The following is a 57671-nucleotide window of genomic DNA, read 5'->3' as shown; positions in this document are numbered from 1 at the left end:
AAAACTGAGTAACAGGACCGCACACAAGACTATTAATGTAGATAATAATGCTATAAGCATACTTGTATATTGTTGCTTTAGTTTGGTTAATTTGATCACAAAGATAGTTTTTTATTTCAGTATTAAAAAAGTGTTGAACAAATATCTTGCTATTTGTGTTATATAAATTAGAAAACCAATTAAAAATACGAACGTTATGAAGAAGTACATTTGCACGGTCTGTGAATATATTTACGACCCCGAACAAGGAGATCCGGAAAGCGGAATTGAACCAGGAACTGCGTTTGAAGACATTCCTGATGATTGGACTTGTCCACTTTGTGGAGTCGGAAAAGAAGATTTCGAACCGTACGAAGGATAAAACAGAGAGGGAGAGAATTTATTAAGTGGAAATGACCGGATACAATATGTGTCCGGTCATTTTTATTTTTATGCCCAGAAATTATCCTGCTAGCTATAAATGTAATATCTTTGCATACAAAAATAAGAATCATGCATAATAAAACAACTGTCTCTATCGACTCAAACGATCTCTTATATCCCGTAATCTGTCTTTTATTGATATTCAGCCTGTTGATGGTTGGTTGTAGTGATGACGAAAACGAGAAGGAGTCGCCTGTCCCGGAAGTTCCGGATTATAGTACGATAATAGTCAAAGATATACAGAATATACCTGATAATTTCACATTCGACCGAGTTGAGGTAAAAGTAACGGGTGCTGACTGGCAAGTGATTGAGACTCTTGAATTTCCTTATGAAAACGGGCAGATTGTAATGACACTTCCTGCCACTTTCCCTTCGGAGAAACTTCAGAAAGTAGATCGCCAGGATGGTGGTATGACTGGTTATTGGACCGGATTCTCGGACGACGGCGATGCGCTTGTAGCGACATTAGGGGATTTTTTTGTTTTTAAAGGTGATACGAGAGTAGGGCGAATTGCTATTTCCAACTGGTCCGGCAAAGGTTCTGCTGCGGGAAAAGCAACACTGATGAGTTATCAGTATGCCGACCGACCTTTCATATTGACCAGTAATCCTAAAGATAAATCTTATTATTATAGTGATTGCTCTTTTAAAGAAGGGTGGAATATTTTTGCTAATATCAATCCTTCATCGGAAAACGGTACAGCAAAAGTTCTTCGAACAACTGCTGTACCGGAATCTACTTTATTTTGGCGACTGGCGGAATCATATGTATATAATTAGTAGTAAAGATCTTGATTAATAAATAAAAAAGGAGAATCAGTTTTATGCATTGGCATCACAGATTCTCCTTTTTTATTATTTATTCTTCCCGATTAAGTCGTTCAGGAAGCCTTCTTTTCTTTCACATCACTGCTGGCTTCTACCACATTTACTATATAGTCGCCCAGTTTCTCACATTCGGCGATAATATCCATGTAGTAAACTCCCATTTGATAATCATATTCCTTGTTGTTCACATCCAGGATATTCTGATTCTTCAGTTGGTTGCGGTAATTATTGATTTCGTTTTCGATATTGAAAGACTTGTTGATGTCAATACTCTGATGTTCCGGTTTCTCTACCACCACAATCATTTGTGCAAGAGCGTCATTCGTCAGCTTCATCATGAAGTGAATATGCTCGTATTGCTTTTCGGTAAAGTCCTGGTTTGTCTGACGCTTCCGGTTGACGGTACGTGCCAGGTTGTAACAACTGTCCCCGATACTTTCAATCTCCGTCACTTCACGTAGCATGGCGCGTATCTGCAACTTACTTTCAGAACTCAGACGACCTTCGGATACCTGGTTCAGATAGTTGGCTATTTCCAACTCCATATTGTCGCTGATATTCTCGTATTTCTCTATCCGGCTGAACAGCTTGTTGAAATCATCATCCTTTTCCGTATGCAGCAAGTCCTGCACCATGCCGAACATACGATGGGTACGTTCTGCAAAAAGATGAATCTCCTTGCGTGCCTGAAGAATGGAAAGCTCCGCCGTAGACAGCATACCGCCGGTGATAAACCGCAGTCTCGGTTCTTCGTCCTCTTCCTTCGGATGGATTAAAGCACATACGGTGCGTTCAATCAATTTCACACCCCATATCAGAAGACATACGTTACAGATATTGAAGATAGAGTGGAAGGCGGACAACTTGTAAGAGATAGCAACTTCCGGATTGCTTGTCTGGAAGAAAGTGTCTACTACCCAGTTTACAAACTGCATGAAAGGATGGAAGATAATCAATACCCAGATAACACCGAACACATTAAAAACAAAATGCGCCAATGCTGCCCGTTTAGCCTGTGTGTTGGCTGTTAATGCGGCAAGATTGGCGGTGATTGTAGTTCCGATATTTTCTCCCAGTACGAGGGCTGCTCCCAGTTCCAGACTAATCCATCCGTTGGCACACATAATCAGTGTAATTGCCATCGTGGCGGCAGAAGCCTGTACAATCATGGTCAGTATCGTACCGATGAACAGGAACAGCAGAATGGAGAAGAATCCCATATCCGTGTAGTTCTGTACAAAGGCGAGCATTTCCGGATTGGCGTTCAGGTCGGGCGCATTTGCTTTCAGATAAGAAAGCCCCATGAAGAGGAAAGAGAAACCGAAAATGAATTCACCGACGGACTTGCGGTTGCTTTTACCCGAGAAGATAAGCGGAAGGGCGATGGCCAGAAGAGGAAGGGCAAAGGCGGCCATGTCAACCTTAAATCCGAAAATTGAGATAATCCAGGCAGTGACCGTAGTACCGATGTTGGCACCCATAATGACACTGATAGATTCGGCAAGAGTAAGCAACCCGGCATTAACGAAACTCACGACCATTACCGTCGTTGCTGAAGAAGATTGGATAAGGGCTGTGATTAACACACCTGTTAAAACTCCCGTTACCCTGTTGGTAGTCATTGCCGTCAAGATACTTCGTAGTCTGTCACCCGCGACCTTTTGCAAGCCCTCGCTCATTATCTTCATTCCGTACAGGAAGAGTCCTAATGAACCTATGAGCTTTAAAAAATCATAAAAAGAATATTCCATCTATAATATTTTTAATGGTTATTTGTTCTCAGTCTGATTATAAGTATATTAGTCCCAAATTATTCACCTTTTAACGAACTCGATGAAACAGATGTTACAAATATGTTGCAAAAATAACAATATTTCTAAAGAATTCCCTATCGGGAGCTCACTTTTGGATATTTATTACGGTTTTAATCTTAATTTTCCTTATCAAGTGGTTAGCGCCAAAGTCAATAACCGCTCTGAGGGACTTAATTTTAGGGTATATAACAATAAGGATATAGAGTTCTTGGATGTAAGGGACCAGTCCGGTATGCGTACCTATGTACGTTCGCTCTGTTTTGTCTTGTTTAAGGCTGTCACGGAGTTGTATCCCGACGGAAAGTTATTCGTAGAGCATCCTGTGTCAAAGGGCTATTTCTGTAATTTGCGTATCGGGCGTCCTATTGAACTGGAAGATGTGAAGCGCATCAAGCAGCGTATGCAGGAGATTATTGCCGAAAATATTCCTTATCATCGCATCGAGTGTCATACGGCGGAAGCTGTGCGCGTATTCAGTGAGCGGGGGATGAATGACAAAGTACGGTTGCTCGAAACTTCCGGTTCTCTCTATACCTATTATTATACGTTGGGGGATACGGTCGATTATTATTATGGTAACCTGTTGCCCAGTACCGGGTATCTTAAACTGTTTGACATCGTGAAATATTACGATGGGTTGCTTCTTCGGATTCCGAGCCGCGAGAATCCCGAAGTATTGGAAGATGTTGTGAAGCAGGAGAAGATGCTGGACGTCTTTAAGGAATATCTGAACTGGAGTTACATTATGGGACTCAACAACGCCGGAGACTTTAACCTGGCTTGTGAAGAAGGGCACGCCACAGATTTGATTAATGTAGCCGAAGCCTTGCAGGAGAAGAAGATAGCTCAGATAGCCGATACCATCTTCCATCGTGGAGAAAACGGCAACCGTGTGAAACTTGTCTTGATTGCCGGACCGTCGTCTTCGGGAAAAACTACTTTCAGCAAACGTCTCTCTATCCAGTTGATGACAAACGGCTTGAAACCCTATCCCATCTCTCTGGACAACTATTTCGTAGACCGTGAAGACACTCCTCTGGATGAAAACGGAAACTACGATTATGAATCACTTTACGCACTCGACCTGGATTTGTTCAACCAGCAATTGCAAGCCCTGCTGCGTGGTGAAGAGGTGGAACTTCCCCGTTTCAACTTCTCCCTTGGCAAGAAAGAGTATAAAGGTGACAAACTGAAAATTGAAGATAACACGATTCTAATTCTGGAAGGTATTCATGCCCTGAATCCTGAACTGACTCCCCATATACCTGCTGAACGTAAGTTCAAGATTTACGTATCTGCACTGACTACCATTTCCCTGGATGACCATAACTGGATTCCGACAACCGATAACCGTCTATTGCGCCGTATTATCCGTGACTTCAATTATCGTGGATATTCCGCCCGCGAAACCATTTCACGCTGGCCTAGTGTACGTGCCGGTGAAGATAAGTGGATATTCCCTTACCAGGAAAATGCCGATGTCATGTTCAATTCGGCATTGCTCTTTGAATTTGCCGTTCTTCGCCTGCATGCCGAACCTATTTTGATGGGAGTTCCGCGCAACTGTCCCGAATATTGTGAAGCCTACCGGTTGCTGAAATTCATTAAATATTTTGTTCCGGTACAGGATAAGGAAATTCCGCCGACTTCCCTGCTTCGCGAGTTCTTGGGTGGAAGTAGCTTTAAATATTAAGTGGAACTATAACTAAATTAAGTAGAACGATAATAAGAATATATTTGTCCTTGTGTTTTCTGCAATGAGAACACAAGGATTTTTTTGTGCTGTAAAAACACAAAAGAAATACAAAATAGATGATAATTAGATTCTATTTTCGAAAAACAGCGCTTGAACGTTCTATTAAACTTTAAAACATTGAACCTTTGATTATCTATTCTGTTATGAATTAACATACAACAAAAAAAGAGAGAGAATATGATTTTTTACAATAATCTTTTAGCAAAATGGTTCTTAGGAAAAGGGAAGAATAAGAGTCATTATTTTATGTTCGGTGGTTTTTTCTTTACCCGATATAAGTATTTGGAAGTTTGGGAAGATATGGAACTACGGATTCATGCAAGGCAGTTTTGGGAGTGTTTCCTTTTGACACTGTTGCCTGCCTTAGTCTTGTCATTAGTGTATTCATGGTGGTGGATGATACTCCCCTTCATGACTTACCATGTGTTTTACTGGTTGGAAAAGTCATTCCGTCCTCATTCTGTTTTCGATTGGGAAGCGATAGAAAATTGTGGTGACTCACTTTATATCAGGAAAAGAAAATCGTATGCATGGATGAAGTGGTACGGGAAAAAAACGTTGCCTTTGTCCGATTGGGACGATTAAAAAATAAGTAAGATAAAAGTCAATAGTAACTATATTGAGACTGACTAAAAAGTCGGTACTATCTTTCCTCTCCTCCTTCTTGAAGGAGAGGAATTGTGAGTTACTATTAATTGTGAGTTACTATTGAAACTAGATTTTAGCTCTTCGATGATCGTATTATCTATATAGTTATTTAAAGGTCTGTAACTATCTAATAAGTAAGGAATGTCGTCTTTCAAAAACGGATACAATACACCTGGTTTGAATTTTACTGCAAATTCATGTGTTCCGGGTGCATGTATTATGGTGATTGCATCTGTTAAACTTCCACACAGTTTATCGCACGTAGTATCTTTAATACCGAGTTTCCTATCTACTTTTAAAGTTTGACTTTTATCTGTCAGATTAACAGACGCAACAATGTTCATATTAGGAAGTGCAATTATTGAGAATGGAGTTATTAAATTACTCTCCGTTTTAATTTCAAAGAAATACTCAACAATATTCCTTAGTTCAAAACATGGATATATAACTTTAATATGTTCGTTTATTTCGCTTTCGTATATGACTTTAGATTTCAGCATTTTTGTTTCTTAAATAAGTGCAATAATTGTATCCCTATCCCCATTGTGAGCATACGTTCTTTTTTATTTGCCAATAAATTTTGAGTCCAGTTAAGTAATCCTCCATCACCTATTTCATGTTCTACTCCATTAATAATAATCTTAGCTTTAATTCTAATGCCGTAGTAATAGTTATTATGTGAATCTGATTTGGCAATACGAATATCCAAACCGCTATTTTTAGTATAAAATAAGGTATCTGATATCAATTGACTTTTTTCATCATATCCTTTGCAGGGTATAATTTCAAAGAATATATTTTCAAACCCAAAGACTTCTTTGCAGACCTTCTGTGTTATGGCTAAATGTTTATGTAATTCAGTTCTTTCAAATTCAAAACTACCCGTATCCATACCGCACGAGATTAGGCACAAAAGAGGAAAATGAGGTGTAAAATTTGGGTTTGAGAAAACCTGAGTTCTTATAACTCTTGATACATTACCAAAATTATATGTTTTCTCAGACAGTTCATTACTTTTCTTTAATGAAGCATAATGCAAAGCTATTGCATTTGTCGGGTCGGACTGAACTTCCGTGTTTCTTAGTGCTGTAAGAACTTTTTTTTGATTTACTGTTGCCATTACACTACTTGTACCTAATTGAGCAACAGGAGATAACTCAATTAATTCATAGTTGTTATTCGCAATTATTTTACAGCATTCCAATTCTTCCTCTTTAAATTCCAGAAAATCTAATTGTGCAGGTTTAGCTAATTTGTTTTTACTGTATTTACTCAATAAGGAAGATGGGGTTTCTTTTGTGGTACGCCTGTCAAACACTTCTAATAGCAAAGAGTTTAATTCTGAACCACTCAATTTATCGGACAGTATATCAACTATTTCATTTAGATTACACCTGCTAATTATATGTTTTATTGCTTCATCTTTCATATATTCATAATGCTATATATGTATTCATTAAATATTCGTCCTTCTTTTATGACGGACAATTTAATAATTGCCTCTTTCTCAAATCCAATTATCTCTAATACCCTCATTGATGCGACATTATATTCAAAAATATTTATATACAATCTATTGATGCCTAATTGATTAAAAGCTATTGCAACTAATTGTTTAACAGCTCTGTTGCATATCCATACATTTATTTTCTCACAAAGATATGCCTATTTATGAGATGATTAAGTGTAGAAGTGAATCAAAATTCATTGAATTGCATTTTTGCACTTAAAATTTGAGCATGATAGCGTATTTTACAAAGAAAGAAATATTTTATTCAGCAACACAATTAGATTATTATTTATATCTTTGTAATAGAGTTATTTGAAGCGATGGAAAAACACAGCAGACCAAAGTAGTTCGCTCATTTCTATATCGTTACCCATTGTTATACTCTTCTTCTTCAAAAATCTATTATTTAATAGATTACAATCACACTTCTTGTTTCACAGAACACGCCCTCTTATTTCAGATGCTTCTTTATCCAAAGCAGATGCCCGTATTCAGTATCATTTGAAGTCCAATGCTCGTTAATCGGAGTTATCAACGCCTCTTTCGGACAGTTCAATACATTGTAAACAATATAACTGGTGGTCGGCGGGCATACGTCATCATTGAATCCCCATGTCATATAAGTGTCCGCTTTGATTAGCTTTGCGAAGTTCACTACATCGTAATAAGCCATTGTCTTTATCTTTTCAGGCGTATCCATACCCGTTGCTCTTTTGAAAAAGTGCGGATAACCACCGGCACGTCCTGCCTTATATCCTGCCATATCACTTAATGCGGGATGATTGGCGACGCAAGCGGTGACACGCTGGTCAAGTCCGGCGGTGATTAAAGCTAATGCGCCACCTTGGCTTCCCCCTTGAGCAATCACATTCTTGCCGTCCCATTCCGGTAAGGAAGTTAAGAAATCGATGCTGCGGACGCAAGCCAGATATACCCGTTTCATGTAGTAATTGTCACGGTTGTCCAAACCATTGTTTAAATACCCGTTCCCCCTGCCATTGAATGCATTGCTTATTTCTTTAAATTCCTGTTCACTCATTTCCGGATTAAGCCCGTGTATCTCAATTTCAAAGCGGATGCAGCCTTGTTCCGCATAATATTTATGGCGCAAAGGCTCTTTAATTGTTTTGATACCTGCTCCCGGGGGACATAATACGACAGGAAATCTCCCTTCTTTCTTCGGATAGAATAAATAACCATAGATGCATTGTCCGCCTTTATTCAGTTGCAACTTCACGAGGTAGCAATCTATTTTATCCGTAGAATACTTTTCTACATGCTCTTTCGTATAAGTCAGCGGAAAATCTTTCTGCTCTGCTTTAGCCTTCTCCCAGAATTCGTTGAAATCGTCGGGCATGGCAGTATATGGCTTTAGCTTTTCCGGTGAGAAGCCGACTTTCACATGATGTGAATATGTTTTTCCGTCCACTGTTGCCTTCAGGCGGCAATCGCGGAATCCGGGCTCTTTCATTGTGCCGACAGGAATTATGGCTCTGCCATTTTTGAGTGTTACGCTCCCCTTTGTATCGGCAGGCATCAAATCTCCGCCTATTTCATAGTTGACCACTACGTTGTCTCCGGGAATACCATATTTATAGAATTGTACTTCTACGGTCGCTTTTTCTCCTGTCTTATAAATCCAGTCGGCATGGTCGGGAACAGTAACCCAAAGCACATCGCTTCTATAAGGATAGTTTTCGGCTACGACAGATAACAAGATTGCTGACAGTAGGCATACGGATAAGAGTAGTTTCTTCATGGTATTGTTCATCATTTTATATAAGTATAAGTATAAAAGTAAGTAATTAAATTCTGATGCAATATTACGGAAGATTCGGCAAAGAGAGTGTAGAAAAAATGTGCAATTAAATGGATTATTTGGTATTTTGGCAAAAATAGCGGAAGTTTTTCACTCGGATGAAAAGCTTCCGCTATTGTATGATGGATATAATATCGTTTGATTCCGACAGAAAACTTTTATCTCAAAGCTTCTACTTCTTCCGGAGTCAAAGGAATTTTCTTGCCCAGTCTGCGAGCGCCGGTTTCTGTAATCAGATAATCTTCCTCGTTACGGATACCGCCGAAATCCTTGTAAGTTTCCACCACGTCATAGTTGATGAAATCAGCGAATTTCTTTTCCGCTTTCCACATATCAATCAGTTCGGGGATAAAGTAAATGCCCGGTTCCACGGTATGTACAAATCCCGGTTCCAGCGGAATGGCGAGACGCTGTGACTTACGACCGAACTGCGTACTCTTCGGCTGACCATTGTATCCTACCCATATCTCACCCAGATTTTCCATATCGTGTACATCCAATCCCATCATATGACCTAATCCATGCGGATAGAACAGGGCATGAGCACCTTCACGAACAGCATCTTCAGCATTTCCTTTCATCAGTCCAAGAGCCTTCATACCTTCTACCATCACGCGGGCGGACAATTCGTAGACTTCCATATAAGGAATTCCCGGACGGAGAGCTTTCACCGATTCGAGATGCATCGCATTTTGAATTTCGTACACTTCACGCTGGCGGGTCGTGAATTTCTTGTCGGCAGGAACCGTAGACGACATATCGCCCGCATATCCTGATTCAACTTCCGCACCGGCGTCAATTAAGAACAAGTCACCCGGTTTCACGAGATTACCGTGATAATGGTTGTGCAGCGTTTGACCGTTGATGGTGGCAATTGTGGCAAAAGAGAGCTGACAGTTGTTAGCTTCTGCTACCCGGTTCATTTCCGCCACTACTTCATATTCGTACATACCTGGACGAAGCACCTTCATGGCAGTGATATGCATATCGGCAGTCACGTCGCAAGCCTTTTCTATTTCTACGATTTCTTCTTCTGATTTATAATTACGTTGCGCTATGACAGCACGGATGAAAGGAACGGAACCTTCCTGGCGTGCAGGCGGTATCCCCAGCCAGTCCATCAGTTTCAGTTTATGTTCGGGACGGTAAGGGGGCAGATAATGAATCGCCTTTCCTTTCTGCACACATTTATGCAGGTAGCTTACAATCTCGGCAGACGGCATTAAATTAGCCACACCCACACGTTCGCACTTATCGCGCAATGTCGGTTGCGAGCCCATCCATACGATAGCGTCAATAGACAGTTCATCACCGAAAATGATTGCTTTGTCTTCATCGATATCTATGATTGCCGAAAGTCCGGCACATGAAAGCCCGAAATAATAGAGGAAAGTAGAATCCTGCCGATAACGGAACGTGTTATCCTCGTAATTCAGTCCGCACTCGTCATTTCCAAGAAATAACAATACTCCAGAGCCTATATTCTTTTTCAGCAGGGCTCTCCGCTGCATATACGTTTCTTTGGCAAACATATTGTCCTAATTTTTAGTTTTGTAGCAAATTTACATAAAAACGTTGGAATAAACGAATAAAGTTGGAAGAATGATATATTTTGAATGGAGAAAACCAGTGCCGATAATCACCATAGTTATCTATCTTCAGCTCATATTGTAATTTCAATCATTTCAGTAGTTTTCTATTGTTATCATCCTCTAATATTTGCATTTGTTGAATAGCTATTTGATTAAGTTTGACGAGCCGTTCACTTTGAGGTAGTCCCTGGTCGATAAATACAGCATTGAGATTTTCCATATTAGATAAGCAAATTAACTCATTGATGGTAGCGTAGTCACGAATATTACCCTTCAGTTCAGGGTTATGTTCGTGCCACATCTTAGCAGTCATGCCAAACATGGCTACGTTTAATATATCGGCTTCATTGGCATAAATGATACTTGCTTGTTTCAAAGTCACTTCATTTGGAATAAGGTTCTGCTTGATTGCATCTGTGTGGATTCGATAATTTATCTTTGAGAGTTCACGTTTGGCGGTCCAGCCAAGTTGGGTTTGTTCTTGTTCCTTTAGCCGTTGGAACTCTTTCAAAAGATATAACTTGAACTGTGGTGATACCCAGGAAGCAAATTCAAAAGCTATATCCTTGTGGGCATATGTTCCGCCATATCGACCGGCCTTAGCTATTATTCCTTTAGAATTAGTTTTCTCCACCCATTGCTTTACAGATAGAATGAAACGATTCAGTCCTGCTTCATTTTTAATTCCCTCGAATTCGGGGGAATTAAAATCTGGATTGTACATTGCTTCCCATATCCCCAGAAATTCAATGGTGTTTTTATTACGTAGCCATTTTTCAATGAGCGCTAATCCGTTTTCGATGTTTCGCACCATATCGGTTAGTGAGATATAATCCTTGTTATCGTATGTGACAACGGTTATTTCCGCATTCTGTACTCTTATTTTTGTCATGTCATAGTTCATGTAATGATTCTATTATTCAAAGGTAATATAAAATTCAAATAAAGAATCGGTTTAATCAAAATATCTTTTAGAAGAATATTTATTGTGCTTTTATAATATTGAAACGGAGCGGGTTATTCTCTTTATATGTTTCCATACGTGTTGTTTTATTTTGTAAATCAACTGTCCAAAGATAATACTAACTGATTGAAATTTCGTGAACTTCGGTGGATAAATATTTGTTCATTAGATAATTTTAGTGTTATAGGATTAAAAATAATCCCCTTAATCTGTGTAATCTCTCGTTAAAAAGTTACTTTTGTAGCGAGAAATAGTAGAAAGCAAAAACGAATATGGCACAAGGTTCCCGTCAAATACAATCTCAGGCGCAACAGCAAGTACAGACGCTCTCGCCACAGCAGATTCTGGTCGTGAAATTGTTGGAACTTCCCGCAGTAGAGCTGGAAGACCGTATCCATGCCGAACTGCTTGAAAATCCGGCACTTGAAGAAGGCAAAGAAGAGAATGCCGCCGACGAATATTCCGATGCCGACGGTATGGAAGACGGCATGGAGAATGGCGCCAATGACTATGATTCTTTAAGTGACTACCTCACCGAAGACGATATTCCCGACTATAAACTGCAAGAGAACAACCGCTCGAAAGACGAGCAGGCGGAAGATATCCCCTTCTCCGACACCACTTCCTTTTATGAAATATTGAAAGAGCAACTCCGTGAACGGAATTTGACAGAGCATCAATGTGACTTGGTAGAATACCTGATTGGATCATTGGATGACGACGGCCTGCTCCGTAAATCTCTGGAAAGCATCTGTGACGAACTGGCCATTTATGCCGGTATAGAATCCACAGAGGAAGAACTCGAAGAAGCGTTGTGCATCTTGCAGGACTTTGATCCGGCAGGTATCGGCGCCCGTAGCCTTCAGGAATGTCTGTTGATACAGATTGACCGGAAGAAAGAGGCGGAAAGAACTGCCAATCCCATACTCGACCTCGAAGAACGCATCATCCGTGACTGCTACGAAGAGTTCACCCGCAAACATTGGGAGAAAATCATAAAGAAACTGGATATTGACGAAGAAACATTCAATGAAGCCATCTGCGAAATCACCAAACTGAATCCCCGTCCCGGTGCTTCTTTGGGCGAAACCATCGGCAGAAATCTTCAACAGATAATTCCCGACTTTATCGTAGAAACGTATGATGACGGAACAATCAATATAAGTCTCAATAACCGCAACGTCCCCGAACTCCGCATGAGCCGTGACTTTACGGAAATGGTGGAAGAACATACCAGGAATAAAGCCAACCAGTCCAAAGAATCCAAGGAAGCAATGATGTTCCTGAAGCAGAAAATGGATGCGGCACAAGGATTTATCGACGCTGTCAAGCAACGTCAGAATACACTGATGACCACCATGCAGGCAATCATCGACCTGCAACGGCCGTTCTTCATCGACGGAGACGAATCCCTGTTGAAACCGATGATCTTGAAAGATGTGGCCGAACGTACCGGACTGGATATATCAACCATCTCCCGTGTCAGCAACAGCAAATATGTGCAGACGAATTTCGGTATCTATCCGCTTAAATTCTTCTTCAGCGACGGATATACAACGGAAGACGGAGAAGAAATGTCCGTCCGCGAAATCCGTAAGATTCTGAAAGAATGCATCGACGGAGAGGACAAGAAAAAGCCGCTGACCGATGATGAACTGGCAGAAATCCTGAAAGAAAAAGGATACCCCATTGCCCGCCGGACAGTAGCCAAATACCGCCAGCAACTGAATATACCCGTGGCGCGGCTCAGGAAATAAGAAGGGACAATTGATAGTATAGGAACGAGAGTTGTAATTTGCAATTAATAATCAGTAATTAAAAAAGAAGTGGACAGAGAAAGAGAGCATATCATAGCGGATAAGTCAATGTTACAGGTGGCGAGAGTCACTTCAATATTGTTTACCCCATTTTCTATTCCGTTTTTGTCGTTTCTGGTGTTATTCCTGTTTTCTTATCTACGCATCATGCCGATGGTATATAAGTTGATTGTATTGGGAATCGTTTACTGCTTCACCATACTGACACCTACTATCACCATTTTCCTGTTTCGCAAGATTAATGGCTTTGACCGTCAGGATTTGAGTGAACGTAAGAAACGCTATATACCTATCCTGCTGACTATCATCTCCTATGTATTCTGCCTGTTGATGATGCGCAAACTGAACATACCCTGGTATATGACGGGCATTATCCTGGCTTCCCTGGTGGTATCTGTCATTTGCATTGCAGTCAACCTGAAATGGAAATTGAGCGAACATATGGCCGGAATGGGTGGAGTGATAGGAGGACTGGTTTCTTTCAGTGCCTTGTTCGGTTATAATCCGGTAGGTTGGTTATGCCTGTTTATCTTGATAGCCGGCATACTCGGTTCAGCCCGTATCATCCTGGGACATCATACGTTGGGTGAGGTACTTTCCGGCTTTGCGGTCGGTCTGGTATGTGCCCTTCTGGTGCTTCATCCGATGATTAATTCCTTATTTCGAATATTTTTATTTTAAAACAGTATAAATCCTAAAAACTAATTATTATGGACTTTCCACAGAATTTGAAGTACACGAACGAACACGAATGGATTCGCGTTGAAGGAGACATTGCTTATGTTGGTATCACAGACTATGCTCAAGAGCAATTGGGTGATATTGTGTTCGTAGATATACCTACTGTCGGTGAAGCGTTGGAAGCTGATGAAGTTTTCGGAACCATCGAAGTAGTAAAGACCATTTCCGACCTTTTCTTGCCGGTAGCAGGTGAAGTGATGGAACAAAACGAAGCGCTGGAAGAGAATCCGGAGCTGGTGAACAAGGATCCTTATGGTGAAGGCTGGCTGATTAAAATGAAACCGGCAAACCTGAAAGACGTAGAAGACCTGCTGGATGCCGAAGGCTATAAAGAAGTGATTAACGGATGAGTGATTAGTGATTAGTAGCTGCGCTGTGTGGCTGCTAATCACTGAGTAAAATCATGCACGTTATCTAAATATATTAATCACTAATCACTAAAAAACTAATCGTTAAAGAAATGACTCCAATTGTAAGTATTATCATGGGTAGTACGTCCGACCTTCCCGTAATGGAGAAGGCTGCGCAACTGCTGAATGATATGCATGTACCGTTCGAAATGAACGCGCTTTCCGCTCACCGCACGCCCGAGGCTGTGGAAGAGTTTGCCAAGAATGCCCGCAACCGTGGCATCAAAGTGATTATCGCTGCTGCCGGAATGGCTGCCGCCCTTCCCGGTGTAATTGCTGCTAACACTACGCTTCCCGTTATCGGAGTACCCGTAAAAGGTTCCGTTCTCGATGGTGTAGACGCCCTTTACTCTATCATCCAGATGCCTCCGGGCATTCCCGTAGCCACCGTTGCTATCAACGGCGCGATGAATGCGGCTATCCTGGCTATCCAGATGCTTGCATTGAGTGACGAGAAGTTGGCGGAAGCTTTTGCTGCTTACAAAGAAGGACTGAAAAAGAAAATCGTAAAAGCAAACGAAGAACTGAAAGAAGTGAAGTTTGAATATAAAACGAACTAATGGATCTATTCAATTATTTTCGAAGAGAAACCACAGAAGTGAATATTGGGGCTGTACCGTTGGGCGGCCCCAATTCTATTCGTGTCCAGTCGATGACCAACACGTCTACACAGGATACCGAGGCTTGTGTGGAACAGGCAAAGCGAATTGTTGACGCGGGTGGCGAATATGTCCGCCTGACGACGCAGGGCATCAAGGAAGCGGAAAACCTGATGAATATCAACATCGGTTTGCGCAGCCAGGGATATATGGTTCCGTTGGTTGCCGATGTACACTTCAACCCGAAAGTGGCCGATGTAGCCGCTCAATATGCGGAAAAGGTGCGTATCAATCCGGGAAATTATGTAGATGCTGCCCGTACTTTTAAGAGACTCGAATATACAGACGAAGAGTACGCGCAGGAAATACAAAAGATTCATGACCGGTTTGTTCCTTTTCTGAATATCTGCAAAGAGAACCACACGGCTATCCGCATCGGAGTGAATCATGGCTCTTTGTCCGACCGCATCATGTCACGCTATGGTGACACACCCGCAGGAATGGTAGAGTCCTGTATGGAATTTCTTCGTATCTGCGTCGAAGAGAACTTCACCGATGTAGTGATTTCTATCAAAGCGTCCAATACGGTCGTCATGGTGAAAACCGTCCGCCTGTTGGCAGACATAATGGAAAAAGAAGGCATGGCCTTCCCGCTGCATCTCGGAGTGACGGAAGCCGGAGACGGTGAGGACGGACGTATCAAGTCCGCTCTCGGCATCGGAGCGCTGTTAAGCGACGGACTGGGTGATACCATCCGTGTATCTTTGAGCGAAGCGCCCGAAGCGGAAATTCCCGTAGCCCGTAAACTGGTGGATTACATCCTGCTGAGGCAGAACCACCCCTATATCCCGGGACTGGAAGCACCGGATTTCAATTATCTGTCTCCCGAACGCCGGAAGACGAAAGCTGTCCGCAATATCGGTGGCGAACACGTACCTGTGGTGATTGCCGACCGTATGGATGGAAAGACGGAAGTCAATCCCCAATTTACCCCGGATTATATCTATGCCGGACGTGCTTTGCCCGAACAACGGGAAGACGGTGTAGAATATATCCTCGATGCCGACGTATGGCAAGGGGAACCCGGCACCTGGCCTGCCTTTAATCATGCGCAATTGCCACTGATGGGCGGATGCAATGCGGAACTCAAATTCCTGTTTATGCCCTATATGGCACAGACGGACGAAGTGATTGCCTGCCTGAAGCAACATCCTGAAGTAGTCATCGTTTCCCAAAGCAATCACCCGAACCGTTTGGGCGAACACCGTGCATTGGCACATCAACTGACAACGGAAGGTTTGCAAAACCCGGTTGTCTTCTTCCAGCATTATGCAGAAGATAATGCAGAGGATTTGCAAATAAAATCTGCCGCCGATATGGGCGCATTGATTTTTGACGGACTTTGCGATGGCATCTTCCTGTTCAATCAAGGTAACCTGAGTCATGCAGTAGTAGACGCAACCGCTTTCGGAATCCTGCAAGCCGGACGTACCCGTACTTCCAAGACAGAATATATCTCTTGTCCCGGTTGCGGACGCACGCTCTACGATTTGGAAAAGACAATTGCCCGCATCAAGGCAGCTACCTCACACCTGACAGGACTGAAGATTGGTATCATGGGATGCATTGTGAATGGTCCCGGCGAAATGGCGGATGCTGACTACGGTTATGTAGGTGCCGGCCGCGGTAAAATCAGCCTTTATAAAGGCAAAGTTTGTGTCGAAAAGAATATCCCCGAAGAAGAAGCTGTGGAAAGATTGCTGGAGTTTATACGAAATGACAGGAAAGAGAATTCTTAAATGATATATTTCATGGGGGGTACTTGCTATGAGTATCACCCCATGAATCTTTAATGAGTATTACATGTCTTCCAGTGACAGGCACATTGTCTCAATAGAATATCGGGGTAATAATTTTTTCTTTAGATGTTCAACTTTCTGTGCCAGTAACTCCGGTTTAAAGTTTTTGCGTTGGCGTTTAACTTCTGCAACTACTGCTTTATTCTTTTCCAAACGGAGTGCGACGATGTCTATTTCATTTAGATTACCTTTGGCTTCCCACCACGAACCGATGGCGCGGAATTGATAACTCTCTGCAAATTTTTGTTTGAAGTAAAGTTCCAGTATTTTTCCACTATAAGTAGGATAATCGGTTTCTATAATAGTGCGTAATCCTACAAAGTTTTTAATTTCTATCAATGAACGGTTGCGGTCGAAATAGTTGAACCAAAGTCTGATAAAATTATCGCATATCTCGTACCGGACAGTTGTCGAACCTTCTTTTGCCAGAATCGGACGTTGACGAATGATGATATTATAATCATTTATCAGACGCTTCAAGTATCCGCCTATGCTTTTTTCCCCTAGTGTTGCCTCGATTTCGGCTTGTGTGTTTCTTCCCCCGGCAATCGCACTCAGAATAGAGAAATAGGTTCCGTAATTCTTCCCGAATTCTTCCACCAGTAGATTTTTTCCTTCTTCGGTAAAGGGAGAATTGTCGCGAACCATAAAATGAATCATGCTTTCTACGCTAAGTGCATGATTGTCGCAAAAGAGTTCTACGTATTTAGGGACTCCACCGGTAAAAGTATAAAGAGCTAAAAGGTCGTCATTCGAATGTGCCGGCGCATACTCATGCATTATTTCCTTTAAAACAGGAAGGCTGAACGCTGACAGTTTAATAATATTGTCCGCCCGCCCGAAAAGTGGCTCTTTATTATCTTGAAAAATCTTTTGCATCAGAGAGTAGATGGAACCGCTGACGATTAAATTCATGTGTGAGGATTTCCGATGTTGATCCCATATATTTTGCATATCGCTGAATATGGATTCATTGATATTATAAAATTCCTGAAACTCGTCAATAACCAGATTGAAAGCTTGTTGGGTGGCAAGTTGCATCAGGTATTGAAACAAGCTTCGGAAACTCCGGATTTCTCCCGGCACAAAAGTTTGTAAGGACTGTGTGATAAGTGGTATGAACTCCTCGCATAGAGTAGCTTCATTCTTACGGCCTACAAACAGGTAAACAGTGGGCGATTGTTCGACTGCTTTCATAATAAGACTTGTTTTTCCAATCCTACGACGCCCCGTGACGACTGTCATTCTTGAATTCTCCTCGAATGCCAATTGCTGAATTCTCTTCAACTCTTTAAGCTCCTCTTCTCTATTATGAAATCTCATAATCAATGATTTAGTGTTAGTAACGCCGGTTACAGTAACGGCTGTTACAAAAGTATGTATTCTTTAGAGAATAACAAAGTTTTCTTTCCTTTTATTGAAAAGACGGATAATAAATTGCGATATAAATTGTCTTACTAATCAATTTGCTGTAACTTTGTTTCGTCAAATAAGAAAGCAAAATAAAATATGATAATGGAAGATGATTTTGACTACCAGGCAGTGCCCTATGGTTTTACCCACTGCTTCAATAACCAATGTCCGAAAGGAGAAAAATGTCTGCATCGCTTGGTAGCAATGCATAGTACTGATCAGTATCCCACTCTGTCTGTGGTAAACCCCCATTGTATTCCGGGGGATGCGAATACTTGTTCTTTTTATAAGTCGATACAGAAAATACGCGTGGCGTGGGGAGTTAAGCACTTGTTGGATAATGTGCCCCATAAGGATGCGGAACAACTTAAAAGTTTGATGTTAAGCCATTTCGGGCGGGGACTGTATTACCGCTTCTATCGTAAAGAAAAATATCTGTCTCCTGAACAACAGGAATATATTCGTAGAATTTTCCGTCAGAAAGGGATTACGGAGGAACCGGCTTTTGAATCCTACACAGAAGAATATAAGTGGTAATTATCTGCCACCTTGCACTTTTAACGGTTAATCCTCTGAATGATAATTGATTATTGAGTGTAAGATACGGTTGCAGATGCGTGCAAGATAAAAGTATCTTGCACGCATCTATTTTTATAATGAAAGCCTTACAACATGATAGAGAGTACCTCGATTGGCACGTTTGGAAGGAATATTGTGCTTGCAGAGTATCCTGCCGAATACACTTGTCCGCTTGTTAGACAATGAAATAGTACTGTTTTTGTTGATATCTTCCAGTATTTCTGCCGGAGAAAGCCATTCGCCACCCTCTTCCTGTTCTTTGGCCGGACGAAAATAACGATAGAACAGTTGCTCTTCAAGTGTAGTCTGTTCAAATTCCCGGTTGTTTTCTGTCATCATCCGTTCCTCTGCACGGTCAAACCAATAACGTTCGTTATGATCCAGCTCATACATAGCTTGTGCGTAAAGTTGTTCATAGTCTATGGCATGACTGTTGTCTATTGTATCCGTCACTTCGATGCAGATAAAACGACGGCTACCCGATGGGTCGGTGAGCAAGTCTTTCTGATTACTCGTAGCGATGAAAGATGCATAGCGTCGCATTTCCAATACGGCATTTCCGTAAGGTTTGCGCATGTTTACCACCGGTTTCTGAAGAATATGCTTCAAGTATCCTTGCTGATTGGTGCTTATCTGGTCGAACTCATCGATGTTTATCAGCGCAAACCGATTTAGATACCGTTCAGCTTCCTTTTTTTGTGAGAAATCGATACTATCTGTATAATATGCCCGTATGGCAGGCGGAATAATGCTTCGGCAAAATGTGGATTTACGAGTTCCTTGTCCGCCTACCAATAGGGGAGACACGTTGTTCGCATATTTTTTATCTGTTCCGCGCCAATGCATCACCATATTCAGGAACCAGCGGTGAAACAGATCCGTCCAATACGGATTCCGGCAGGGTACAGTTTGCGCAAGTCCACGGATACGGTCACGTCCGTCCCAAATCGGGAGATGGTAAAGGAAATCTTCCAACGGATTGAATACCGGTACGCGATTGGAGTAGATATACCGGCTGATATCTCTGTCCCACAAGGGGATGCCTTCTGTCTGTGCGTCTAGTGCGATGCTGTTTAATACCCGTTTGTCAATCGGATTGAAGTAAAACCGGAATGAATTTCGTTCGCGATATTCCACCTCACCTATCTGGGTGTTGTAGCGGAACTCGTAACGCCGCTTCATAAACTCCTCGGTTTGAAAAGCCAGTGTCTGTTCTTTGCTCAGACTACTTTTCTTGCCAAATCCTTCGCACTCGTTATATACATTTTTGATTAACTGACGGATAATTGCTTCCTGATTTTGCAAATAGTAGTGAAAAATAGTGCGTTTCACGGTTTCTTCTTCAGGAATTCCCGACTGAAAGCAGTTGACGGCCAATTGTGTCACTATTGCTTGAAAGTCTCCCTCTCTCGGACGTGCGCCTTCGTCTTCTGCTTTGTAAATCTCTTCATGTGTTTTTCTCAGCGCCGCTTCGAAGAGCATAAATATAGCTCTCTCCGTATCGTATCCCGGTACGGCTCGTGTCAACGGTGACTTTTCAGAACGTACGGCTTCCCGATAAGATAGTTCTTCGGGCATTCCCATGGGCTGCGACAGATAAAACGGGACAGAGTTCGGTCGGTACTTGAGCTCCGTATCGTATGATAGTCGTGAATATTGTTCCAGCGAAGGCTCTTTCGATAAGATATTGAATGGAATTTGCGGCTGGTAACATTTCACGGCGAGTCGATAGGCATGTGCGTGGAATATTTCTGCTTCCTCTCTTTTTTGAGGAAGTGAATTGTCGGGACGGGTAAATTTCACCCAAATCTTCACGGTCCGTTTGCTGGAACCGGTAAAAACGCAGTACGTTTGCGGTTGTTCCCAAGCGAGTTGTTTCACTAATACGATTTCCGAACTGCCTGCCAGCGGACCGACGGTGAGTTCTACTATACCGTTATAGCTTTTCATCTGTATGCCACCTTCCGTTCTGCGGAATTCTGCGGCAGGAAGAATCTTCGGTAATTTGTCTGCTTCATAGCAGCGTGAGTCGGGGAGGCTATATCGTAACACTTCTCTGAAAGCGGATACGGGCTGTGCTTTTGTTTCAGTTCGTGTTTTTTCTATCCATGTTTCGATTTCCATTGTAGTTAAAGCAGTGGTTCTTTCCTTGACTCTCAATTGAGTAACCTTCATGATTTTTATTGAATTAAATACTCCGTAAAGGTAGCTATATCTATCTGGTCTGGCAAGTAAATCCGGTTGTTTAATTCATTAAATAAAGACTTCTCCACACTTACTTAACAGCTTGCTTCCGGTTGATTGCAGTTCCGGTTTGTTTCAAGCGCTTGAAACACCTTGTTCGTAGGCTTGAAACAAAGTGTTCATAGGCTTGAAACACTTTGTTTCCCTATAGCAAACACTTTGTTTCAAAGTACAAAACAGATTGTTTGCAGGCATGAACAACTCATTCTCTGCATGGATTCTGTAAATTACTACGTAGGTTTTATGAATTTATTGCGGTTCTTTTTGAACTTTACCCGAGTGCAAGATAAATGTATCTTGCACATATCTGCAACTGTATCTTACACTCTGTAAAATGCTATATATTAGATTGGTAAATGCCGATAGTGCAAGGTGCAAGATGTTTTACGTTTTTCAAACTTCATAGTAGAGGGTAGGAAATCAATATAAAAAACCGAAATGCCATAAAGGAATCGTATTCCCGAAGCCATATTCTATATCGTCTTTTACTACATATGCTTTGTCTAAGCCTTGAATCTGCGCATTCCCTTTATTGCGTCCACCTATTTCAAATGTGTATCCATCCACTTGAAAATCAGACTGAGAAGAGGCGGCTACTTCATACATGACTGCTAATTGATTAAAAAAGAATGTCTCTCTGAGATTACCTATATCAGGTGTATCTTTTCCTAATACATAAGCGAGATTCGTGTTTTCGAGATAAAGTTTTGTAACTTTTCCCAACCCTCTGACTCCTTTTGTCTCATCATAAAGCTGTTTCAGTAGACCGGCTTTTTCTATGTAAGTGATGTAATCCGACAGGGTTTGTCTGTCAATTCCAATTATCTCGGCTAGTTTTGAATAGTTTGGTTTGAAGGGAACGCTTTGTGCAAGTATTGCCATCAGTCGTTTCATTTTAATGGCAGTACTTGCGTTTAGCCGGGCAAATAATGGAATATCTGTTTCCAGTACTGTATTTATAATTTGTAACAGCCGCTCTTCATAGTTCCCTTGATTTGCAAACGGATAATAACCATTCTTTAGATATTCCTTGAAGGCTGCTAAGGGGAATTCTATATGTGTATTCCCGACTTCTTGATTCAAGATTTGTTCCAAAGAATATGCGGGTAAATCCAAGTGATAGTGCATATTCAAGTATTCTCGGAATGACATTCCGTGCATACGATATAAAAGTACACGGCGGCTCAAGTCGTCCGTTCCTTTGAAAATATCCAGAATGGAGGAGCCCGTGAATGTGATATGTAGATTGGGCAGATAGTCATAGATCAGCTTCATCTCTTTCGACCATCCTATGTATTTATGAATTTCATCAACAAAAAGATATTTGCCGCCCATTTTATGAAATTCTTCAGCAAAGTCCAATAGCCGATGTTCTGCAAAGTAGAAGTCGTCAGCAGATACATATAATGTTTCTTTAGTAGAGAGATTTAGCTTGATGTGTTGTAGTAATAGAGTGGTTTTACCTATACCTCTTGCACCAATGATAGCTGTCATCCTATCATTCCAGTCTATTGATTGGTAGCTATAGCGTAGGAAACTAGTATCTGTTGCTGCTAAAAGAGCCTGAAATCGTTGAATAAGTTTTTCCATGATTGTTGTATTTAGGACTACAAAGATAATAAATTGCGGAATACATTCCATGATTTATGGAATATTTTGCGGGATGGATTCCACAGAATATTCAACTATTTCTAGCTTTAATGAGTATTTCTATTTAGTGAAGTGAAACAATTTTGTAATTAGTGTTATGGTATTTGTTTGCGCTGATTTTCTCCAAAAATGTTTTTCAAACTTTATTGTAGAGCATTTCTATATTAAGCTTTCCATATTTAGTACAGAGTCTTAAACTTTTACTTATCTTTGCAGGTGAAAAAACAAGATAGACATACTACAATGAAAAATCTGATAAATGTAAATTCATGGAGTTTGGGGCATCTCGATGTCGAAACCAATGCTTCTGATTATTATTATGTAAAGCTGGTGCGTAAACTGTATGATATCATCCACTTCTCAGAAGTCGGGAGAGATGAAGGAAGGGTTTTATGCGAACGTTTTGCTATGGCTGCGACTTATTATTTTGAAGATGTTGTGTCCGGTATCGGTGTATGGCAGACCTTTACTTCCAAACATAAGGAGTTGTATGGCAAATATCTTCCTTTTTATGATTTGGATGAAGAAGAATATTATCAGGACGAAATAAATTTCGAAGATATATGTTTTCTTATGTGGATGATTCTTCAAAAAGAAAAGAAAGGAACTTTCTTGAATCCGGAGAATCCGTATTTGGTAAAAATGGCCTCAATGATTTACAATGTGTTAGATGCTGAGTTTGAGAAGGCTCCTATCAATGCAGAGATGTTGGAACGTCTGAAGGATCAATCTTATTTTCAGGATTTCTATTCAGTGAAGTTTATGCTGACTCGTTTGAACGATGATCTTTACTTGTTGAAACCTTTCGCAACTGGGCGGACAGCCAAAGTGGAAGATGAAGTGAAGGGGGTGTTGGGAGATAGTTTGGATGACTCATCGTTTGCTTATGCTGTAGAATCAATTATGGCGTGTTGTGAAAAGACCGGTCCATTGGCTCTTTATACTAAAGATTGGCTGGCAGCTATGTTGACCCATTGGGGAATGACGGAAGAGAGCGAACGTCTTGCAACGATCGAATCCTTAAAGTATGCCGTTTATCTGTTGAAGCGCTATGATTCGGAAGCAATTTGTCTGGAGGATATTAAAGGGGAAGAGTATGTTATTTCACGCGATTCTTTTAAAGAATTACCGGATAGTACTTTGCTGGATAATAAAAGCTTTATCGGTTCATTGGTAAAATATGACGGCGAATGGTTGGTGAATGGTGTGAGTTCATGGAGTTTGGGAACAAAACTTTTTGATGCTTATAAGGAGAAGATGACCATGACGGGGGGTGACTCCGTAGTCTATAATAAGATTATGGAAATCAATGAGAATCATCCTATGTTATATTTTAAGGACTATGAAGAGATGTTGGGATGGTTCGACAGACATATTGGTTTGGACGAAAGATTTACTTTGCCTGAACAGATGAAGAAACAACGTTTCTTTGCTATATATGTGGATAGAGTGCGGGATATGGCTATGCTTCCTGATGGTGCTTTGGTGATAAAAGATGATCATAATCCTTATTATAGTAGGAAAACAGCGGAAGAACAGGGTATTAACTATATTGTTTCTGCTGAAACAACTTCTAAAGAAATGTTGCATTACCTGATAGAACATAATATGCTTCCCGATGCTTGTATTAATTCCATAAAAGGAATGGAAAGAGGGAGGCAGCTCGTTCAGGAAAATATGGATTTCATAGCACGTTTTATGCGGGGAGATGATTATTGAGAGTTTCTCTGTTATCAGAACTATACCGGAAATGATTGTTATGATAGAGAAAAAGAAAGTGTTGCTTAATATATTGAGCATAATTATGCTATATTTGTGCAATATAAAAAGCATATTTTATGGAAAAACGGATAATAAAGGCAATTATAGCCGAACGTCAGCAAGAAATCGGTAAGATTCAGTTGGTTGAAAGACCGATATATTTTGAAGAGCAGGCGAATTATGTGCTGGTCGGTATTCGTCGGGCAGGTAAATCTTATCAGATGTATCAGGGTATACAGAATCTTGTGAGATCGGGTAAAGCGACTCTTGAAGATTGCCTTTATATTAATTTTGAAGATGAGCGCATTTCTTCCTGATGAAGAAATGGCTATACAAGTATCATATAGCATTGATGATCTGATTACTCGGGAGCGGGAAGTCAGGGCTTTATGTAAAATGTCGGAAGTTTTTGGCATCAAAAAAGCCTTTGTCATTACTTGGGATGATGAAAGGACAATTTCAGGAAATGAGTTGGACATAGAAGTCGTGCCTGTTTGGAAATGGTTGTTGCGGTAGGACAATCTGTTGTTGATGATAATTTGCAACTTTGTTGCACGAATCATTCACTACCTTTGCAGCAACTAAAAGATGAAAGATATGGGACATTGTAGTTGCTGTGGACACGAATGTGCGCCTAAGAAGGAAGTTGAAGTTAGGAATTCTATATTTCAAGAATACTGGAAAGCAGGGCTTTCATTTATATTGCTGATAAGTGGTATTATAATGAATGCCCTGGATTCCTCTTTTTTTCATAAAGAGTATGTAGCTTTAATCTGGTATATTGTAGCTTATCTTCCGGTCGGACTCCCTGTTATGAAAGAAGCGTGGGAGAGCATGAAAGAGAAAGACTATTTCAGTGAATTTACTCTAATGATTGTTGCCACAATCGGGGCTTTCTATATTGGCGAATACCCGGAGGGGGTAGCCGTGATGCTGTTTTATACCATCGGCGAACTGTTTCAAGACAAGGCGGTCGATAAAGCAAAACGCAATATCGGCGCTTTATTGGATGTAAGGCCGGAGAAGGCTTTGGTACTGAGAGATAACAGTCTGATTACAGAAAGCCCGAAGAATGTAAAGGTCGGCGAGATTATAGAGATAAAATCGGGCGAGAGAGTCCCTTTGGACGGAGTGATGCTCAACGAAGTTGCTGCTTTTAATACGGCGGCATTGACAGGTGAAAGCGTTCCCCGCAATATTCGCGAAGGCGAAGAAGTGCTTGCCGGAATGATTGTGACGGATAAAGTGATTCGAATCAAGGTGACAAGGCCATTCGATAAGAGTGCACTTGCCCGGATATTGGAACTTGTCCAGAATGCTTCGGAACGAAAAGCCCCGGCAGAATTGTTTATCCGTAAATTTGCACGCATCTATACACCTATTGTAATAGGACTGGCGGTATTGATAGTTATCCTTCCGTTTGTTTATTCATTCATTGATACTCAGTTTGCATTTGTGTTTAATGACTGGCTGTACAGGGCTCTCGTCTTTCTGGTGATTTCGTGCCCGTGTGCTTTGGTAGTGAGTATTCCATTGGGATATTTTGGTGGCATCGGAGCTGCTTCCCGGTTGGGAATCTTATTCAAAGGCGGTAATTATCTGGATGCGATTACTAAAATCAATACGGTTGTGCTCGATAAAACAGGTACACTGACTAAAGGAACATTTGAAGTGCAGGAGTGTAAATCCGCATCCGGTATTTCAGAAAAAGAACTGATTGGAATGGTAGCTTCGGTGGAGAGCGACAGTACTCATCCGATAGCTAAAGCCATAGTAAACTATGCAAAGCAGCAAAGTGTAGAACTGTCACCGGTTACCGGTACAAAAGAGTATGCCGGATTTGGCTTGGAAGCAATGATTAACGGAACTCCGGTATTGGTCGGAAACTGTCGTTTACTATCCAATTTTAATATCGAATATCCGGCAGAGTTATTACAGATTACCGATACGATTGTAGTCTGCGCCATTGGAACCGACTATGCAGGTTATTTGTTATTGGCTGATACACTGAAAGATGATGCAAAGAAAGCTATTGATGATTTAAAAATGTTGCATATCAAAAACATTCAGATATTATCCGGTGATAAACAGAGTATTGTTACTAACTTTGCGGAAAAGCTCGGTATCACAAGTGCTTATGGAGATTTGTTGCCGGAAGGAAAAGTGCAGCATTTGGAAGAACTGCGGCAGGACGGGACGAATCAGATTGCATTTGTCGGTGATGGAATGAATGATGCGCCGGTGCTTGCACTGAGTCATGTCGGTATTGCCATGGGGGGATTGGGTAGCGATGCGGCAATTGAAACTGCCGATGTAGTGATACAGACAGACCAGCCTTCTAAAGTGGCCGAAGCCATAAAGGTAGGCAAGTTGACACGCAGGATTATCTGGCAGAATGTTTCGCTGGCATTCGGAGTGAAACTGCTCGTACTGATATTGGGAGCCGGTGGTATAGCTACCCTTTGGGAAGCGGTCTTTGCAGACGTCGGTGTTGCATTACTCGCCATTATGAATGCTGTAAGAATACAGAAAATGATAAAATAAGAGATTATGGAAGAGAATATTTATTTGGATAAGTTGGCACGGAGAGATATCAAGCCGACAGCAATAAGGCTTCTCATACTAAAGAATATGATGGAAGTTGAACGTGCGGTATCATTGCTCGATTTGGAAACTCTGCTGGATACGGTGGATAAATCGACCATCTCCCGGACAATAGCCCTCTTTTTGTCTCATCACCTTATACATAGCATAGATGATGGAAGCGGTTCGTTGAAATATGCCGTTTGTGATAATTCCTGCAATTGTGTGGTGCAGGATTTACATTCACACTTCTATTGTGAGAAATGCCATAAGACATTCTGTCTGGAAGGTACGCATATTCCTGTTATTGATTTGCCGAAAGGGTTTACTTTGCATAGCATAAACTATGTATTAAAGGGAATTTGTCCGGAATGTTCTTCTCGCAACAAATAGCTTGACAATTTAGTTTATAAATAAAAAAGCCGGAACTCTGATAACTGAATTATCGTTGAGTTCCGGCTTCTTGCTAATATTGTATGTTTACTTGATGTTAGGATTCAGCGTATGCCAGTCCTTGATGGCAGGGATAATTCCCATTTCGATGACTTCGTCACGAAGTTTGCACAGATGTTCGTAGCTCTTTTCCAGTTCCTGCTGTTCGGCGGGAGTTCCGGCTACTTCTTTATAGGTAACACCGTCTTTAGTAATTGAAGTTTCCATTGCCATCATGATATGGTCGAATTTGCCGTTGGAAACATACGTTCCGGCAGGCCAGCGGAAAGGTTGTCCGCCCATAGCGGCAGCAATCATTTCGATAGAAAGATAAGCCGGGCTTTGGAATGAAGAACGTCCGCGAAGGTCGATGATGTGCTTTCCGCCTTGGATGACACGTACTTTCAGTGCTTCCCATTCGGTCAGCGGGAGACGGGTAGTACCGATGAAATCAGTCAGCGGTTCTCCTTTTACTTTGGTTGTAGATGCGAATACAGCCATTTGCTCGCCATGTCCGCCGTAGGTGCGGCAATTCTGAATGTCGGAAGCAGGAATATGGAAATATTTCACCAGTTCGTTCTGCAGGCGGGTGCTGTCCAGTGCAGCTAAGGTAGAAACCTGTGAAGGTTTCAAGCCTGAATATAATAAGGTAATCAGCCCGGTGATATCTGCCGGATTGAAGATGACAACGATATGTTTCACATTCGGGCAATATTGACGGACGTCTTTACCGAATTGAGCGGCAATTTCTGCGTTTCCTTTCAGCAAATCTTCACGAGTCATACCAGCTTTGCGGGCTGCTCCACCGGAAGATACGATATACGATGCTCCGGTCAATGCTTCTTTGATGTCGGACGTATAAGTAAGGTTGACACCTTCGAAGCCGCAGTGATACAATTCCTCGGCTACTCCTTCCAAAGCAGGAGCGAACGGGTCGTACAGACAAATATTCGGAGTGAGTTTCATCATCATGGCAGTTTGCGCCATATTAGAGCCGATCATTCCGGCAGCTCCTACAATCGTAAGTTTCTCGTTGGTTAAAAATTCCATAAAGCTATCTATTTAAAGGTGAATAATCTGTTATTTCTTTTTGTCGCTACAAAGATAACACATTATAGTCCCGATTGTTCATAGTAAATAGTTTTGTACGATAACGAAAAGTTATAGTAACTTGATAGAAAGTTCTGTTCAAAATAGACTATCTTTGTATTTAATAAGAGTAATAAAATAGAGTATAATAAGAATATGAGCATCGAATTAGGAAAATACAATCAGCTTGAAGTTGTGAAGGAAGTAGACTTCGGTATGTATCTTGATGGTGGAGAGGAAGGTGAGATTTTGTTGCCCACCCGCTATGTGCCTGAGGATTGTAATATCGGAGATTTTTTGAATGTGTTTCTTTATCTGGATATGGATGAAAGACTGATTGCGACGACGTTGACCCCGTATGTGCAGGTCGGTCAGTTTGCTTGTCTCGAAGTATCGTGGGTAAATGAATACGGGGCTTTTTTGAACTGGGGACTGATGAAGGACTTGTTTGTTCCGTTCAGAGAACAGAAGATGAAAATGCAGGTGGGACGCAAGTATGTGGTTCATGCGCACCTGGACGAGGAAAGTTATCGTATCGTGGCTTCCGCAAAGGTGGAACGTTATCTGTCGAAAGACAAACCGGAGTATGCTTCGGGCGATGAGGTGAATATCCTTATCTGGCAGAAAACAGACTTGGGTTTTAAGGCTATTATAGATAATAAGTATAGCGGCTTGCTGTATGAGAATGAAATATTCACTTCGCTGGAGACAGGGATGGAGATGAAAGCTTTCGTGAAACAGGTGCGTGAAGATGGTAAGGTAGACTTGATTCTTCAGAAACCGGGTTTTGAGAAGATTGATGATTTCTCGATAATATTGCTGGATTATATCAAAGAGCAGGGCGGACGAATCAATCTGAATGATAAAAGCCCTGCGGAAGATATTTATGATACGTTCGGTGTGAGCAAGAAGACCTTCAAAAAAGGAGTGGGCGACTTGTATAAGAAACGTTTGATTTCTCTGCACGAGGATGGCATTACTTTGGCGGAATCCTAAACAGAATAGGGAAATCCCTACATACGAATAGAGAGAATCATTGGGGTGGGGAGTTTCCTCGCCCTATTTTTGTGGTATAAGATTAAAGATATTAATAATAAAAAACTAGATATGCTATGCGTAAGATAATAATAAGTTTCTGTATCCTGTTCGCTGCTCTCTCCTTAAAGGCACAATCTATCAGCGGAATCCGTATCGACGGCGGAAACACTCCGATTCTTGTTTACTTTGGCGGAAATCAGATGTGCCTGCCGACTACTACTTGTTTCGTTGCCAACCTGAGATCGGGATATTATACTGTTGAAGTGTATGCTACCCGTTTTACCCGTCCGGGAGAGCGGGCATGGAGAGGGGAGAGATTGTATAATGAACGTGTTTATTTCGACGGAAATGGTGTAAAAGAGATAATGGTGGATGGACGTGACGAGATACGCCCGGACAACAGACCCGGACGTCCGGGACACGGTGTACATCGTCCGGATTATGACCGACACGACAGAGTGATGGACAACCGACTCTTCCAGACATTCCTTAGTAATGTGAAGAAAGAACCTTTCAAAGATGACCGCATAGCGTTGATAAATGCAGCATTGGCAAGTTCGGATTTTACTTCCGGTCAATGTCTCCAACTGACGAAACTCTATACTTTTGATGATGACCGGATGGAGATTATGAAGATGATGTATCCCCGGATTGTTGATAAAGAGGCTTTCTTTACGGTAATTTCTACGCTGACATTCTCTTCAAATAAGGATGAGATGAATAAGTTTGTTCAGAACTATGGAAGACGCTGATATTGGTTAACTAATTAAAAACGATACAGTTATGAAAAAGATACATATTATCCTGTGTTTGGCAGTAGGGCTACTGGTCAGTAGTTGTTTTACGAGCTACATATCTACCAAACAAGTGATGGGGATACATCAGGGAATGTCTCAACGGGAGGTAGAAGCTATTTTAGGCAAGCCCGACTATCGGCGGTTTGACGGAGATATGGAAGAGTGGGAATTTCATCGTGACGGCGGAACACCTGTCTTAACGAGCGAACCGATGACGATTGTCGTCCAATTTTCAAACGGTGAAGTGTCAAGTATGGATACATTCAGAGGTTACGGCAGACCTTCGCCGCATCCGGTCGTTGTCCCCCCGCCTGTCAGCAATACCGTTCAAGTCTTTCCCGGCAATGAACCGGTCAAGGAAATACGTTTGATGACTGAGAAGGAGTTTGATGCTTTCATAGATAAGTTGAAATTCACGATTATGAGTGATGACCAAAAGAAGTTGATTAACGGTATGCTAGGAAATCATGATGTCAATTCAACTCAATGTGTGGCAATAGTAAAAGAATTTTCTTATACTCCCGATCAAGTGGATGTGATGAAGATGTTGTATCCGTATGTAAGGGATAAGCAGAATTTTAACAAGGTGATTGATATCTTATTCACTAATATATATAAAGATGAGGTGCGTAAGTTTATCAAGGAGTATCATCAGAATAATAAATGATAGGAGGTTGAATTATGAAGCGAATACTGTTTTTACTCTTTGCTGTCGGTCTGGGTGCCAGTATGACCGTGATGGCTGGAATGAGTACCAGCAAAGTGCGTAAGGAAACACGTTTTCTTACAGATAAGATGGCATATGAGATGAATTTGAGCACTCAACAATATAATGATGCATATGAGATTAATTACGACTTTATTTATTCTGTCCGTAATATAATGGATTATGTGGCACGTGGCTATGAATGGGCATTGGATGATTACTATGAAGCATTGGATATTCGTAATGATGATCTTCGTTGGGTATTGAGTGATGTACAGTATCGCCGGTTTATGGGAGCTGATTATTTCTATCGGCCGATATACGTAACCGGAGGAAGATGGAATTTCCGTGTTTATGTCAATTATCCGAATCGTAGCTTGTTCTATTTCGGAGTACCTTATCATTATCGTACTTATTGTGGAGCACATTATCGCCCGTATATCCATCATACAAGTTATTATCGGGGGCGGTATAATAATTTCCACCATTATTCTACGCCGCATCGGGTGAGGGATGAGAGAGTATATCACTCTTATCGCCGTTCGGATTTTGGGTCGGTTCATTTTCGTCCGAATTCTTCCAATCGTCCGCACAATGCGCCTACCCGTCCGGGAGTTGCTGTACGTCCGGGGAATTCTTCCCGTCCGGGTTCATCGACTACTACTCGTCCGGGGACGTCAACCCGACCTGGAACAACAACGCGTCCCGGTTCCTCATCGCGCCCCGGCAATTCTTCACGTCCCGGAACGTCAACAGGTTCTCGTCCCGGAACAGAACATAGACCATCAACTTCTACCAGACCATCGACTCCGTCCGGGAATGAAAAACCGAATAAAGAGGTTAAGCCTGATAGAAACAATAACAGAGGCGAGGGAAATTCCCATCGTCGACCGGAGACGAATTCAAGCTCAACTGGCTCAAGTCGTAGACCAACAAGTGGAAGCTCTACTACTTCAAGTTCCAATCGTGAAAGTGGACGTACAAATAATAGTTCAACGGGAAGCTCAAGCAGACGAAGTGAAAGTCGTTCCTCTAATAGAAACGGCAGTTCCGAAAGAACCAATAGTTCTTCCAGTCGGATAACCGATAGTTCCAGCCGTAGTAGCAGTAGCACCAGTTCCAGCCGGGGTAACAGAAATTCCGGTTCCGCCCGAAGCAATAGTAGCTCCAGCCGGAGTAATGTTTCCAGAGGACAAACAGAAAAACGTTCTTCTTCAGGAAGTACGAGAAGCAGTAACACAAGCTCTTCCCGTTCATCTGAAAGAGGTAACGGTTCAAGAAGATAACCTATTCCTTTATTATTAATATCATTATCATTGCTCCTCAGCGGTAGGAGAACTAGACTCCGGCTTCTCGCCGGCTAGACTATTCCGGGCATCGCCCGTAACTTGGATATCGGGGCGGATAGTATCCGCCTCGATTTCACTTATCAGCCCTTTCTGTGCGAGACGTCCGGCAATCAGTTTATAATAGCCTTCCATAGTCTCTTTCAATTGTCCGTCTTCGGTGAAGGAACTGCGGAAATGCTTTGGCTTGGGAATGATGGAAGCAAGGAAGATACTTTCTTCGGTATTTAGTTGTGAAGGACGTTTATTGAAGTAAAAAGCGGAAGCTTCCCGGATGCCGTAAATAAGTGGTCCCCATTCGGCAATATTCAGATATACTTCGTACATCCGTTCTTTAGAAGTCAGTCTTTGGCTTTCTATAAGCCATACGATAAGCGCTTCTTCCAGTTTACGGGCAAAATTCTTATTTCTGTTCAGGAATACATTTTTCACTAGCTGCATCGTAATCGTACTTCCACCACGGGCAAAACGTTTTACTTGCAAATCATAAATCAACGCTTCACGTAAGGCATCGGGCAGAAAGCCATGATGATAAAAGAAAGCTCCGTCTTCACTTTGCATCATGGACATTCGCAGGATAGGTGAAATGCTGTCCAAAGGAGTGAAATGCTCCCAAGACGGTCCGATGGGGAAAGTGCGTACCGGTATTCCGTTTTCATAAGCCGTATATATAAATTCTCCTGACATCTTGGAAAGCGGCGTGGTGCCGAATTCTATAATCCGGAAATTCTTCTCTTTCAGTTCCGATTCCAGTTTAAGACTGTCCGGTTGGGCAAAATCAATATCCAGCAAGAAGTGATAAGCTAATTCGCCGCTGGTCTTCATGCCTTCCAGGTTGTTGAATAATCCTTTGGGTAAGGAACTGAACAGGTTATCTGCCGGAAACCATGATTTATCGACTGCTGCGGTGAAATGCCAGTTTCCTTTTTCTTTTTCGGCACGTAAGTAAGGGTGAAACTGGAGTTTGTTGAATGCGACGGTGGTAGTGCTGTCCAGTTCGAAAGCATGGTTGCTCACATTCATTTCATAGCTAAGTTGTCCACGGTCAAGATGGATAACTTCGGGAGAGAGGGCTTTGTGATAAACATCCAATCCGTTTACTTTGGCTTTTCCATTAAGAAATAGTTGGTTATCGGCGCGTTTCTCTTTGGTCATGCTATAAGACAGGGTGTCGAAAGTGACTTCTGCTCCAAAACGGCGGGCAATATAAGGTAGTGATACTTTCTTTTTCGCCGGGGCAAAGAGAGTTGCTTTTAATGTATGCACTTTTCTGTTCAGTTCTCCTGTCGCTTGCCATTGTTGTTGTGAGAGCGTATCTTCCTGAATCTTAATCGCTGATTGGAAGCGATTATTCTCGATAACGAAAGACGGGATATGTACTGCAACAAAATTGCTATCTTTGCGTTCGGTTATATCAAGGTTGATAAGTTGTCCGTTTTCGGGCAGGAAACCGTAAATCAGGTTTAATATCCGGTCAATGCGACCGGCATAGTTGCTTTCTATGACTGGTTCCGGTTCTGCTTGTTGCTGTCGTTTTAGAAAAAGAAAGTCGTAGTTGGCTATTGTGTCGCGCTTGATAAAGTTGATTGCCAGACCATCCATGCGAACGTTGCGTACTTCGATATTTCCTTTAAGTAATTTCCAAAAGTTTAGTTTTACGTTGACAGATTGTAACTCTAGGAGAGTATCGCGCTGCTCGGGTACGGCAGAAAGTCCTTGCAAGACAATCTCGTTGCATCCTTTCATTTGCAGTTGCTGATAATGAAGTCGCAAACCGTGAGTTTGTTCGATACGTGCGGTGCGTTTATCAACTATATTACGTAAAATGACATTGCGGAATCCGTAAAGGCAGATGAGGCTGGTAAACAGGATACCGATGGCCGACAGAATGACAATTCTTTTTTTACTGGATGTTTCCATCTTCTTTTCTTGATGTAGTAATCGTTGCAAAGGTAGATAATAATTCGGGCAACAAAATGTGAATTGGCTCATTTTTAGAGCTATACATCTATTTTTGGCACTTATATCCGACTCCACACCTAGCCTTGTGCCATAACTTTTAGTTATACTTTTGTTAATTATCTCTTGGAATGGTGTGAAATTTTCCACACCATTGTGCTAAATGTGTAGCGACATAAGGATGTACCCAAGTTCCTTGTAATTCAGGAATTCCACCTCTAACTATCTGAATTAAAGCCGAAGTCGGAATTCCGACTTCGGAAGATAATTCAAATAGATACTCTTTTGTTGTCTGATTAGAAAGATAATGTTTCATTTCCTTTCCAGCAGACTTACATATAGCAGTACCATTAATGTATCCATCTAACAACCTTTGTTGGATAACATTGTTATCTATTTGCCTATCAATAAAGGCAAATGTCATTTGAAAGTTTGGTTCTTTATCAGCCATATTTGTTTCATTTATACTTATAAATAAAAAAGCTCTTCCTAGTTGGTGTTAACTGGAAAGAGCCTGTTTCTTTTTCGACCGCTAAGATAGCAATTATTTTTCAATCTTCCACTTTTGTCTCATACTTTTTTTTGATTTAGTTTATTAATAATGCGTTATTTTTATCTCTGTAAATAAATCCTTTTTGTGATAAACTACATAATACTTTCTCGTAGTTTTTCTTACTCATGCCCAATTCTTTACATTGTATTCCATTATAAGTTGTTATTTTCCCATGAAATCTTTCTGCCTTTCCAAGTAAAAATGAATAAACGACTAAATCATTACCCTTCAATCCAGTTTCCATTTCTAATTTAAAATATGTGCTATTTTTAATTTTAGGCAATATGTATATATTATTGTCGCAATCTAAAATGTTGGAATGAATTAAATAACGTAATCTAGCTTTTACCGTATTTATAGATAATGATAAATCTTTTGCTATTTTATAAGGTGATATTTCATACAAAGTAGAATAATTATACTCGTCAAAATATTCCATTAGTGTTTCTTGATTAAAACTACCTTCATAATCAAAGACACTTTCGATTTCTGATATTGATTTATAAACTAGATAAGAGTATATAATCTTATCATTAATTTCCGGCAGATTCTTATTGCCGAAAAGACAAGTGTAAAATATAACATTCATTGCAACTAAATTGACGCAACTATTATACAAAGCGACAGGGGAAAGTAGTTGCGGACTCTTTCGACAGGTAGCTACTCCATGTCTACCCCTGTTCACTTTGCAAATATACTAATTGCTTTTGGTTAAGCAAAATATTACTGTCAATTTAGTAGTAGGCATATGTCAATTTAGTAGTATAGTGTGTCAATTTAGTAGTAGGGTAAACTGTCAGTTTAGTAGTAGGCATTGTGTCAGTTTAGTAGTACCAATACTAAATAATATACTAAATTACATATCTAAATTAAATCAAAATACATCTAAAGACATTTTCAAGCAAAATGCCTATTGATGTTGATGTTTAATTATAACTTATTTACATGTTGCTACTCCTATTAATATCCAAACTAGAACACAAATGACTAATACTATACAACCGCCAGTACTCATGGGTTCTTCCGCTTTTTTCTTTTCTTCTGCTTTTATTCTAAGCATATTATAATAACCTTGTTTTTCATATTCACTCAATGGAGATGTTTTAAGTTGTCCCGGCTTACATTGGCATCCACAATTTAAACAGGTTATTTTCACATCTCCACTACCTATAAATCCTGCTAGTAATCCGACTCCACCTGTTAATACTGCTCCTGCAACTGCTTTTCCTGCCCCAAAGCCCTTTTTATTGGCTGTAAGTTGTGTACTACCGCAAACTGGGCAATACAGTTTATCTTCTTGTGTCTCCATGTTTGTTTCCATAATAATTGATTAATAATTATCCATCATTTCAAGTTGTTGTTTTTGTTCTAAACTACCTTGGAACTGTTTTTGCCTAGCCTTACCATCTATTGTGTGATATTTACCATCAGAACTAATTGTAGGCTTGTAGTTAGGGTCAGTAGAATAACCTCTTGAAGTTCTAATTTCATCATCGTCGTCCATTGCTTGTTCTTTTTCGTATTCTAATACGGAAATCGAATCGGCTACTTTAATTGAATCTTGTAATGCTTGTTCAGGATTGCTTTTCTTCATATTACAGCTAGAGATGAACAATACTGATGCTGCAAGGATAAAAATCTTTTTCATAACACTTGTGTTTTATTGGTTAATACTAAAAAATAATGTTTCTAATCTATTAGCATTAATCTCACGCATATATATGAAAAAGGCGTAGAGCTAATGCCTAACGCCATCGAGGGCTACCACACCCTACTCACTTATAGGCAAAAGTCCACGCCAGTATATTGGCGTATAAACGCAATACACCCATAAGTGAGTTCAAATAGCCTTATTGCTTTCAAGGTGGTAGTTCGATGGCGATTAGGCTATAATATGTAAAAAGCGTACCACCTATTCGATGATACGCTGCAAATATAAGAATAACTTCATAAATTACAAACGGTTAATCCTTCTTCTTTTTCTGTTTGGGCATCTTTGTAGATACTGATACGATTTCTTTCAGACCTGCAACCTTCTCCGGGTAAGGATACTTTTTAAGTGTTTCATTCATTCCTTCTAGAATTTCCTGAAATTCCTCTTCGGAGATTTTTTGTTTCTTCATCTCCCAATAGGCTTCTGCTATACTATTAAACTTTTTCTTTCCCATAATTAAGCAACATTACGCAAAAGTAAATTAAATCTTTGAGAATCGGTGAAATTCCGAGTGTTAAATCGGAAAATAAATTCATCAATATACTTTTGCAAATGTTTTTTGCTTACTCGAATATACGTTCCTAACATCATTCTGTCAAAATGCGACCATACATTTTCGATACCATTAGTGCTAACCATTATTATCTCTCCAAACTCAGTCGCATAAGTTGTACCGTAGAAATGGCTCTCATGGTCAACAGACCTTTGTTCATATTTTCCATGTAAACCGTTATAATCCCATCCATCGGTATATACAACACTTCCTTCCTCAACACATTCTTTAATGATTGGGACTAATGTTTTGCATTGGGTATTAGGAACGACTTTAGCTATTACCTTTCCATCTCTTTCTAATATTCCAAATACAGGGACTTTATCCTTGTAACTACGTCCTTGACATTTTTCTACTTTCTTGTCTTTATGGCGATTCTTGTTTTTACCACCTACAAATGTTTCGTCTATCTCAACTTCACCCGATAACTTAGAATTATTTACATTTGCTTTTGCAGCGAACTCTCTAATTTTCATAAGCATATGCCAAGCGGATTTTTGAGTTATCTCTAAGATACGAGCTAATTGACACGAAGAAATGCCACCTTTATCCGCTTGGAACAAAAACATTGCAAGTAACCACTTTGTCATAGGCAATTTGGTATTTGCAAGTGGAGTACCTGTTTTTACATCGAAGTATCTTCCAGTATTCTTGCATTTATATTTCCCATTACCACATTTGTACACCTTAGATGTCGGGTCAAATGGTGATACTATCTTGCCGTCCCATCTCATTTTCTCAAAGTACTTGATAGCTTTTTCTTCACTTGAAAGAGCTTCTGAGAACATTGTGTATAAACTCTTGCCTTTCATAATGTCAATGTTTTAACTACCTAAATATACTAAAACTCAACGACATATGCAAGTAATTTGCCACATATTTTCAGAGAAGTTCTTCAAGGATGCTAAAAAACATCCTTGCAGAACATACAGAACTATTACCGTTTATAAACTATAAACAGTATTTTTGCAGAAATATAAACACAGAAAGTATGATAACCCCGCAGATGAAAGACCAGCTTTTAGATTATATTGTTAACAACGATAATATTCGCATACCGATTGATTGCAATTTAATGGCGAATGAATTGAATACCACATCAATTTGTATTGAAAAAATGATAAATCAGTTTGCACGACTTAACTTATGCAAAATAAACATACATTATGGAAGTACATACGATATAACTGCACAAACAGAAGCCGATGATATGTTATTTCGTGGTGGATTTACCTTTCAAGAAGATATTTTAAATTCTAATTTAGATAAATTGGCAGCAGAGTTAAAGCATTTGTCGGGAAAAACATCTGGAGAAACATTAGATAGTGTGCAAAAAATGGCTTCTATTGTTGGCTCAATATCAACAGCTCTTCCATTTATTAATGGAGAATGAAGCATTTCTACACCATTCAACAAATTTATCCACTAGTGTGTTAAAATTGGGAACGTCTGCATCAATAGGCATACTATCTGTATAAACTATAGTATCACCTACTTTTACAGTCCTTTCCTTTTTATAAAAGAAAGAACCACTATCATTATAAATATACTTTATTGTAATAGTTATTACTTCTTCTTCAATTTTCTTTTCCATAATCTTTAATTTTTAATTGTTATTACTTTTTGTTATGGCCTAACTAATTGGTGTCGGGTCGTATATAAGTGCCCTATTTTTTATTTGTGTGTTCGCTTATAAGCGTACAACTGTTCATTTCCGTACACCTGATTGTTTGATGTTCTCGCTGATTATTAGATAGTTATCTATTTGGCACGTCCATTGCATTTATATAGCCGAAAGCGGAAAGCAAAAAAAGAAGAAAAAAGTTCAGAAAGTTGCAACCGTTTGAGGTGGACGTTCCGTCTAACATACAGAAGAGCAAAAACAGAATGTTGAACAATAAAAAATATACAATTATGAAAACTACAGTATTATTCAGAATAATCGTTTTAGTTGCTATGGTATTTGCAGGTATTGCTAATGCGGAAGTGAAAGCACAAGACAATAACTTCATTACTAATGAAGAAAAAGTGGGTGATCTTGTTGTTTCGAAGGTGATTTACAGACTGGACGGTTCTCTTTACCGTCACATGAAATATGATTTTACTTATGACGATCAGAAGAGAATGTCTGCAAAAGAGGCTTTCAAATGGGATGCTGCCAGTGAAAAATGGACTCCGTACTTCAAGATAAACTATACCTATACTTCTAATGAAATCACATTGGTATATGCACGTTGGAACGACTCTCACAAAGCTTACGATGCATCGGTAGAAAAGAGCGTATATGAACTGAATGATGCTAATATGCCGATAGCTTATATGAACTACAAATGGAATGACTATAAATGGACTGAAGAAGCCGGTGCCAACTGGGCTATTAATACAGCTACACCGGCTATGAATGAAGCCAGTCTGTTGATTGCCGACAGATAAAATATATGGAGTTGTGAAACTCTTTTTTCTCTCTCTAATTTAATTTGCATTAAAAAGACGGTGGATGTCCTTTTCGGGATAATCCACCGTTTATAATTATCTGAATAAAGTATTATCTATTTCAGTCTATCTACGCAGCGTTTACTTGACGAGCGGCAAATATTCTCCATAACCTTCTTCTTTCATCTTTTCTTTTGGGATAAAGCGGAGTGAAGCACTGTTAATGCAATAGCGAAGTCCGCCTTTGTCTTTTGGACCGTCTGTGAATACATGTCCCAAATGAGCGTCACCACTTTTACTGCGTACCTCTGTCCGGAGCATTCCATAAGAAGAGTCTTTTTTCTCTGCAATCAAGTCTTTTTGAATCGGTTTGGAGAAGCTAGGCCATCCACAACCCGAATCGAACTTGTCAGTGGAAACAAACAGTGGCTCACCGGTAGTGATATCGACATAAATACCCGGGCGATGCTCGTTCCAGTATTCGTTATGGAATGCTGGTTCAGTAGCGCTTTTTTGAGTAACAGCGTATTGTTCTGCTGATAGCTTTTTCCGTAAAGTTGCATCATCCGGCTTTTGATAACTCTTCGTTTGGGGAGCGTTGGCCTTTCGTGCCATTTCGAATAAAGCCGGATTGATATGACAATATCCGTTTGGATTTTTGTCCAAATAATCCTGATGATAAGTTTCTGCCGGATAGAAGTTGGTCAGTGGCTTCACTTCTATGGCAATAGGGCTTCTATATTGGGTTGCCAGCACCTGAATAGCCTGATTAATGACAGGCACATCGGCTTTATCGGTATAATAAATTCCTGTTCTGTACTGTGTACCACGGTCATTGCCTTGTCGGTTGAGACTAGTCGGGTCGATTGTTTTAAAATACAAATCGAGCAATAAAGTCAAATTGACGACTTCGGGATCATAGACCACTTTCACCGTTTCGGCTGCATTCGTCTTTCCCGAACATACCTGTTCATAACTAGGATTATCTACAATACTGTTGGCATATCCTGCCTGAGTACTTTCTACTCCTCTTATTTGCTTCAGAAAATGTTCTGTTCCCCAAAAACATCCCCCTGCGAAATAGATTTCTGCTTGATTTTTCATTGGTTTAGCAACTCCTAAAAATATATTACTAATCATCAGAATCACTAAGATAATAAAATGTTTCATATCCGTTGGTTCTTTTTATAATAACGAATAAACCAACGGATATGTTTTAGAGGAGTTGTAGCTTTTTTCATGCGATGGAAATTTCTTCCCAATCTTCTACTGTCCGTGTGACGGATGAAAAGTTCACTCCGATGCAAACCACTTTTCGTTTGTCTGCCAGATAAGGTTTGGCATAGCCGGTCTTCTCTATTTGTTCCAAAGCTTCCTGTGCTGTTCCGTCCATTTTGAATTCAAAGATATAGACGTAGTTCTCCATCTCCAGTGTGCAATCCACCCGTCCGTAGCTTTGGCGGTCTTCGCAATGGATGGCATTGCAATATACCCCTATGAGTCGAAGCAATAGATAGAAAGTGTATTGAAAATGTTTCTCAGTGATATCCATATCCTTCAACGATCCGTGTGAATCATAGGGAATACTTGCCAGGAAAGAAGTGAGCGAACGGCGGAATGTATCTGTGTCGCCTCGTTCAAGATCCATTACGGCTTCCGTTATCCAACTCGTCACTTCCTTGCTCTTCGGCTTCATATAGCTGGCTGCCAACACGGACAAAAATCCTTCACGTACTTCATTATTCGGAAAATCGAGCAGATAGGTTCCCATTCTTTTGTTATACTCCTTGATGGTGAGGTATCCACTTTGGTAAATCATCGGTAGGGGTTGTTCTACGTTCGCCTTATAGTCTACAAATAAGGATGGCTTATAGAACTTTCCTGTCAGTTCGTTCATCTGTTCACGGCTGTGTTGCAGCAGGCGTATCAGATAGGTGGGGGTACCGGTGGCAAACCAGTAATCACGAATCTGTTTCTTGTTGAATGCGTTGAGTATGCTGAACGGGTTATAAATATCCTTCATGGTTCTCCCAAAGTGATAACCGTCGTATTGGCGTTTCAACCATTCCTTCATTTCTTCTACGGTGGTTTGTTCTGACTCTGCCAGTTCCAAAATTGATTCGGTGAAATAACTTTCTATTTCTTCTTGTGTGATTCCGCACAATGATTCATAGCGTTCGTCCATACTGATGTCGTCCGGTTGGTTGAAACCGCTGAATACACTTACTTGCGAGAATTTCGTGACTCCCGTCAGCAGTACGAATTTCAGGTACTCGTCGGCTCCTTTGAAGGTAGAATAGAACGACTTTAGAATTTCCCTGTGATGATCCTCGAGCAGTCGTTTTTCTCCTTCGTGGTTGCGTGTAAAAGCTCCGGTGTCCAGCACATCGAGGATGGGTTTGTCATATTCATCAATTAGCACTACGGCGCGCTGTCCGGTCTTTTGGTAGGCACGTTGTAACACTCCCTTGAAGCGGTCGCCTGTGGTGGTTTCAAGAGGGTCTTTACCATATTCAACTTCCCATTTGGCTATGTATGTTTCGATGCTTTTTTCCAATTCTCCTTCACGGGTGTAGTTCCCGCCATTGAAGTCCACGCGGAAGATAGGATATTGTAACCAGTCCTTTTCAAGATTAGCGATTGCGAGTCCCTCAAAGAGTTCTTTTCGCCCTTGAAAGTAACAGGCTAATGTGCTTATCAGCAAGCTCTTTCCGAAGCGGCGGGGACGGCTCAAGAAATAAGTTTTTCCATTCGTAACGAGATTATAAACCAAGTCCGTCTTGTCTACATAAACGAATCCGTCTTCGCGTATTTGGTCGAAACTCTGTATTCCAATAGGATATTTCATCTTTTCATTAGCTTTTTATGAATCACTAGACGAAGATACATGAAAACGGGCATAAATGCAAACGATTAAATGAAAAGGTCAAAGATATGCTTGACATCCATGTAGAAGATGACAAAAGATTCTATTCCGTGCTCTAATGAACAAAACAGTACTGTTGTGAATTAATACGTATGATATCAGAACTTATCCGGCATTACATGTTTAATAGAGTATCACTTCCGGTTGCATTGAAACAAGTTCTTGGGGACACCATCCTACCGGTGCATAACCGCTACAAGTCGGTTCGCAGTACGTAAACTTTCTGTTATTAATGATTAGTGTCTGCCCACCTGTTTCTTTGTGGAAGCAAATAGCCATTGCCAAATGACCGGGATAATAAAGCAGTACGGTATCCAAATGTAGCAGGTCGCGGATTAGGTTTGAGAATAAGATTGCCCTGTCCTCGCAGTCACTATATGGATAATAAAGAGTTTCGTCGGCGAAGAACGGGCGGTCACCTCCCCATATTTCGTCATCGTAACCATAGGTTAGAGATGTTTGTACAAAGTTGATGAGGATATTGGCAGCCTCCTGTTCACTTTTTCCGCTTATTGCTGTTTGTAAAACGGGGTATAGCTTCTCTTTTATTGTTTGACTAATCGGTGTTTGGGCATAAAAGCGCCATTTGGTAGTGCCGTCATTATTAATATATGACTGTGGATAAGTGTTGTAGAAATCGAGCAAGTTTTTATTGAATACCAGTGTCACGCTCAATGAATATTCTCCTTTTGATTGCAATATTCGTGCGGGCAGGGGATTTTCGTCGAATCGTTGTTCTCGGTTTACTTCTAAGGATAACTGCTGTTCTTTTGGAAAAGCATTGTTGTATATATAAAGTCCGTTTTCCTTATAGTGAAGCGGGTAGAATTGTTTTCCGTCTATATCGAAAAAGTTCATATTATAGATAATATGGCGGCTGGCTACCAGCATGTAAAGTCCGTTGCTTTTAGAACGTCCCAGTCTTACTTGATAGCCGGATTGATGAAAAAGGAAAGCTTGCAGTAATGTGGCTTCCGGAGTTCCTGCGCCCAAAAAGCTATTTGCCAATTGTTCCAATGTATTTAGGTATGCCCAGTCACACAATTGATAATTGGCGCGTATCGCCAAGCATTCTTTAATGAGGTTGTTATATGCAGTGCCGGATAGAAGTTCCCATGCATCTGCCACATCTGCTTCTCCCGTGCTTTGCAAGGTGAAGCGGTTGTTTTCATTAAGACGTACCTGCATTTCAGTTCCGTAGCTGCGAAAATGAAAGTTTCCTTCAGTTTGCTTCATTTCAGGAATAGGAGCAATAGGCGTCGGTTGCTCAATGACAGGAGGGGTGTTGAAAATGGCTCTATAAGGAGTTATTTTTTCTTTTAGGGATTGTCCTTTATCCAATGTCGGGGGAGCGGGAGCCGGCATGGGCGGATCGGGCTGTATGGGCATCAGTAATCCCGGTTTTGCTTGATGCCATACCCATGCTTTCCGCATAAACTCTGCGTAATCCCGATTTGCTTTTTGCCGGAAATCATCATACTCAATGTTTTTTTGTTGCTTGAAAGCTTCGTATTGTTCCCTGAATGTATTATTCTGAGCTAGACAATAAAAAGGACAAATCGCTAATAATAATGTGAGATTCAGATACTTCATATCAAGGAGTTATTAAATTTATTATGCATAATGAAGCATAAGGTCTGCTTTCTTCTTTAGTTCTTTTTTATTTCTATATCCATCCTTTTCATCCCCATCTTTTCATCTCGTTTTCTACATTTTCCCAGCCACTTGGAGAAATCCTCATAACTTAGTTGACGGGGAAGTGATGAATTTTGCTGACTGTCTAAGGCTTTAGTGAAAGGGTTGGGTGAGAAAATAACATAAACTTGATTGTGCTCTATTGTTCCGCTGCAAGTAAGTGTATATTCATCGACGAGAGATTTTGTATCTTTGGCAAGCTTTGGTGAGAAGAACACATATTTTTCTCCATGTTTCACAGGCTGTTGTCCGTTTCCGTCACTTTGATAGGGGAGCAGGCAATAGGCAGTAGGTGTTTGGTCTACCAAGTAAACTGCTATATAGCCGTCGGTAGGAGCTTGAAAGAACAAGAACATGTCGTCGCCGTTACGAAAATCCACACTGGCAAACTTTTCTTCCGTTCCGTTGCGGAGTATCAGTGCCGTAAAGTCTACAGCTTTGTTGGTGATGGCACGTGCTTTTCCGCAGACAGAACATTTAATAACCAGCATCCCTTGTTCATAGTTGATTTGATATTCCGGTTCTCCTTGGTCTTCCAACCATTCGCCTTTTACTTCGCTGTTGCTAAGTGAGAAGAAATGACTGTCTGTTTTTCCATTTTCGTTCTGCATCAGAGTGGCGTTACTTTGCGAAACAATCGTTCCGAATTCATCTGCCAAGGCTTGTATTTTTGCTCGCTCCAAGGCGATTTGTTTTGCTTGTTCCAGTGTTTTGTCTGCCGGGGCATAATAAGTGTATTCCCCACAGACCTTCTCCGTCTTTTGGGCGGAGAGGGTGAGCGGGAAAATTAATAAAAATAACAAAGAAGTGTATTTCTTCATTTTTACCAGTTCAATAATTTGTCGAGTTGCCCTTTTAGTTGGTCACCTTGTTTTTCTAAGTCTTTGCGGATGGCTTTTTTAGCCGCTTCTTTAGCCATCGCACTATTGTAAGCGATGCGGGTTAGTACTTCTTTATTCTTATTACTTAGAGTACGATATACTTCCATGACAGGAAGAATACGTCCGATACTTTGTGAAATCAGATTTTTGCTAGCCATTACACTTTTAGTGACGGTGGCTGCTTCTTCGGCGGACAATTGCTGGTTGGAGACTTGATTCTCTACCAAAGCGGTGATTTCAGTTTGTATTTGTCCGGCTAGATTTTGCTTGGCTAGCTCGAGGGCTTGCATCTTGGCACCGTCGTAGTTCTCACCGATACTCATGGCTTCTCCCATCAAATATTTAGGATAGCCTGATTCATCATATTCATATTGCATATTATATGACTTATCGAGCTGCTTGTCGATAGGAAGTGCTCCCGGTGCAGTTTGCCATCTTTCTTTCTGAAGCTTTTTAGCTTCTTTGCGGGCGGATTTAGATGCTTTCTGTTTGAGTTCGGCACGGGTCATTTTAGCGTTTTCTTTTCTTTCTTTGGCTAAATCATTGGTGGACTGGGCGTAAAGGCTTCCTGCAGTCATGGCAAGGAAAGCAAGGCAAAGTAAAATAATCTTTTTCATGATGATGTCTTTTTTATAATAGATAATTTTGTTCTGTTTTGTGATTAGAATGAAGAGACAGGACGGACACGTAATCTACTCTTTTTGTTATATTGCCCGACGTATGCATTGCTGGGATTATATCTCCAGGCCATTTCTTCATTATATTCGGAAGATGTCCAATAATCTACTTCGTGGAAATTAGAGAAGTTATCTTGTTTGACACTACTAATCAATCCGGCGCTATATGCCATTCCTAACCTTGCCATCTCTCCGATGGATGGTAGATACCAAAATCCGTCTCTTGAAGAATCACAATTTAGTGCAGCAGGATAATCTGTTTGTTTTAAATAGCTATTATGTTGTCTGCCTGTATAGTCTGTGAATGCATAGTATTTACCATTTATTTCCGGCCAACTGTTAAGATTCCATGGTTGAATATGTTCTTTTTCTGTCTGATAGTTATCATTGCCGTCATGCGGTAGATATCCATTTTTGATATATCCGTCTACTGAAGAGTAGTTAGGGATACCTTCTACATCAATATAATCTCTGTCTATCCAAAGGTAGTCTCCTTCTATATCATTTAATGCAACAATTCTACCATGCTCAGATGCTTTTAATGAGATATTAATATCACCGTCTTTTTCATCACTCAAAGCAAAAATAATACCTATGCAGACTTTTTGGCTATTATATTCTGTAGACCATGTGCCGTCTTTATAGTAGTAATCTCCAATTTGAGCTTTGGTGATTTCCCCCATGTGTGCATCTGTTCTGTTGATGATGATTGGGTACGTATATTGTTGCCCTTTTTCCCATTTGGTAGCAGGCATTTTAATGACATATAGTCCTTCATCGATGGTTAATACTAATTCAACATCACCTTCTGTTATTTCTGTGGGAATCACAAGTATATCCACCTTTTGTTCTGTAGAGTTATTGAGGGTATAGTTCGTGGATAATATAACAGAAGCATTTTCCTTTACATTCGGAGTAATTGTTCCAGTGGTAATATCCATTGTTCCAGTGGTGGAAATCGTTTTCTTTCCTAATGCATTTCTTAAAGTTATTTTGTTTAACACTCCATTGCCTGCGTCGTTCTTGTCCCTTTTGATGGCAAAGGTGATGCGTGCCAATGCATGCTTGAATGTAATCTTTGCTGTCGGATACGTTGCGTCTGCTTCTCCTTGTCCATATAGGTAATCTGCTTGACCACCTATAGCTTCATAGACGTTAGGGGTGATGTTTACAAATGTGCTCTTGCCAATGGTGGCTTTTTCATTATAAGGGTAATAAGCGTAAATGGTTGCCTTTTGTTCGGACAGAATAAGTGGATTGTCAAAATACCATTTATTGTTATATACAGCTTTCATATTCCAACTTCCTTCTGCATAGTCTTCCCCTTCCGTATCTGAAGCATATACTCCGATTTGTTCTCCGCCGGAGAAAGAAGTCGACTCTATAACGGAGCGGGTTTGAATACCTGTTGTGATTTCTAGTATACTGCTTTTGTTGCTGTTTTCTTCTTCATAGTTTTCGCTACAAGAACAATAAGTTATTATACTCAAGCAGAGAAGTAATGATTTTATATTTGCTTTCATGAGTTCTATTCTATTTATTGTTTAAAATGTACTGGCAGCACGGACTGGCAAAGTTGTTTTCTTGTTGTTCCCCGGTATCTGATAAGGTTCGCTACTATCCCAAGAAACAGCGTTTTCAATTCCTCTTTCTGTTGATGACCAATATATTCCACCTGCTGCGGTGAACCAGTCATTTGAGACATTATAGATGATTTTAGCATTGTAGAGTAGCTCTAATAACTTTAATTCGCCTGATGCAGGTAAATACCAACTTCCTGCTGTTCTTCCTTCGGTTTGATAGGTGTAGCATGCATAGGCGGCAGGATATGCTTCTGTGCAGATCTTTGAGGTGTTTGCTTGCCCATTGAAATCACCCCATGCTTGGTCTTTATTTATATCCCATTGTACAATCATTCCTTGTGCGTTTATCTTCGTCGTTTCGACACCTGAAGTTGCTGTATAATTGTAGAGTTCTGTTACGTCATTGGATTCAGTTGACCATGCATATCTATCTTCACTTATATCTTGTAATGCAATGATTCTTCCATGCTCTGAATGTCTTAATGTCCGATTGATATCTCCGTCTTTTTCGTCAGTGAGTGCGAATACAATACCTATGGGCGTTTTGTATGGATTGATGTTGGATGAAGAGGAATAAGTATTGTCACTATAATAGATATCTCCAATAGTGGCACCTGCATAATTATTATCTCCAACTTCGATTCCGGTCTGATTAGTATTGTTCCATGCTGTAATTACCGCTTCACTGATTTGCAACTGCCCTTCCTTGATGAGTACATTATATGTATATTGCTGTCCCGATTGCCAGTTAGTCTGAGGAATAGTAACGATAGCTTCATCCTGATTACCGAATGATAACTTTAATGTTACAGTCTTCTCGTCCATATTCATGGGGATTGCCAATAAATCTACAGAACTATTAGTCTGGCTGATAGTGATATTTGACTCTATAGCAATGTCGCTTTCTTCGGAAGGGTCGAGAATACTCCCACCATCCATTACATTCAAATACGCATGAGTAGGAACACCGGATACCCCTACAGATGAAAGATTATATTCTTTGGTATTATTTTCCGCCTTTTTAATATTGAAAGTAATGCGGGATAATCCATGCTTAAACAGTATCTTAGCTTTAGGATTGCTAGCCTTTACATAGGTTAGTTGATTGTCCGAGTTTGCGCTATATCCATATAAATAATCCGTTTGCGATGCTGTCTCAATTGGAATTGAGTGAAGATTGCATTCTTCTCTATATGGATAATAAGCGTAGATGGGTACGTCTATATCTTCCGTCAAGTATATCTTATTATTGAGTGTGCAATTACCATCTACATAAGTAACTCTATTATTGTAGCCATAAGTGAGGGCTTCATTACCATTCCCTTTTATGGCAAATATACCAAAGTCGCATTCTTCCGGCAGATTTGTACCGTAAATAATGGAACGGGTCTGTGATATATTGACATCTATTTCCAAAGGAGCTTTTTTGTCATTACTTGTCTGAAGAGTTTCGTCTTCATTGCTACAGGAAGAGACGGACAGTGCGCAGCCTGTTAAAGTAGCTATCAGTATAGATTGAATTCTTTTCATAACTTTCTTTTCTTTAATTGTTTATTGTGATGTCACCACTGTTATTATTGTGCCATGCTTCTACCTCTACATTACCAAGAACGAGTTCTGATTCATTCACGGTAGCATCAAAAGAATATTGTTGTCCTCTTTTCCATGCCGTCTCTCCATTTATTGTCAATGGTTGAGAATATGTATGACCGTCTATGGTGATAGTTATGGTTATAGTGCCATATGCCATTGTGGGGATAGACATTATTACCACTTCGGTGGTTGTGGCTTTATTTACCGATATTTCTGTAGAGTATTTTAACGGTTCGCTATATGAATATCCGTCTGTCTCAAAACCGCCGTTTCGAAGATTTATATATCCGGTAGTAGGTAATATGTTTCCGCCATCTTTCTGGTTACTCAATGTAATGTCGGTAATGACAGCGTTATCATTCTGATAATATTCTGCTAATTTAAATTTAAAGACAACTTTAGCCAAAGCATGATACATCGTGACATTTGCCGTAGTCTGGTTTACATTGAATTCGTTGCTTTGACCATACAGATAATCGATGGCATTGTATTTATAAGTTGCTACAGGGATACGTCCTCCGGAATAAAAGTTCTCATTTTCTGTGAGACTTTCATCATATGGTGCATACGCATACATCACATAATTTCCATTCGATATCATTTCCCATGAATAAGGAATTTCCCATGAATCTCCATTCTTGGAGAGTTTTGCATTCACATAATCACTTATTGGCTGTTGGGGCATTCTCCATATACACGTTCCAATCTCTGTCGGCATCTCTCCACTTTCTCCGTTGCCGAACGTTACGTTACCTATTTTAAAAATATTGTCCGATGTTGTCGCGGAAGATACTTTTCCCCGTGCTTCGTCGTCGCCTTTTGTGACAACCAATACATAATAATAAGTCGTGTTGGGGCGCAGTTCATAAATCGTTGTACTGGCATTACCGCCAATTACATTGGCGGAATATTCTTCCGCGTTGCTCATATCCTGTGAGGTGGAAAGAAGGAAATAGCACTTGTCATAAGAGCCGTAAACAGATCCCGTAAGAGTGATAGATGTGGCACTGATATTACTTGTCCCTATCTCCCCTATTACTGGAACAGTACGTGTCGGTTCATCCAAATCCTGACAACCGCTGAGCAATATGCATACGCCTAGCGCCATGCTGCTCAATATATATTGTATCTTTTTCATATTTTCTATTTCTGTTTTATTTAAAAGCAATAGCCGATTCCGATGTTTCCTACAAATTCGTTTCCTTTATCTCCATTTTTAATCGTATAAATGCTACCTGCATTGACGAGAATGTTTTTTACGCGGAACATAAGACCGAAATCCAGTGCGGCACCGTCATAACAGTCGGGATCATATCTCAGATATTTGTCTCCTGTCATTTCCCAAGCTATTTTTCGCTTGGCATAACCGGCTCCAAAATAGATATGGACAGGGCACCAAAGACGCAGGATAAGACCTCCCGTTGCAGAGTAAAAACTATTCTTGCTTTTACCGGTGTACCAGTGGTTACTGGTTTCCGAGTCAGATTCATAATCAGTAGACTGCAACGGACGGTAGAGCCCTTTCACATACCAGCCGAGATTCTTTACTCCGCCCACCATGAGCCCGAAAGAAGGGCTTCCAAAGTCATTCTCCGGTAATCCGACTTGCAGGCTTGCAAACCATTGGTATTTCTCCGGTTTTTGAGTCCACCAACTTTCTTTATAAAGTTGCACGCTCAGAGGTGCTACATTCAGTTCTTTGGGGCGCATTCCTCCATAGAAAATTTTGATTTTCTTTATCGGTTTGTTACTTTCCAGTTTGAACGTTCCGTCTAGTTCTGAAAGTGTAGCTTCCGTGTCTCCTTTTACGACGACTTTCGCTCCCGGTATCGGGTTCCCCTTTTTATCTGTAACAGTGCCGCTAACCGTATTCTGTGCAGACAGGTAGATGTTTCCTAATAAAAGGAATAGCCCTGACATCAATAGATTCTTCATTTGTTTTATTTTTTTATTGTTGATTGATATTATGGTTTCAGTTTCAGCGTCTTCCAGCTCTCTGTGAGAGAAACGGAAGAAGAAACTGTTGCTGTTTGTACTTTCCGGTTTACGACAACAGACTGCTGCTTTACATTTGTCGTGATGTAATTCCCCAGTTCCTGAAGCGTTACATTACCTTTGGTCTCCTGTAGTTTTTTGAGTAGAAAGTAAGTAAACAGACCGTGTCCTTTTTCTTTATATGGAAAAGCCGTTTCATCGTCCGATGCCGCACTGAAAATTACCATATTTCCTTTTGGATCTTCTTTTTTAGCCTTCAACGCCACTCCACGGGCGGAAGCAAGCATGCCGCCATCACGTTTGGCACCGCTGAAACAAGCATCCAGAAAGACAACTACCGATTTGGCACTCAGGCTGCCTAACTCTGCGTAGAGTTTACTAAGCGGATAGCAACCTTCTGTCTGTGTGCCGTCTGCATCGATGGGAAGCAGATAAGCGTCTTTGGTCGCTTCATTCGGAATGCCATGCCCAGCATAGTAGAAGACTATTTGTATATCTCCTGAATATGCTGAGGCTATATCCTTTATGTCACGCATAGCGCGTAGCATTGTCCCGTATGAGGCATCGGGATAGAAACGGATATTGTTCTGAGGCATTCCCAGCGTCTTTTCGCAATAGCGGCTGAAAGTCTTCCCGTCACTCAATGCCATCGGAACTTTGGTGACCATACTGTAATTCTCGTTGGAGATAATTACGGCAAATGTTTTATTGTTATCCACCTTAGCTTCCGGTATATTTATATCTACATCCGAACTTCCAATCTTTATTTCGTTCTTTTGTACTCTCGATGCTGGAGACGCCGACGTGCCGGTCTGTGCGAGAGAACCATAATCAATAGCGTCAAAGTGCATATCGACAGATGTTTCTGTATAGTTGAGCGAAGCCTTGTCGCTGTAACAGTAAGAATTTCCCATCGGTGTAACGAACGTTACGCTTGAAAGAGCCAGCCGATCATTGTTGATGAAAAACTTAGGTTCTTTGAGTTGCATCCCGTTCCAGTTGCTGGCAAAAATTTTGGCTTCATTGTTTTCGCGAGGGACGGGAAGGATGACTTCACCGAATCTGGACTGAATCAGGAATACCTGATTGTCGGCATCGTATGGTTTCAACTGCATATCACTTAGCTGTACGCTTCCCGCATAGCTGTTTATATAATTTGCTTCAGCTTCTTTGAGCAGTGCTTTTACTTTTTCTTCACGTTTGGATTCTGTCACTCGCTCTTTGTATTCTTCTACCGTCTCATAAGGGTCTTTCGTCTGCCAGATACTGATTTTCTTTTCTATATAACTTTTGGCAAACTGAGAATATCCCGGAATGTCATAGGTTGAAGAAGTGAATGGAGCGTTTGGATTATTCCCGGCTGATTGTTGGCTACTGGAGGCAAGTGAAGGACTGTCTACAGTGTGTCCGCTTTTTGCAGGGGTATTTCCCGAAAAATCTACCAGTGCCGGAGCAGAAGAAGCAACCACCGTACTTCCGCCTAAAGAGGCGATTTTCCGGTTGATGGCACTTAGCTCGTTGCTATTTTCCAAACAACTATAGGCTGTGGCCAATGCTTGCATATATTTTAAGGAAGTGGGATCGGCTGCCAACACTTCTTTAAAAGTGGCGATTGCGGCGGTAAAGTACTCTTCGGACTGCTTTTTAAATGATTTATTTCCTTCCATCACACTTTTATTGTAGCAGATTACTCCAAGGTTGTAGTAGTTCAACCCTAAATGTTTGGCAACTTCCAGGCTACGCGGGTTGGAATTCCGTAATGTGGTATAAATGTTCAGTGCCTGCTGATAGTTGTGTGTTTCTTCATACAGTTTCCCCTGTATGTTAAGTAACGTAGGGTCATTCGGCTTGATGGTCAATGCTTTGTTCACAAATACTTGAAGTCCTTCATTGTCTCCATTGTCAATGCAGCAGTTAATAGCTGTAGAGAGCATATTGAAATCAGAAGGATAGCTGGCTATCGCTTCCTCCAACACGCTTCTGGCTTGCGCGTAATCTCTAATAGCTCCACATGCTTTGGCCATGAAGACAAATACGCTTTGCCGTTTTTTAGTGTCATGGGTGTCCAGATATTCTCTAAAATATGGAATTGCCTTCGCATAATTTTTTGAATTATAGGTTCCCGATGCGGCAAAATATACCATAGTGGGGTAATAGCTGTCCTTCGGCAACTGTTCACCTTTGAAGGCTTTCATAATTGGTATGTCCACATAGGCTTGTGCAAACAGGAGTGCATTTTGTTGTGTTCCCCTTTGTGAGTTGAATATGGCTCCTTTTTGCAAATAAGGAAACATATCCCGCAGAGCACCTTTTGCCTGATTGTAGGCTGCGCTGCCTCGTGAAGATGAGTTCAGTATGGCAACATACTCTTTGTAGCCTTGGTATAGCGTGGAATACATCGCCGCCTTGTCACCATTTTCATTATTGAGACGGACAAAAGTCTTGTATGCGCTGGCAGCGCTTTCCAATGACTGGGCGCGAATTGTCTGGCACGTCATTCCGGCACAAGCTAATAAACCGACTAATAATAGCTGTTTTCTCATAAGTCTTATGAATTAAAGTGCGTCTACGAATAATAGTTCAACACTGATTCTTCTGAATTCGCTTCCTTCTTTTTCAGTAACTTCGATATCGTATTTATAATTGGTATTCATTTTCGAAAGTTCGGGTATATTCTTTTCGATATAATCTTTCACACCTGCCGCACGCAAGAAAGCGAGTTGTTCATTTTCTGTGATTCCGCTTTTTCGTGTAACAGTGATGTTGGATAAGTTTCCATCTTTATAAATCGGTTCGTTTGTGAAATCACCGTAATGTCCGTCATAAGCAATCTTTCTTCGGATAGGAGAAGCGTCTGCCACACCGGTAATCTTGATTTCAAGTTTTTTATCGTCTTTGATATATTGCGAGAATCTTTCTTTGAACGCCTGTTTCATAATATTTAGCATGGAAAGGGCCGCTGCTGATTCACTGGATATATATTTCCCCGGCTTAAAGTCTTCTTTTGCGGAGAAAGTCTGGTCGACGGTATATGAATAATCGATTTTGTAATTCATGATTTTTTTGCCGTCAGCATCTACACCGGCTATGATACCTGCATCTACGGCAATGTTGGTGTGCTCGGAAATTGATTTGTTTTCCATAGCCATTTTTACGATATCGTCCTTGATTTCTTTCAGTTTGATTTCGTCCATGTTGGACTGTTGAACCATCTCTAATGGTACGAAGTCTTCTTCGGACTTCAGATAATCGAGTGATTCCCTTTCCAGGTTGTCGAATGTATAGGTCTTTCCGGAAGCTTTATTGTAGACATCGGCATAGATTAATTCAAACTTGTCATCCTTGTTGACTCCATATACGGCATTGCGGAATTCGAGATTACCGGGATCCATAAAATCGGATACTTCTTCAGTCGGAATAGGAAGATAAATGGGTGGCATGGAGTTGAAATCCACAGCCAACATATTAGAAGTTGGATTATATTCTCCGAATTTGACCTCTGATTTGTCTACCAGATTTTCAGCCATACGGGTTGCCACCTCTTGTTCGAACAGCATTTGTTGCTCGGCGCGTGTTTTGTCGTTTACACGAAGATTATATTCTTCCATCGTTTCTCCTTCTTTCATTTTCATCCATTCATTCATGCGGTCGTTAACTTCATCTGCAATCAGATTGGTATAACAAGGAGCCAGGTTTGCTATATTTTCGTAAGTAATATCATTACGGGTATTATAAGCAAGATAAACAGTTCCTTTTCCATCTTTCACGAACAGGGCGTCAGTGATGCCTCCTTGCGGGTTTTCAATATAGCGACGATCCTCACCGTTCATGAGGTTGAGGATGGATATGCGATTGTCTCCTGTTACGATAGCAATGTATTTCCCTTCGGGATGATAGCTGCAGAACAATGCTTTTCCCATGGCGTCAATGGTTTGCTGTATCAATAACGTCCGTGTGTCGTATATGGATAGAATGCCGTCGGCTGTGACAATAGCCAGTTGGTTGCTGTCATCTGAAAAGTCGAAACAATTAATTGGTGCGGTGAATGTGAGTCTTTTCTTTTCCGCCTTGCTCTCGATATTCCAAACGGACAACTCATTTCCATTCGACGCGGCTAGAAAGTAATTATTGTTGCTGATAGCCATCCGTTCGGCTGTCAGTGGAAGAGTGACTTCTTGCAGTAGTGCATACTCTTTCGTATCGAAAAAGTGTATTCTCTTCTTAGAATCGGAAATGACAAACTTTTTTGCATTCGGAGCGTAGCAAATAGCTATTGGTGAGAATGTCTTCGGGAATTTGTGTATCGCTTTCTCCGACTGCCAAAGGTTATGAATGCTTACTTTTCTTTTGTTGCCTTTCCCACTGAGGACAGCAAATGAGGAGCCCGAGGGATTGATCTTTAATGAAATGACCGGATCGGAAGAACTGAGCATGGAATTGCGTAGATTGTAGCTCTTCTTACCATTATGAAAGTAAGTAGAAAACAGGTAATTATCCATTCCCATAGGGACTACCTTTTGTGGATAAATGTATTTCTGCTGTGTTTCCTTTTGCGTTGTCACTTGGGCAAACATATAGGGAAAGCACAAGCAACATGATAAAAATAATGCTAATTTTCTCATTTTAGTTTGTTATGTTCTACTTAGTTCCGAGGTAGATTTTACATTGTGTAGGGCGTGGAACTATTTCTGGTGGAAACGCCTTTTTTGTATTGTCACAATGTCAAAATTAGTATAAAATGAGAAGATGATAAAATGCCGTTTTTGGGAAAACTGCCTGGATGTGGAGCGATTACGCTTAACCGGTCGGAACTGATGTTTTATTGGTGTTTTTTTTGTTCTGTTCTTTTTACCCTCTCGTCCTATAACATTTCGAGTGTTTCTTTGAGTTTGGAATAATATCTTCTGGATGCCATCATTTCCATGTTGGTGAATGGCGGATAAAGAATACAACGTAAGCTATTGTTCTCTATAGAAGATAAATATTCAATGTTTAAGATACAGTTGGAATTTATGCGGGCGAATGATTGGCTAAGATTGAGTATATCTTTTGCCTTGATAGTCATTCGCAGGCGATGATGCTCCAGGCTGGTAAGTGTAACTTGCCAGCAACGTATCTCATCCAGATAACGGAAACAAAGAATATCAGAGCAGCGCAAGAGCAACAGGCTGGTCATTGTCTGTAAAGCAAACTTGCTGCCGTCATTTAACAATCGACGCATGGATTGCTCAAAGTTATTACTGCTTGACTCTATTCTTTTATGTACTCTGTCAATGATTTGCTTGAGTTCACAAGGTTGGTAGGGCTTAAGCAAATAGTCGAAGGCTGAAGCCCGGAGAGCGTCAAGCATATATTTGTCGAATGCGCTATAAAAAACGACATGCATATTTGAATGTATGTATGGACGTATTTCTTGTAGTAGTTCAATTCCGTTCATTTTAGGCATTTCTACATCCAGAAACAGCAGATCGGGTTGGAATTTGATAATACTTTTTTGAGCTTTCAGCGCTGATGTTGTGGTTTCTAATATATTAATGTCCGGATAGGCATTTAAATCTTCTGATAAGTTTTGGATAGCATTAATCTCATCGTCAACAATGATAGTGGTGATGGTTCTTGTGTTCATATATTAAAATTTAATTTGATAGTTGAATGGAATGAAAATGGTGACTAATGTTCCGTGTTGTCCGGAATTATTTGGTTGAATGTTTTGAATGTCGAATGTTGCTTTTTGTTCGTTTTTGCTGTTTAGTAATTCAATAGTACGGAACAGAACCTTTAGTCCGTTGCCTGTGCCTCGTTTGGATTCTTTATGTGTGCCGGGTTGGTAGCCGCTTCCGTTGTCCTCAATGCGGATTGATAAACCGTCTTCTGTTTGGGAAATTAATATAGAAACCTGATTGTCTTCATTTTCTATTGTATCAAAGGCATATTTGAGTGAGTTCTCTACCGGTATTTGGATAATCATGGAGGGAATTAAAGTATTCGTGGAAATATCCTTATCGATGTCCCATAACACGTTGGCTGTATTAGGATTCGTCTCTTTCCGCAGTGTGACATACTTTTTTACAAGTTCAACTTCTTCTCCCAATTCTACTGCGATTTTATCTGAGACAAGCAGATTCCCACGGAGCACTTCAATTAGTAATTGTAATGGGTGTGCCAGTTCAGAGTACTGTTTGAAAGTGGGCATGATAGCGTTGAGAACATTGAATACAAAATGTGGAGAGATGCGGTTACGGATATTCTCCATACGTAGTTCTGCTACCATTGCCATTTGTTTGTTGTATTTGCGTTCGCTTTTCCGGCGGATATGCAGGATGATGGTGAATGCGAGAAGTACGGAAATGACTAACAGGGCGGTGGATAGGACGATAGCTCCTTGTTGTTGGGAAATTTGTGTCTCATTGTTGGCTATGGTAATGTTTCGTTTAAGCAGGGTGGTGTCCTGGCTGTAGCGATAGCTTATTTCGGTGATGTTGGCAACGTTGCGGGCATTTCGCAGGGAGTCATCATACTGGTTCACAATTTCCCGGTATCGATAGGCTTTTTCAAAGTTCCGTTTCCGGGCGTAATAATCCATCAGGCGTTTGTTGTGCAGGTGGATAGAGGTTGCTCTGGAAGTTGTGCATGGTTTTGACAGATAGTAGTCGGCAGCGGTAAGATTGTTTTCTTTCAGTGCCAGCCC

Annotated in this window: 53 protein-coding genes (1 of these 53 running past the window's edge); 21 read left to right on the top strand and 32 right to left on the bottom strand. The window is 40.7% G+C overall.

What is annotated here, in order from left to right; genetic code table 11:
- Positions 1 to 196 precede the first annotated feature (196 nt).
- Together rd and BacF7301_RS01625 are read left to right on the top strand one after the other, a co-directional pair.
- Positions 197 to 361 carry a rubredoxin gene (gene rd, locus BacF7301_RS01630; protein WP_004306971.1) on the top strand — a complete coding sequence of 55 codons (165 nt, stop codon included), beginning with the start codon at positions 197 to 199 and terminating at the stop codon, positions 359 to 361.
- 131 nt (positions 362 to 492) lie between these two features.
- Positions 493 to 1206, top strand: a complete 714-nt coding sequence (locus BacF7301_RS01625; protein WP_167959676.1) for a hypothetical protein — start codon at positions 493 to 495, stop codon at positions 1204 to 1206.
- 101 nt (positions 1207 to 1307) lie between these two features.
- Here the strand turns inward: BacF7301_RS01625 and BacF7301_RS01620 are convergent, their stop codons facing one another.
- Positions 1308 to 3005, bottom strand: a complete 1698-nt coding sequence (locus tag BacF7301_RS01620) for a Na/Pi cotransporter family protein (protein WP_167959675.1) — start codon at positions 3003 to 3005, stop codon at positions 1308 to 1310.
- Between the two features lie 82 nt (positions 3006 to 3087).
- Between BacF7301_RS01620 and BacF7301_RS01615 the strand changes: the two genes are divergently transcribed.
- Together BacF7301_RS01615 and BacF7301_RS01610 are read left to right on the top strand one after the other, a co-directional pair.
- Positions 3088 to 4761: a nucleoside kinase gene (locus BacF7301_RS01615; RefSeq protein WP_167959674.1), complete on the top strand. Its 1674-nt coding sequence runs from the start codon at positions 3088 to 3090 to the stop codon at positions 4759 to 4761.
- 240 nt (positions 4762 to 5001) lie between these two features.
- A complete protein-coding gene (locus BacF7301_RS01610) occupies positions 5002 to 5409 on the top strand; it encodes a hypothetical protein (RefSeq protein WP_167959673.1) in 408 nt (135 codons plus the stop codon).
- Between the two features lie 44 nt (positions 5410 to 5453).
- On the opposite strand, the gene BacF7301_RS01605 is transcribed toward BacF7301_RS01610, so the two are convergent.
- The 6 genes from BacF7301_RS01605 to BacF7301_RS01580 form a co-directional block, all read right to left on the bottom strand.
- The gene (locus BacF7301_RS01605) at positions 5454 to 5972 is read right to left on the bottom strand and encodes a DUF6597 domain-containing transcriptional factor (RefSeq protein ID WP_167959672.1); all 519 of its coding nucleotides are present in this window, start codon (positions 5970 to 5972) and stop codon (positions 5454 to 5456) included.
- Positions 5966 to 6901, bottom strand: a complete 936-nt coding sequence (locus BacF7301_RS01600; RefSeq protein ID WP_167959671.1) for a hypothetical protein — start codon at positions 6899 to 6901, stop codon at positions 5966 to 5968. Before BacF7301_RS01600 ends, BacF7301_RS01605 begins: the two co-directional genes overlap by 7 nt.
- Positions 6898 to 7107 (bottom strand): GNAT family N-acetyltransferase, encoded by a 210-nt coding sequence (locus tag BacF7301_RS26085; protein ID WP_369805652.1) that lies wholly within the window; start codon positions 7105 to 7107, stop codon positions 6898 to 6900. The genes BacF7301_RS01600 and BacF7301_RS26085 overlap by 4 nt, the downstream gene beginning before the upstream one ends.
- A 326-nt stretch (positions 7108 to 7433) precedes the next feature.
- The gene (locus tag BacF7301_RS01590) at positions 7434 to 8741 is read right to left on the bottom strand and encodes an acetylxylan esterase (protein ID WP_167967076.1); all 1308 of its coding nucleotides are present in this window, start codon (positions 8739 to 8741) and stop codon (positions 7434 to 7436) included.
- Positions 8742 to 8959: 218 nt separating this feature from the next.
- On the bottom strand, positions 8960 to 10333 hold the full coding sequence (locus BacF7301_RS01585; RefSeq protein ID WP_167959670.1) for an aminopeptidase P family protein: 1374 nt from the start codon (positions 10331 to 10333) through the stop codon (positions 8960 to 8962).
- Between the two features lie 148 nt (positions 10334 to 10481).
- A complete protein-coding gene (locus BacF7301_RS01580; RefSeq protein WP_167967075.1) occupies positions 10482 to 11285 on the bottom strand; it encodes a KilA-N domain-containing protein in 804 nt (267 codons plus the stop codon).
- A 344-nt stretch (positions 11286 to 11629) separates the two neighbouring features.
- On the opposite strand from BacF7301_RS01580, the gene rpoN reads away from it, so the two are divergent.
- The 5 genes from rpoN (at position 11630) to BacF7301_RS01555 (ending at position 16723) form a co-directional block, all read left to right on the top strand.
- Positions 11630 to 13114: an RNA polymerase factor sigma-54 gene (gene rpoN, locus BacF7301_RS01575; RefSeq protein WP_167959669.1), complete on the top strand. Its 1485-nt coding sequence runs from the start codon at positions 11630 to 11632 to the stop codon at positions 13112 to 13114.
- 69 nt (positions 13115 to 13183) lie between these two features.
- On the top strand, positions 13184 to 13855 hold the full coding sequence (locus BacF7301_RS01570) for a phosphatase PAP2 family protein (RefSeq protein ID WP_209319489.1): 672 nt from the start codon (positions 13184 to 13186) through the stop codon (positions 13853 to 13855).
- Positions 13856 to 13884: 29 nt separating this feature from the next.
- The gene (gene gcvH / locus BacF7301_RS01565; RefSeq protein WP_167959668.1) at positions 13885 to 14265 is read left to right on the top strand and encodes a glycine cleavage system protein GcvH; all 381 of its coding nucleotides are present in this window, start codon (positions 13885 to 13887) and stop codon (positions 14263 to 14265) included.
- Positions 14266 to 14375: 110 nt separating this feature from the next.
- Positions 14376 to 14885 carry a 5-(carboxyamino)imidazole ribonucleotide mutase gene (purE, locus tag BacF7301_RS01560; RefSeq protein WP_004296231.1) on the top strand — a complete coding sequence of 170 codons (510 nt, stop codon included), beginning with the start codon at positions 14376 to 14378 and terminating at the stop codon, positions 14883 to 14885.
- Positions 14885 to 16723: a 4-hydroxy-3-methylbut-2-en-1-yl diphosphate synthase gene (locus BacF7301_RS01555; RefSeq protein WP_167959667.1), complete on the top strand. Its 1839-nt coding sequence runs from the start codon at positions 14885 to 14887 to the stop codon at positions 16721 to 16723. The genes purE and BacF7301_RS01555 overlap by 1 nt, the downstream gene beginning before the upstream one ends.
- A gap of 60 nt (positions 16724 to 16783) precedes the next feature.
- Here BacF7301_RS01555 and BacF7301_RS01550 read toward each other — a convergent pair whose 3' ends face one another.
- Positions 16784 to 18106, bottom strand: coding sequence for an ATP-binding protein (locus BacF7301_RS01550; RefSeq protein WP_167959666.1), 1323 nt, complete (start codon positions 18104 to 18106; stop codon positions 16784 to 16786).
- Between the two features lie 192 nt (positions 18107 to 18298).
- Here BacF7301_RS01550 and BacF7301_RS01545 point away from each other — a divergent pair, with 192 nt between their 5' ends.
- Positions 18299 to 18733, top strand: coding sequence for a DUF6078 family protein (locus BacF7301_RS01545; protein WP_167959665.1), 435 nt, complete (start codon positions 18299 to 18301; stop codon positions 18731 to 18733).
- A 114-nt stretch (positions 18734 to 18847) separates the two neighbouring features.
- Here the strand turns inward: BacF7301_RS01545 and BacF7301_RS01540 are convergent, their stop codons facing one another.
- Together BacF7301_RS01540 and BacF7301_RS01535 are read right to left on the bottom strand one after the other, a co-directional pair.
- Positions 18848 to 20950, bottom strand: a complete 2103-nt coding sequence (locus BacF7301_RS01540; protein WP_167959664.1) for a virulence-associated E family protein — start codon at positions 20948 to 20950, stop codon at positions 18848 to 18850.
- 489 nt (positions 20951 to 21439) lie between these two features.
- Entirely contained in the window at positions 21440 to 22609 is a 1170-nt protein-coding gene (locus tag BacF7301_RS01535; RefSeq protein ID WP_167959663.1) for an ATP-binding protein, read from the bottom strand.
- Positions 22610 to 22912: 303 nt separating this feature from the next.
- Between BacF7301_RS01535 and BacF7301_RS01530 the strand changes: the two genes are divergently transcribed.
- From BacF7301_RS01530 to BacF7301_RS01515, 5 genes are all read left to right on the top strand, one after another.
- A complete protein-coding gene (locus BacF7301_RS01530; protein WP_167959662.1) occupies positions 22913 to 24388 on the top strand; it encodes a DUF3843 family protein in 1476 nt (491 codons plus the stop codon).
- Between the two features lie 119 nt (positions 24389 to 24507).
- On the top strand, positions 24508 to 24747 hold the full coding sequence (locus BacF7301_RS25875) for an AAA family ATPase (protein WP_245208309.1): 240 nt from the start codon (positions 24508 to 24510) through the stop codon (positions 24745 to 24747).
- Complete coding sequence (locus tag BacF7301_RS25870) at positions 24728 to 24946, top strand: hypothetical protein (protein WP_245208308.1); 219 nt, start codon at positions 24728 to 24730, stop codon at positions 24944 to 24946. The genes BacF7301_RS25875 and BacF7301_RS25870 overlap by 20 nt, the downstream gene beginning before the upstream one ends.
- An 81-nt stretch (positions 24947 to 25027) precedes the next feature.
- Positions 25028 to 26974 carry a heavy metal translocating P-type ATPase gene (locus BacF7301_RS01520; RefSeq protein ID WP_167959661.1) on the top strand — a complete coding sequence of 649 codons (1947 nt, stop codon included), beginning with the start codon at positions 25028 to 25030 and terminating at the stop codon, positions 26972 to 26974.
- Positions 26975 to 26980: 6 nt separating this feature from the next.
- A complete protein-coding gene (locus tag BacF7301_RS01515) occupies positions 26981 to 27406 on the top strand; it encodes a Fur family transcriptional regulator (protein ID WP_167959660.1) in 426 nt (141 codons plus the stop codon).
- Between the two features lie 87 nt (positions 27407 to 27493).
- Here the strand turns inward: BacF7301_RS01515 and BacF7301_RS01510 are convergent, their stop codons facing one another.
- Positions 27494 to 28495, bottom strand: a complete 1002-nt coding sequence (locus tag BacF7301_RS01510) for a malate dehydrogenase (protein ID WP_022139418.1) — start codon at positions 28493 to 28495, stop codon at positions 27494 to 27496.
- 195 nt (positions 28496 to 28690) lie between these two features.
- Here BacF7301_RS01510 and BacF7301_RS01505 point away from each other — a divergent pair, with 195 nt between their 5' ends.
- From BacF7301_RS01505 to BacF7301_RS01490, 4 genes are all read left to right on the top strand, one after another.
- Positions 28691 to 29530 carry a CvfB family protein gene (locus BacF7301_RS01505; protein WP_167959659.1) on the top strand — a complete coding sequence of 280 codons (840 nt, stop codon included), beginning with the start codon at positions 28691 to 28693 and terminating at the stop codon, positions 29528 to 29530.
- 116 nt (positions 29531 to 29646) lie between these two features.
- On the top strand, positions 29647 to 30324 hold the full coding sequence (locus BacF7301_RS01500; RefSeq protein ID WP_167959658.1) for a proline and serine-rich protein 1 family protein: 678 nt from the start codon (positions 29647 to 29649) through the stop codon (positions 30322 to 30324).
- Positions 30325 to 30355: 31 nt separating this feature from the next.
- Entirely contained in the window at positions 30356 to 31036 is a 681-nt protein-coding gene (locus tag BacF7301_RS01495) for a proline and serine-rich protein 1 family protein (protein WP_167959657.1), read from the top strand.
- 14 nt (positions 31037 to 31050) lie between these two features.
- A complete protein-coding gene (locus BacF7301_RS01490; RefSeq protein WP_167959656.1) occupies positions 31051 to 32361 on the top strand; it encodes a hypothetical protein in 1311 nt (436 codons plus the stop codon).
- 27 nt (positions 32362 to 32388) lie between these two features.
- Here BacF7301_RS01490 and BacF7301_RS01485 read toward each other — a convergent pair whose 3' ends face one another.
- The 7 genes from BacF7301_RS01485 to BacF7301_RS01455 all read right to left on the bottom strand — a co-directional run bounded on the left by BacF7301_RS01485 (position 32389) and on the right by BacF7301_RS01455 (position 38012).
- Positions 32389 to 34341 carry a biosynthetic peptidoglycan transglycosylase gene (locus tag BacF7301_RS01485; RefSeq protein ID WP_167959655.1) on the bottom strand — a complete coding sequence of 651 codons (1953 nt, stop codon included), beginning with the start codon at positions 34339 to 34341 and terminating at the stop codon, positions 32389 to 32391.
- Positions 34342 to 34495: 154 nt separating this feature from the next.
- A complete protein-coding gene (locus BacF7301_RS01480) occupies positions 34496 to 34831 on the bottom strand; it encodes a KilA-N domain-containing protein (RefSeq protein WP_167959654.1) in 336 nt (111 codons plus the stop codon).
- A gap of 136 nt (positions 34832 to 34967) precedes the next feature.
- Positions 34968 to 35522 carry a hypothetical protein gene (locus tag BacF7301_RS01475; protein ID WP_167959653.1) on the bottom strand — a complete coding sequence of 185 codons (555 nt, stop codon included), beginning with the start codon at positions 35520 to 35522 and terminating at the stop codon, positions 34968 to 34970.
- Between the two features lie 348 nt (positions 35523 to 35870).
- On the bottom strand, positions 35871 to 36254 hold the full coding sequence (locus BacF7301_RS01470) for a hypothetical protein (protein ID WP_167959652.1): 384 nt from the start codon (positions 36252 to 36254) through the stop codon (positions 35871 to 35873).
- Positions 36255 to 36263: 9 nt separating this feature from the next.
- A complete protein-coding gene (locus BacF7301_RS01465) occupies positions 36264 to 36581 on the bottom strand; it encodes a hypothetical protein (protein WP_167959651.1) in 318 nt (105 codons plus the stop codon).
- A 316-nt stretch (positions 36582 to 36897) separates the two neighbouring features.
- Positions 36898 to 37101: a hypothetical protein gene (locus tag BacF7301_RS01460; protein ID WP_167959650.1), complete on the bottom strand. Its 204-nt coding sequence runs from the start codon at positions 37099 to 37101 to the stop codon at positions 36898 to 36900.
- 2 nt (positions 37102 to 37103) lie between these two features.
- On the bottom strand, positions 37104 to 38012 hold the full coding sequence (locus tag BacF7301_RS01455; protein WP_167959649.1) for an IS1595 family transposase: 909 nt from the start codon (positions 38010 to 38012) through the stop codon (positions 37104 to 37106).
- A gap of 179 nt (positions 38013 to 38191) precedes the next feature.
- Here BacF7301_RS01455 and BacF7301_RS01450 point away from each other — a divergent pair, with 179 nt between their 5' ends.
- Positions 38192 to 38593, top strand: a complete 402-nt coding sequence (locus BacF7301_RS01450; RefSeq protein ID WP_167959648.1) for a hypothetical protein — start codon at positions 38192 to 38194, stop codon at positions 38591 to 38593.
- On the opposite strand, the gene BacF7301_RS01445 is transcribed toward BacF7301_RS01450, so the two are convergent.
- Positions 38561 to 38794 carry a hypothetical protein gene (locus tag BacF7301_RS01445; protein ID WP_167959647.1) on the bottom strand — a complete coding sequence of 78 codons (234 nt, stop codon included), beginning with the start codon at positions 38792 to 38794 and terminating at the stop codon, positions 38561 to 38563. The two genes, BacF7301_RS01450 and BacF7301_RS01445, sit on opposite strands and share 33 nt — an antisense overlap.
- Before the next feature lie 320 nt (positions 38795 to 39114).
- On the opposite strand from BacF7301_RS01445, the gene BacF7301_RS01440 reads away from it, so the two are divergent.
- Positions 39115 to 39633: a DUF3836 domain-containing protein gene (locus BacF7301_RS01440; protein WP_167959646.1), complete on the top strand. Its 519-nt coding sequence runs from the start codon at positions 39115 to 39117 to the stop codon at positions 39631 to 39633.
- A 141-nt stretch (positions 39634 to 39774) separates the two neighbouring features.
- Here the strand turns inward: BacF7301_RS01440 and msrB are convergent, their stop codons facing one another.
- The 13 genes from msrB to BacF7301_RS01375 all read right to left on the bottom strand — a co-directional run.
- Positions 39775 to 40803, bottom strand: a complete 1029-nt coding sequence (gene msrB, locus BacF7301_RS01435; protein WP_167959645.1) for a peptide-methionine (R)-S-oxide reductase MsrB — start codon at positions 40801 to 40803, stop codon at positions 39775 to 39777.
- 67 nt (positions 40804 to 40870) lie between these two features.
- On the bottom strand, positions 40871 to 42481 hold the full coding sequence (locus tag BacF7301_RS01430) for an ATP-binding protein (protein ID WP_167959644.1): 1611 nt from the start codon (positions 42479 to 42481) through the stop codon (positions 40871 to 40873).
- Between the two features lie 201 nt (positions 42482 to 42682).
- Positions 42683 to 44152: a transglutaminase domain-containing protein gene (locus BacF7301_RS01425; RefSeq protein WP_167959643.1), complete on the bottom strand. Its 1470-nt coding sequence runs from the start codon at positions 44150 to 44152 to the stop codon at positions 42683 to 42685.
- Between the two features lie 56 nt (positions 44153 to 44208).
- The gene (locus BacF7301_RS01420; protein ID WP_167959642.1) at positions 44209 to 45075 is read right to left on the bottom strand and encodes a DUF4384 domain-containing protein; all 867 of its coding nucleotides are present in this window, start codon (positions 45073 to 45075) and stop codon (positions 44209 to 44211) included.
- Between the two features lie 2 nt (positions 45076 to 45077).
- Positions 45078 to 45752 carry a hypothetical protein gene (locus BacF7301_RS01415; protein ID WP_167959641.1) on the bottom strand — a complete coding sequence of 225 codons (675 nt, stop codon included), beginning with the start codon at positions 45750 to 45752 and terminating at the stop codon, positions 45078 to 45080.
- Positions 45753 to 45796: 44 nt separating this feature from the next.
- Positions 45797 to 47335 carry a fimbrillin family protein gene (locus tag BacF7301_RS01410; protein WP_167959640.1) on the bottom strand — a complete coding sequence of 513 codons (1539 nt, stop codon included), beginning with the start codon at positions 47333 to 47335 and terminating at the stop codon, positions 45797 to 45799.
- Between the two features lie 21 nt (positions 47336 to 47356).
- Positions 47357 to 48925 carry a fimbrillin family protein gene (locus tag BacF7301_RS01405; protein ID WP_167959639.1) on the bottom strand — a complete coding sequence of 523 codons (1569 nt, stop codon included), beginning with the start codon at positions 48923 to 48925 and terminating at the stop codon, positions 47357 to 47359.
- Between the two features lie 13 nt (positions 48926 to 48938).
- Positions 48939 to 50126: a fimbrillin family protein gene (locus BacF7301_RS01400; RefSeq protein WP_167959638.1), complete on the bottom strand. Its 1188-nt coding sequence runs from the start codon at positions 50124 to 50126 to the stop codon at positions 48939 to 48941.
- 20 nt (positions 50127 to 50146) lie between these two features.
- Positions 50147 to 50923: a carboxypeptidase-like regulatory domain-containing protein gene (locus BacF7301_RS01395; protein WP_167959637.1), complete on the bottom strand. Its 777-nt coding sequence runs from the start codon at positions 50921 to 50923 to the stop codon at positions 50147 to 50149.
- A 29-nt stretch (positions 50924 to 50952) separates the two neighbouring features.
- A complete protein-coding gene (locus tag BacF7301_RS01390; RefSeq protein ID WP_167959636.1) occupies positions 50953 to 53526 on the bottom strand; it encodes a caspase family protein in 2574 nt (857 codons plus the stop codon).
- Positions 53527 to 53538: 12 nt separating this feature from the next.
- Positions 53539 to 55488, bottom strand: coding sequence for a WD40 repeat domain-containing protein (locus BacF7301_RS01385; protein ID WP_167959635.1), 1950 nt, complete (start codon positions 55486 to 55488; stop codon positions 53539 to 53541).
- 356 nt (positions 55489 to 55844) lie between these two features.
- A complete protein-coding gene (locus BacF7301_RS01380) occupies positions 55845 to 56609 on the bottom strand; it encodes a LytR/AlgR family response regulator transcription factor (protein ID WP_167959634.1) in 765 nt (254 codons plus the stop codon).
- A 3-nt stretch (positions 56610 to 56612) separates the two neighbouring features.
- Positions 56613 to 57671 carry the 3' portion of a tetratricopeptide repeat-containing sensor histidine kinase gene (locus tag BacF7301_RS01375; RefSeq protein ID WP_167959633.1) on the bottom strand. The gene runs 954 nt beyond the window's last position, so only the last 1059 of its 2013 coding nucleotides appear in the window; its start codon lies off the right edge, out of view — the gene reads right to left on this strand; its stop codon occupies positions 56613 to 56615.

It is taken from the genome of Bacteroides faecium, from assembly GCF_012113595.1.
Classification (GTDB): domain Bacteria; phylum Bacteroidota; class Bacteroidia; order Bacteroidales; family Bacteroidaceae; genus Bacteroides; species Bacteroides faecium.
This window is presented reverse-complemented; position numbering and strand designations above follow the sequence as displayed.

Coding starts and splice junctions, on each gene's coding strand:
- BacF7301_RS01620 (WP_167959675.1), bottom strand. CDS start 3,005: ATGGAATATTCTTTTTATGATTTTTTAAAGCTCATAGGTTCATTAGGA.
- msrB (WP_167959645.1), bottom strand. CDS start 40,803: ATGAAACATTTTATTATCTTAGTGATTCTGATGATTAGTAATATATTT.
- BacF7301_RS01500 (WP_167959658.1), top strand. CDS start 29,647: ATGCGTAAGATAATAATAAGTTTCTGTATCCTGTTCGCTGCTCTCTCC.
- BacF7301_RS01505 (WP_167959659.1), top strand. CDS start 28,691: ATGAGCATCGAATTAGGAAAATACAATCAGCTTGAAGTTGTGAAGGAA.
- BacF7301_RS01550 (WP_167959666.1), bottom strand. CDS start 18,106: ATGAGATTTCATAATAGAGAAGAGGAGCTTAAAGAGTTGAAGAGAATT.
- BacF7301_RS01615 (WP_167959674.1), top strand. CDS start 3,088: ATGAAACAGATGTTACAAATATGTTGCAAAAATAACAATATTTCTAAA.
- purE (WP_004296231.1), top strand. CDS start 14,376: ATGACTCCAATTGTAAGTATTATCATGGGTAGTACGTCCGACCTTCCC.
- BacF7301_RS01450 (WP_167959648.1), top strand. CDS start 38,192: ATGATAACCCCGCAGATGAAAGACCAGCTTTTAGATTATATTGTTAAC.
- BacF7301_RS01625 (WP_167959676.1), top strand. CDS start 493: ATGCATAATAAAACAACTGTCTCTATCGACTCAAACGATCTCTTATAT.
- BacF7301_RS01465 (WP_167959651.1), bottom strand. CDS start 36,581: ATGAAAAAGATTTTTATCCTTGCAGCATCAGTATTGTTCATCTCTAGC.
- BacF7301_RS01430 (WP_167959644.1), bottom strand. CDS start 42,481: ATGAAATATCCTATTGGAATACAGAGTTTCGACCAAATACGCGAAGAC.
- rpoN (WP_167959669.1), top strand. CDS start 11,630: ATGGCACAAGGTTCCCGTCAAATACAATCTCAGGCGCAACAGCAAGTA.
- BacF7301_RS01555 (WP_167959667.1), top strand. CDS start 14,885: ATGGATCTATTCAATTATTTTCGAAGAGAAACCACAGAAGTGAATATT.
- BacF7301_RS01545 (WP_167959665.1), top strand. CDS start 18,299: ATGGAAGATGATTTTGACTACCAGGCAGTGCCCTATGGTTTTACCCAC.
- BacF7301_RS01405 (WP_167959639.1), bottom strand. CDS start 48,925: ATGAAAAGAATTCAATCTATACTGATAGCTACTTTAACAGGCTGCGCA.
- BacF7301_RS01410 (WP_167959640.1), bottom strand. CDS start 47,335: ATGAAAGCAAATATAAAATCATTACTTCTCTGCTTGAGTATAATAACT.
- BacF7301_RS01610 (WP_167959673.1), top strand. CDS start 5,002: ATGATTTTTTACAATAATCTTTTAGCAAAATGGTTCTTAGGAAAAGGG.
- BacF7301_RS01535 (WP_167959663.1), bottom strand. CDS start 22,609: ATGGAAAAACTTATTCAACGATTTCAGGCTCTTTTAGCAGCAACAGAT.
- BacF7301_RS01530 (WP_167959662.1), top strand. CDS start 22,913: ATGAAAAATCTGATAAATGTAAATTCATGGAGTTTGGGGCATCTCGAT.
- BacF7301_RS01400 (WP_167959638.1), bottom strand. CDS start 50,126: ATGAAAAAGATACAATATATATTGAGCAGCATGGCGCTAGGCGTATGC.
- BacF7301_RS01445 (WP_167959647.1), bottom strand. CDS start 38,794: ATGGAAAAGAAAATTGAAGAAGAAGTAATAACTATTACAATAAAGTAT.
- BacF7301_RS01455 (WP_167959649.1), bottom strand. CDS start 38,012: ATGAAAGGCAAGAGTTTATACACAATGTTCTCAGAAGCTCTTTCAAGT.
- BacF7301_RS01580 (WP_167967075.1), bottom strand. CDS start 11,285: ATGACAAAAATAAGAGTACAGAATGCGGAAATAACCGTTGTCACATAC.
- BacF7301_RS01475 (WP_167959653.1), bottom strand. CDS start 35,522: ATGAATGTTATATTTTACACTTGTCTTTTCGGCAATAAGAATCTGCCG.
- BacF7301_RS01495 (WP_167959657.1), top strand. CDS start 30,356: ATGAAAAAGATACATATTATCCTGTGTTTGGCAGTAGGGCTACTGGTC.
- BacF7301_RS01540 (WP_167959664.1), bottom strand. CDS start 20,950: ATGAAGGTTACTCAATTGAGAGTCAAGGAAAGAACCACTGCTTTAACT.
- BacF7301_RS01585 (WP_167959670.1), bottom strand. CDS start 10,333: ATGTTTGCCAAAGAAACGTATATGCAGCGGAGAGCCCTGCTGAAAAAG.
- BacF7301_RS01385 (WP_167959635.1), bottom strand. CDS start 55,488: ATGGGAATGGATAATTACCTGTTTTCTACTTACTTTCATAATGGTAAG.
- BacF7301_RS01470 (WP_167959652.1), bottom strand. CDS start 36,254: ATGGAAACAAACATGGAGACACAAGAAGATAAACTGTATTGCCCAGTT.
- BacF7301_RS01460 (WP_167959650.1), bottom strand. CDS start 37,101: ATGGGAAAGAAAAAGTTTAATAGTATAGCAGAAGCCTATTGGGAGATG.
- BacF7301_RS01510 (WP_022139418.1), bottom strand. CDS start 28,495: ATGGAATTTTTAACCAACGAGAAACTTACGATTGTAGGAGCTGCCGGA.
- BacF7301_RS01390 (WP_167959636.1), bottom strand. CDS start 53,526: ATGAGAAAACAGCTATTATTAGTCGGTTTATTAGCTTGTGCCGGAATG.
- BacF7301_RS01605 (WP_167959672.1), bottom strand. CDS start 5,972: ATGCTGAAATCTAAAGTCATATACGAAAGCGAAATAAACGAACATATT.
- BacF7301_RS01485 (WP_167959655.1), bottom strand. CDS start 34,341: ATGGAAACATCCAGTAAAAAAAGAATTGTCATTCTGTCGGCCATCGGT.
- BacF7301_RS01395 (WP_167959637.1), bottom strand. CDS start 50,923: ATGAAGAATCTATTGATGTCAGGGCTATTCCTTTTATTAGGAAACATC.
- BacF7301_RS01440 (WP_167959646.1), top strand. CDS start 39,115: ATGAAAACTACAGTATTATTCAGAATAATCGTTTTAGTTGCTATGGTA.
- BacF7301_RS01420 (WP_167959642.1), bottom strand. CDS start 45,075: ATGAAGAAATACACTTCTTTGTTATTTTTATTAATTTTCCCGCTCACC.
- BacF7301_RS01600 (WP_167959671.1), bottom strand. CDS start 6,901: ATGAAAGATGAAGCAATAAAACATATAATTAGCAGGTGTAATCTAAAT.
- BacF7301_RS01515 (WP_167959660.1), top strand. CDS start 26,981: ATGGAAGAGAATATTTATTTGGATAAGTTGGCACGGAGAGATATCAAG.
- BacF7301_RS25875 (WP_245208309.1), top strand. CDS start 24,508: ATGGAAAAACGGATAATAAAGGCAATTATAGCCGAACGTCAGCAAGAA.
- BacF7301_RS01415 (WP_167959641.1), bottom strand. CDS start 45,752: ATGAAAAAGATTATTTTACTTTGCCTTGCTTTCCTTGCCATGACTGCA.
- gcvH (WP_167959668.1), top strand. CDS start 13,885: ATGGACTTTCCACAGAATTTGAAGTACACGAACGAACACGAATGGATT.
- BacF7301_RS01480 (WP_167959654.1), bottom strand. CDS start 34,831: ATGGCTGATAAAGAACCAAACTTTCAAATGACATTTGCCTTTATTGAT.
- rd (WP_004306971.1), top strand. CDS start 197: ATGAAGAAGTACATTTGCACGGTCTGTGAATATATTTACGACCCCGAA.
- BacF7301_RS01425 (WP_167959643.1), bottom strand. CDS start 44,152: ATGAAGTATCTGAATCTCACATTATTATTAGCGATTTGTCCTTTTTAT.
- BacF7301_RS01520 (WP_167959661.1), top strand. CDS start 25,028: ATGGGACATTGTAGTTGCTGTGGACACGAATGTGCGCCTAAGAAGGAA.
- BacF7301_RS25870 (WP_245208308.1), top strand. CDS start 24,728: ATGAGCGCATTTCTTCCTGATGAAGAAATGGCTATACAAGTATCATAT.
- BacF7301_RS01490 (WP_167959656.1), top strand. CDS start 31,051: ATGAAGCGAATACTGTTTTTACTCTTTGCTGTCGGTCTGGGTGCCAGT.
- BacF7301_RS01590 (WP_167967076.1), bottom strand. CDS start 8,741: ATGAAGAAACTACTCTTATCCGTATGCCTACTGTCAGCAATCTTGTTA.
- BacF7301_RS01380 (WP_167959634.1), bottom strand. CDS start 56,609: ATGAACACAAGAACCATCACCACTATCATTGTTGACGATGAGATTAAT.